Annotated in this window: 50 protein-coding genes and 4 pseudogenes; 28 read left to right on the forward strand and 26 right to left on the reverse strand. The window is 67.9% G+C overall.

Annotated elements, in window-relative coordinates:
- Nucleotides 1-250: 250 nt before the first annotated feature.
- The 8 genes and pseudogenes from E1294_RS56035 to E1294_RS54750 form a co-directional block, all read right to left on the reverse strand.
- Nucleotides 251-531 (reverse strand): annotated as a pseudogene (locus tag E1294_RS56035) (transposase); the annotation flags it as partial.
- A gap of 1,427 nt (nt 532-1,958) precedes the next feature.
- Nucleotides 1,959-2,195, reverse strand: coding sequence for an SbtR family transcriptional regulator (locus E1294_RS58170; protein WP_425465224.1), 237 nt, complete (start codon nt 2,193-2,195; stop codon nt 1,959-1,961).
- Nucleotides 2,196-2,199: 4 nt separating this feature from the next.
- Entirely contained in the window at nt 2,200-2,325 is a 126-nt protein-coding gene (locus tag E1294_RS57310; RefSeq protein WP_281284505.1) for a hypothetical protein, read from the reverse strand.
- Nucleotides 2,326-2,448: 123 nt separating this feature from the next.
- Nucleotides 2,449-3,402 carry a hypothetical protein gene (locus E1294_RS25665; RefSeq protein ID WP_132512371.1) on the reverse strand — a complete coding sequence of 318 codons (954 nt, stop codon included), beginning with the start codon at nt 3,400-3,402 and terminating at the stop codon, nt 2,449-2,451.
- The gene (locus E1294_RS25670; protein ID WP_132512373.1) at nt 3,389-3,913 is read right to left on the reverse strand and encodes a SigE family RNA polymerase sigma factor; all 525 of its coding nucleotides are present in this window, start codon (nt 3,911-3,913) and stop codon (nt 3,389-3,391) included. Before E1294_RS25670 ends, E1294_RS25665 begins: the two co-directional genes overlap by 14 nt.
- 31 nt (nt 3,914-3,944) lie before the next feature.
- On the reverse strand, nt 3,945-6,395 hold the full coding sequence (locus E1294_RS25675) for a dolichyl-phosphate beta-glucosyltransferase (protein WP_132512375.1): 2,451 nt from the start codon (nt 6,393-6,395) through the stop codon (nt 3,945-3,947).
- 52 nt (nt 6,396-6,447) lie between these two features.
- Complete coding sequence (locus E1294_RS58175; protein ID WP_165977469.1) at nt 6,448-6,813, reverse strand: hypothetical protein; 366 nt, start codon at nt 6,811-6,813, stop codon at nt 6,448-6,450.
- Between the two features lie 312 nt (nt 6,814-7,125).
- The gene (locus E1294_RS54750; protein WP_220447935.1) at nt 7,126-7,317 is read right to left on the reverse strand and encodes a hypothetical protein; all 192 of its coding nucleotides are present in this window, start codon (nt 7,315-7,317) and stop codon (nt 7,126-7,128) included.
- A 473-nt stretch (nt 7,318-7,790) separates the two neighbouring features.
- Between E1294_RS54750 and E1294_RS58180 the strand changes: the two genes are divergently transcribed.
- Nucleotides 7,791-8,006 carry a hypothetical protein gene (locus E1294_RS58180; RefSeq protein ID WP_425465225.1) on the forward strand — a complete coding sequence of 72 codons (216 nt, stop codon included), beginning with the start codon at nt 7,791-7,793 and terminating at the stop codon, nt 8,004-8,006.
- Nucleotides 8,007-8,790: 784 nt separating this feature from the next.
- On the forward strand, nt 8,791-9,159 hold the full coding sequence (locus E1294_RS25690; RefSeq protein WP_246083276.1) for a nuclear transport factor 2 family protein: 369 nt from the start codon (nt 8,791-8,793) through the stop codon (nt 9,157-9,159).
- 1,028 nt (nt 9,160-10,187) lie between these two features.
- Here the strand turns inward: E1294_RS25690 and E1294_RS25695 are convergent.
- A complete protein-coding gene (locus E1294_RS25695) occupies nt 10,188-10,505 on the reverse strand; it encodes an alpha/beta hydrolase (RefSeq protein WP_132512379.1) in 318 nt (105 codons plus the stop codon).
- 244 nt (nt 10,506-10,749) lie between these two features.
- On the opposite strand from E1294_RS25695, the gene E1294_RS25705 reads away from it, so the two are divergent.
- From E1294_RS25705 to E1294_RS52910, 3 genes and pseudogenes are all read left to right on the forward strand, one after another.
- The gene (locus E1294_RS25705; RefSeq protein WP_220447936.1) at nt 10,750-11,514 is read left to right on the forward strand and encodes a class I SAM-dependent methyltransferase; all 765 of its coding nucleotides are present in this window, start codon (nt 10,750-10,752) and stop codon (nt 11,512-11,514) included.
- Between the two features lie 1,700 nt (nt 11,515-13,214).
- Nucleotides 13,215-14,330: pseudogene (locus E1294_RS58185) on the forward strand (transposase).
- A gap of 9 nt (nt 14,331-14,339) precedes the next feature.
- Nucleotides 14,340-14,504 carry a transposase gene (locus E1294_RS52910; RefSeq protein WP_165977472.1) on the forward strand — a complete coding sequence of 55 codons (165 nt, stop codon included), beginning with the start codon at nt 14,340-14,342 and terminating at the stop codon, nt 14,502-14,504.
- A gap of 76 nt (nt 14,505-14,580) precedes the next feature.
- On the opposite strand, the gene E1294_RS25720 is transcribed toward E1294_RS52910, so the two are convergent.
- The gene (locus E1294_RS25720; RefSeq protein ID WP_246083277.1) at nt 14,581-15,213 is read right to left on the reverse strand and encodes a CGNR zinc finger domain-containing protein; all 633 of its coding nucleotides are present in this window, start codon (nt 15,211-15,213) and stop codon (nt 14,581-14,583) included.
- An 88-nt stretch (nt 15,214-15,301) separates the two neighbouring features.
- Between E1294_RS25720 and E1294_RS25725 the strand changes: the two genes are divergently transcribed.
- Nucleotides 15,302-15,613, forward strand: a complete 312-nt coding sequence (locus E1294_RS25725; protein ID WP_246083278.1) for a VOC family protein — start codon at nt 15,302-15,304, stop codon at nt 15,611-15,613.
- A gap of 77 nt (nt 15,614-15,690) precedes the next feature.
- Nucleotides 15,691-16,116 carry an SRPBCC family protein gene (locus E1294_RS25730; protein WP_132512383.1) on the forward strand — a complete coding sequence of 142 codons (426 nt, stop codon included), beginning with the start codon at nt 15,691-15,693 and terminating at the stop codon, nt 16,114-16,116.
- Between the two features lie 207 nt (nt 16,117-16,323).
- Here the strand turns inward: E1294_RS25730 and E1294_RS25735 are convergent, their stop codons facing one another.
- On the reverse strand, nt 16,324-17,307 hold the full coding sequence (locus E1294_RS25735) for a helix-turn-helix transcriptional regulator (RefSeq protein WP_165977473.1): 984 nt from the start codon (nt 17,305-17,307) through the stop codon (nt 16,324-16,326).
- 62 nt (nt 17,308-17,369) lie between these two features.
- Here E1294_RS25735 and E1294_RS25745 point away from each other — a divergent pair.
- Nucleotides 17,370-17,795: pseudogene (locus E1294_RS25745) on the forward strand (epoxide hydrolase N-terminal domain-containing protein); the annotation flags it as partial.
- A gap of 150 nt (nt 17,796-17,945) precedes the next feature.
- Here E1294_RS25745 and E1294_RS25750 read toward each other — a convergent pair.
- Entirely contained in the window at nt 17,946-18,452 is a 507-nt protein-coding gene (locus E1294_RS25750) for a tyrosine-type recombinase/integrase (protein WP_246083279.1), read from the reverse strand.
- 169 nt (nt 18,453-18,621) lie between these two features.
- Here E1294_RS25750 and E1294_RS25755 point away from each other — a divergent pair, with 169 nt between their 5' ends.
- Nucleotides 18,622-19,599 carry an MFS transporter gene (locus tag E1294_RS25755; RefSeq protein ID WP_132512389.1) on the forward strand — a complete coding sequence of 326 codons (978 nt, stop codon included), beginning with the start codon at nt 18,622-18,624 and terminating at the stop codon, nt 19,597-19,599.
- A 325-nt stretch (nt 19,600-19,924) separates the two neighbouring features.
- Here the strand turns inward: E1294_RS25755 and E1294_RS25760 are convergent, their stop codons facing one another.
- The gene (locus E1294_RS25760; RefSeq protein ID WP_165977474.1) at nt 19,925-20,620 is read right to left on the reverse strand and encodes a Tn3 family transposase; all 696 of its coding nucleotides are present in this window, start codon (nt 20,618-20,620) and stop codon (nt 19,925-19,927) included.
- 108 nt (nt 20,621-20,728) lie between these two features.
- On the opposite strand from E1294_RS25760, the gene E1294_RS52915 reads away from it, so the two are divergent.
- Entirely contained in the window at nt 20,729-21,121 is a 393-nt protein-coding gene (locus E1294_RS52915; protein ID WP_165977475.1) for a hypothetical protein, read from the forward strand.
- On the opposite strand, the gene E1294_RS25770 is transcribed toward E1294_RS52915, so the two are convergent.
- Both E1294_RS25770 and E1294_RS25775 read right to left on the reverse strand, forming a co-directional pair.
- Nucleotides 21,087-21,578 (reverse strand): acyl-CoA synthetase family protein, encoded by a 492-nt coding sequence (locus tag E1294_RS25770; RefSeq protein ID WP_132512395.1) that lies wholly within the window; start codon nt 21,576-21,578, stop codon nt 21,087-21,089. The genes E1294_RS52915 and E1294_RS25770 overlap by 35 nt on opposite strands.
- A 117-nt stretch (nt 21,579-21,695) precedes the next feature.
- A complete protein-coding gene (locus E1294_RS25775) occupies nt 21,696-22,337 on the reverse strand; it encodes a TetR/AcrR family transcriptional regulator (protein ID WP_132512397.1) in 642 nt (213 codons plus the stop codon).
- Between the two features lie 145 nt (nt 22,338-22,482).
- Between E1294_RS25775 and E1294_RS25780 the strand changes: the two genes are divergently transcribed.
- The 4 genes from E1294_RS25780 to E1294_RS25795 all read left to right on the forward strand — a co-directional run bounded on the left by E1294_RS25780 (nt 22,483) and on the right by E1294_RS25795 (nt 25,640).
- Nucleotides 22,483-23,124 carry a dihydrofolate reductase family protein gene (locus tag E1294_RS25780; RefSeq protein WP_165977476.1) on the forward strand — a complete coding sequence of 214 codons (642 nt, stop codon included), beginning with the start codon at nt 22,483-22,485 and terminating at the stop codon, nt 23,122-23,124.
- Between the two features lie 497 nt (nt 23,125-23,621).
- Complete coding sequence (locus E1294_RS25790; protein ID WP_132512401.1) at nt 23,622-24,017, forward strand: VOC family protein; 396 nt, start codon at nt 23,622-23,624, stop codon at nt 24,015-24,017.
- A gap of 64 nt (nt 24,018-24,081) precedes the next feature.
- The gene (locus tag E1294_RS57315; protein ID WP_281284506.1) at nt 24,082-24,207 is read left to right on the forward strand and encodes a hypothetical protein; all 126 of its coding nucleotides are present in this window, start codon (nt 24,082-24,084) and stop codon (nt 24,205-24,207) included.
- A gap of 167 nt (nt 24,208-24,374) precedes the next feature.
- Nucleotides 24,375-25,640, forward strand: a complete 1,266-nt coding sequence (locus E1294_RS25795; protein WP_132512403.1) for an FAD-binding oxidoreductase — start codon at nt 24,375-24,377, stop codon at nt 25,638-25,640.
- 520 nt (nt 25,641-26,160) lie between these two features.
- On the opposite strand, the gene E1294_RS25810 is transcribed toward E1294_RS25795, so the two are convergent.
- Nucleotides 26,161-26,934: a hypothetical protein gene (locus E1294_RS25810; protein WP_132512405.1), complete on the reverse strand. Its 774-nt coding sequence runs from the start codon at nt 26,932-26,934 to the stop codon at nt 26,161-26,163.
- Nucleotides 26,935-27,225: 291 nt separating this feature from the next.
- Here E1294_RS25810 and E1294_RS25815 point away from each other — a divergent pair, with 291 nt between their 5' ends.
- The 3 genes from E1294_RS25815 to E1294_RS25825 all read left to right on the forward strand — a co-directional run bounded on the left by E1294_RS25815 (nt 27,226) and on the right by E1294_RS25825 (nt 28,858).
- Nucleotides 27,226-27,645 carry a hypothetical protein gene (locus tag E1294_RS25815; protein WP_132512407.1) on the forward strand — a complete coding sequence of 140 codons (420 nt, stop codon included), beginning with the start codon at nt 27,226-27,228 and terminating at the stop codon, nt 27,643-27,645.
- The gene (locus E1294_RS25820) at nt 27,642-28,205 is read left to right on the forward strand and encodes a hypothetical protein (RefSeq protein WP_132512409.1); all 564 of its coding nucleotides are present in this window, start codon (nt 27,642-27,644) and stop codon (nt 28,203-28,205) included. The genes E1294_RS25815 and E1294_RS25820 overlap by 4 nt, the downstream gene beginning before the upstream one ends.
- Nucleotides 28,206-28,372: 167 nt before the next feature.
- The gene (locus E1294_RS25825; RefSeq protein ID WP_132512411.1) at nt 28,373-28,858 is read left to right on the forward strand and encodes a hypothetical protein; all 486 of its coding nucleotides are present in this window, start codon (nt 28,373-28,375) and stop codon (nt 28,856-28,858) included.
- Nucleotides 28,859-28,868: 10 nt separating this feature from the next.
- On the opposite strand, the gene E1294_RS25830 is transcribed toward E1294_RS25825, so the two are convergent.
- Both E1294_RS25830 and E1294_RS25835 read right to left on the reverse strand, forming a co-directional pair.
- Entirely contained in the window at nt 28,869-29,837 is a 969-nt protein-coding gene (locus E1294_RS25830; protein ID WP_220447937.1) for a tyrosine-type recombinase/integrase, read from the reverse strand.
- A 182-nt stretch (nt 29,838-30,019) separates the two neighbouring features.
- Entirely contained in the window at nt 30,020-30,973 is a 954-nt protein-coding gene (locus E1294_RS25835) for a helix-turn-helix transcriptional regulator (protein WP_246083280.1), read from the reverse strand.
- A gap of 101 nt (nt 30,974-31,074) precedes the next feature.
- Between E1294_RS25835 and E1294_RS25840 the strand changes: the two genes are divergently transcribed.
- Nucleotides 31,075-31,809 carry an alpha/beta fold hydrolase gene (locus E1294_RS25840; protein WP_132512415.1) on the forward strand — a complete coding sequence of 245 codons (735 nt, stop codon included), beginning with the start codon at nt 31,075-31,077 and terminating at the stop codon, nt 31,807-31,809.
- A gap of 21 nt (nt 31,810-31,830) precedes the next feature.
- Entirely contained in the window at nt 31,831-32,931 is a 1,101-nt protein-coding gene (locus E1294_RS25845; protein ID WP_132512417.1) for a winged helix DNA-binding domain-containing protein, read from the forward strand.
- Between the two features lie 260 nt (nt 32,932-33,191).
- On the opposite strand, the gene E1294_RS57320 is transcribed toward E1294_RS25845, so the two are convergent.
- The 5 genes from E1294_RS57320 to E1294_RS25870 form a co-directional block, all read right to left on the reverse strand.
- Nucleotides 33,192-33,665, reverse strand: coding sequence for a Tn3 family transposase (locus E1294_RS57320; protein ID WP_132512419.1), 474 nt, complete (start codon nt 33,663-33,665; stop codon nt 33,192-33,194).
- Nucleotides 33,666-33,670: 5 nt separating this feature from the next.
- Entirely contained in the window at nt 33,671-35,401 is a 1,731-nt protein-coding gene (locus E1294_RS57325; RefSeq protein ID WP_132512421.1) for a Tn3 family transposase, read from the reverse strand.
- Entirely contained in the window at nt 35,371-35,991 is a 621-nt protein-coding gene (locus tag E1294_RS57330) for a DUF4158 domain-containing protein (RefSeq protein ID WP_342775077.1), read from the reverse strand. Before E1294_RS57330 ends, E1294_RS57325 begins: the two co-directional genes overlap by 31 nt.
- Nucleotides 35,874-36,356 carry a DUF4158 domain-containing protein gene (locus E1294_RS57335; protein ID WP_132512425.1) on the reverse strand — a complete coding sequence of 161 codons (483 nt, stop codon included), beginning with the start codon at nt 36,354-36,356 and terminating at the stop codon, nt 35,874-35,876. Before E1294_RS57335 ends, E1294_RS57330 begins: the two co-directional genes overlap by 118 nt.
- A gap of 233 nt (nt 36,357-36,589) precedes the next feature.
- Nucleotides 36,590-37,141 (reverse strand): AAA family ATPase, encoded by a 552-nt coding sequence (locus E1294_RS25870; RefSeq protein ID WP_132512427.1) that lies wholly within the window; start codon nt 37,139-37,141, stop codon nt 36,590-36,592.
- Between the two features lie 161 nt (nt 37,142-37,302).
- Between E1294_RS25870 and E1294_RS25875 the strand changes: the two genes are divergently transcribed.
- From E1294_RS25875 to E1294_RS57340, 4 genes are all read left to right on the forward strand, one after another.
- Nucleotides 37,303-37,572 (forward strand): hypothetical protein, encoded by a 270-nt coding sequence (locus E1294_RS25875; protein WP_132512429.1) that lies wholly within the window; start codon nt 37,303-37,305, stop codon nt 37,570-37,572.
- 33 nt (nt 37,573-37,605) lie between these two features.
- Nucleotides 37,606-38,532 carry an inositol monophosphatase family protein gene (locus E1294_RS25880; RefSeq protein WP_246083281.1) on the forward strand — a complete coding sequence of 309 codons (927 nt, stop codon included), beginning with the start codon at nt 37,606-37,608 and terminating at the stop codon, nt 38,530-38,532.
- Between the two features lie 227 nt (nt 38,533-38,759).
- The gene (locus E1294_RS25885) at nt 38,760-38,948 is read left to right on the forward strand and encodes a hypothetical protein (RefSeq protein WP_132512431.1); all 189 of its coding nucleotides are present in this window, start codon (nt 38,760-38,762) and stop codon (nt 38,946-38,948) included.
- 8 nt (nt 38,949-38,956) lie between these two features.
- Nucleotides 38,957-39,127: a tyrosine-type recombinase/integrase gene (locus E1294_RS57340; RefSeq protein ID WP_132512457.1), complete on the forward strand. Its 171-nt coding sequence runs from the start codon at nt 38,957-38,959 to the stop codon at nt 39,125-39,127.
- A 522-nt stretch (nt 39,128-39,649) separates the two neighbouring features.
- Here E1294_RS57340 and E1294_RS25895 read toward each other — a convergent pair.
- Entirely contained in the window at nt 39,650-40,807 is a 1,158-nt protein-coding gene (locus E1294_RS25895) for a DUF6197 family protein (protein WP_132512433.1), read from the reverse strand.
- A 287-nt stretch (nt 40,808-41,094) separates the two neighbouring features.
- On the opposite strand from E1294_RS25895, the gene E1294_RS25900 reads away from it, so the two are divergent.
- Genes E1294_RS25900 through E1294_RS25910 form a run of 3 tightly spaced genes read left to right on the forward strand, consistent with a single transcriptional unit; the run spans nt 41,095 to nt 42,258 of the window.
- Nucleotides 41,095-41,511: a hypothetical protein gene (locus tag E1294_RS25900; RefSeq protein ID WP_132512434.1), complete on the forward strand. Its 417-nt coding sequence runs from the start codon at nt 41,095-41,097 to the stop codon at nt 41,509-41,511.
- A complete protein-coding gene (locus tag E1294_RS25905; RefSeq protein ID WP_132512436.1) occupies nt 41,468-41,935 on the forward strand; it encodes a histidine kinase in 468 nt (155 codons plus the stop codon). The genes E1294_RS25900 and E1294_RS25905 overlap by 44 nt, the downstream gene beginning before the upstream one ends.
- A 47-nt stretch (nt 41,936-41,982) precedes the next feature.
- Nucleotides 41,983-42,258, forward strand: coding sequence for a hypothetical protein (locus E1294_RS25910; RefSeq protein WP_132512438.1), 276 nt, complete (start codon nt 41,983-41,985; stop codon nt 42,256-42,258).
- A gap of 104 nt (nt 42,259-42,362) precedes the next feature.
- On the opposite strand, the pseudogene E1294_RS58190 reads toward E1294_RS25910, so the two are convergent.
- Nucleotides 42,363-42,671: pseudogene (locus E1294_RS58190) on the reverse strand (Tn3 family transposase); the annotation flags it as partial.
- On the opposite strand from E1294_RS58190, the gene E1294_RS25920 reads away from it, so the two are divergent.
- A protein-coding gene (locus E1294_RS25920) for an IS3 family transposase (protein WP_132512440.1) occupies nt 42,565-43,745 on the forward strand; the annotation gives its coding sequence in 2 pieces (ribosomal slippage) (nt 42,565-42,838 and nt 42,838-43,745; 1,182 coding nt in all). The pseudogene E1294_RS58190 and the gene E1294_RS25920 sit on opposite strands and share 107 nt — an antisense overlap.
- A 128-nt stretch (nt 43,746-43,873) precedes the next feature.
- Here the strand turns inward: E1294_RS25920 and E1294_RS25925 are convergent.
- Entirely contained in the window at nt 43,874-44,500 is a 627-nt protein-coding gene (locus E1294_RS25925) for a hypothetical protein (protein ID WP_132512442.1), read from the reverse strand.
- 75 nt (nt 44,501-44,575) lie between these two features.
- Here E1294_RS25925 and E1294_RS25930 point away from each other — a divergent pair, with 75 nt between their 5' ends.
- Nucleotides 44,576-44,872 carry a hypothetical protein gene (locus E1294_RS25930; protein WP_132512444.1) on the forward strand — a complete coding sequence of 99 codons (297 nt, stop codon included), beginning with the start codon at nt 44,576-44,578 and terminating at the stop codon, nt 44,870-44,872.
- The last annotated feature ends 246 nt before the right edge of the window (nt 44,873-45,118 follow it).

Genomic DNA, 45,118 nt, shown 5'->3' on the forward strand with positions numbered 1-45,118 from the left:
TGCCACCACGTCTTCCTCAACGATCAGGGGTTCGATACGGTTGAGGCCAGCCGGAGGGCGGCACAGGGACCGACGAATCTGGTCGGCGTACTCGTAGTGACAGGACGTAACCCCTCGACCGCCCCCGGCACCAGACTTGGTTACGTGCTCATGGCTCCAAGAACGCGTCGGGCTCACGACCGGCCTCGCCGCTGATCATTTCGTGACGTCGCAGCGGATACCAACCCCGGTGACTTGGTTGTTGTGGGTGTTAGTGGCTGGTGGGGGTGAGCCGGCCTTCAAAGGCGATCTGGAAGGCGTTCAACGGTGCCTTCCAGCGCGTCGTCCAGCGGCGCCGACCCTTGCCGGTCGGATCCAGGCTCATCAGCGCCATGTAGACGCATTTCAACGCGGCGGCCTCCGACGGGAAGTGGCCACGGGCTCGGACGGCCTTGCGGATGCGGGCGTTCTCTCGATCGCATTCGTCGAGCAGATCACCTTGCGGATCTCGACGTCGAAGGACAGGAAGGGGACCATCTCGGCCCAGGCGCTTACCGGAAGGTAAGGCCGCTCCTACCGGCACACTGTGTTCCTCCCCGACACGAGGTCACGCCCGTAGCGTGGCCTCGTTCGCGATTGAGCGGAGTGCCTCCGAACTCGCCATTACAACCTCGGAGACGATCTGTTCTAGCGTTGCTCATGACGAAGGGGCCCAGGCCGTTGGCGCGGCCGAGCCCCTCGTCACAGTCAAGGTCGACCCCCGGGAAGGAGGCCCGACGTGCTGAACGTCTGTACTTTGCAACTTCAGGCTATCTAGGCGCGTGGGGTGCCGCAACGACGGCACAGACCGGGGTCAATGAAGGTACGTGGAAGGCGCCTGGAACCGATCGTCTGATCATCTGGTACGCCGGATGGGGCGGCAATCGGCATAAAAATCTGGACCGTCTTTCTCCGGTCGGCCGGTTCCACTTCGGTGTCCCGCGCCGAGGAGGTACGCCTCGCCGCCGTCGACCGTCTTGCCCCGCCACCGACGCGAGCATGGAGCTGACCACCCAGGCACATCCGGGGGCGAGGAACCGGCGGACAGCCGTCGGCGCTGAGAACGATCTTGACTGCGGGAGCTGAGGCTGTTCTTGGTTGCGAAGCTTCCCTAGCGCGTTGCCTGGTCGGCGTCGGCGTGCGGCGCGGATGTCGGCGTCAGAAGCGTGGGTCGAACCGAACGGCTGCCCCTGCTGGCGCCGCATATGGCCCACCAACCCCGAGCAACCCCGACCACGACCTGTTCGCCGCGTGGGCCGCCGAACACGTCCCACCGCTCTTGGAGCAGGCCAACCTGGCGCTCCGCGCCGCCCGCGACCTCCCCCGATAACCGCCTCCCGCCCGGCCGCGCATCACCCGGCCGGGCCCCTGCTCGCGCTCCTGGCCGACCAGATTGGTCTGGCCACCATCACCGCCGAACCGCTGAGGACGACTGACCGATGAGCCTCTACGACCTCGCCAGCGACCTGCGCACCGAAGAGATGGTGCAGAACTGAGAAGAGGCCAATGCCCACGCCGACGAACGGCCGGGCGAGCCGGCGAGAGCGGCAACAGTCGGGTCGAGCCGAGATAACGGGAATTCCGGCCATGGGTGGATCTTGAGCGCTCTGACCTGCTGCAATGTCGTCGAGGGGGTTCGAGCTCCGCCGTACGACTCGGGGCCAGCCGTACTTCCGAGATGATGTCAATCTCGGAAGAATGGCGCATTGGTATCCTCGGCAGGCACGAGATCGTCGGTGGGTTTCCGCACGCGGTGCGGGGCGGCCGGAATGTGAGCGGCGGCCTTCCGGGGGTTCACAATTCGACGGTTTTGAGTTCGTCGGCTTGGGACCGGACGTCGGACCGGCGAGCCCCCGACCACCTCTCCCTCACCCAACTGTCGGCTGAGCGACCATGCCATGCCATGCCATGGATCAGCGATGCCACCGCTGGCGATTGGATCATGTTGTCCGTCGCAGGGCATCCAGGAGTATGTCGGTCATCCGGCCGGCCGGTCGGTTGCTGTCACGGGCGTGGCGTTCCATCGTCAGTGCGCCCAGCGTCAGACTTCGCAGATCGTCGATGTCGGCCCGGACGAGTCCGGTGCGCTGGGCGCTGGCCAGCAGGGTGTCGAAGGCCTGCCAGATGTCGCCCTTGGCGTCGTCATGCGGATTGACCGGCGACCCGGCCGCCTCCAGCGCATCACAGCTTCTCCCTCGGCACCGGCGGCCCCTTGGAGCGCAGCGCGTGCGCCCCTTTTTGCAGGATCTCCGCATCCGCCCCCCGGAGGTGCGTGCCGACCGGCCGTTCGCCCGAGTCGGTGCTCATGTGGTCGCCTGCGACAGCGCCGAGCAGACCGCCGCCCGCCCACCTCCGGGGACGCGGCCATCACGTCCCCGCCGACATCTCCGTCGAGCTGTGGGCCGCGGCTGATCGGTGGAGATCCGGGATTCACGTGTTCAGTGACCCGGCATTCACGGTGACGGCGGTGGCGAGGGTTCGCCTGGCCGGCCCGTCTCCGCCTCTGGCGAAGATCGCGTACGGTTTCCCGGCAGGGAGCAGCAGCACCTCCGAGGCGGAGATCGCCGCGGGTGTGCTGCTGAGGTCGGCATTGGGCGCGGTGGACGGCCGTGGCTGCCGTACGCCGACCTCGATCCAGTCGCCGGCTAGGTCATGGGTGCCGTATTTGACCGACACCCGTGTCGTGACCTGGTCGTTCGGGTACGAGGTCACGACGCCGATCAGCCGGCGACCGGCACCGATCGCCGCCGGGTCGACCGTGAAGGGGATGGAGACCGGCGCGCCGCGCCGGGGGAGCACGCTCTGCGCCACGCGGTGGGCCCTATCCCTGTCCTCGGTCTGATCTTCCAGGGCCACGGTGCCCCAGGCCCCGGGTGCCCATTCCCACGCCAGGCCGCGGGGGATCCAGCGGGCCGGGCGGTCGTTGACGGGCGGGGCGGGCTCGCCGTCGGGCAGGCTCGGTTGGCGGCCGGGGGCATACATGGTGATGACCGCGGTGGCTCGGCTGGCGGGGTCCGTGGAGCGCAGCCTGATGACCTGGCGGTAGCGGCCGGTCTCGTAGCTGTCGGGGGTGAACCCGCCTGCCGAGCCCACCAAGAAAGCGGGGGCGGCCGCGTCGAACGCCTGCCCGTCCTGCACGAGCTGCGACGCCGGCGTGGCCGGAGGCGCCGGACGCGTCCACGGCAGCGAGGGCAGGAAAACGGCGAGCGCGGTCGCGGCGGCCGCCGCGACAGCCACGGCGACCCGTCGTCTCCGCACACGCCGCCGTCCGGCGCGCATCGCCCGCCCGATGTCAACGGAGCCGCCCGCTGAGGGCTCGACGTCACGCAGCAGGCCAAGCACGGCGTGATCCCGCGTCGAGCCGTGCCATTCACCGCGATCCATGCTCGCCCACCTCTTCCACCGTGAACTCCCGCAGATCGAGCAGCTCGCGCAGCCGGGCCAGGCCGCGCGCGGTCTGGCTCTTCACATTGCCCGCCGAGCATCCCAGCAACTCCGCCACCTCCGTCACCGGCAGATCGCACAGGAACCGCAGCACGAGCACCACGCGCTGGCGCGGCGGCACCTGGGCGAGCGCATCGTGCACCACCACCTTCGTCTCCATGTCACCGCCGGGGCAGGGCAGCTCGCGCGGCCGGTCGGTCAGCCACACCCGCGTCCACCAGCCCAGCCGCTGGTCGTTGAGAAAGGTCCGCACCAGCATTTTGTCGACGTAGCGGTGCAGGTCGCGGGCCTCACGGGCACGCCGCCAGTGCACGTACAGCCGGGTGATCGTGCTCTGCACGAGGTCGTCGGCCCGGTGCTCGTCCTTGCACAGGTAGTAGGAAAGGCGACGCAGGGCCGGTAGTCGCGCCGTCACGTACGCGACGTAGTCTTGCTCCTCGTCGGGTCGCACCGCTCACCGTCTCCTCAGTTGTGGTCATCGTCTACGACAGCGCCGACGCCGGGAAAGGTTGCACGATGTTCCGGACGTCCCAGACCCACACCCCGGCGACATGGCGGCCGGGGCCCAGCAGGGCGGTCAGTGTGGCGTGCAGCGCGACCTGCCGGTGGTGCGGCCCGAGCACGACGGCGTCGGCACGCCAGAACGCCAGATCCTCGCGGGCAGCCCGGCGGTGGTCCACGGTCACCCGTGGCACCTCGCCGGTGTCGCGTACCTCGCGCAGCAGGGAGGAGGTGGCGCGGGGCGGGGCGCCGTAGACGCCCTGGCGCTCAGGTCCGTACGGGCCGACGAAGTAGCCCTCGGCCAGCGGGAAGCCCAGGCCTGCGGCCACCTGCCAGTGCAGCGGGGTCGCGTCGGCGGCGTCGGGCAGCGGCGCGGTCACCACCGAGTGTCCGGGGCGCACGTACTCGCGCCACACGCCGGCGGTGAAGAAGGCGGGCGCCGGGTGACGGTCGGCCGCGGCGATCGGCGTGGGGGCGAGCGGCAGCAACGCCTCGGCCAGCGCCAGGCAGAGCAGCACGCGTACGGGAGCCCTGGGCAGGGTCGCCGCGGCCGCCAGCGCGTGGTCGGCGCCGATAGCCAGGAGCGCGCCGACGGCCGGGACGCACACCATCGTGAAGCGGGACTCCACCACCGACTCGAACAGCGGCAGGCGCGACATGAACAGCCACGGGCCGGGGATCCCGGTGCGCTCGCCGTAGAAGACGATCTCGGGGCCGAGCGCGAAGCAGGCCGACACGGCGATCACGGCCGCCAACGCCAGCACGACCGCCCTGCGGCGCAACCACACGACGATGCCGACGGTCAGCACGAGCAGGGGCCAGCCGAAGAAGGCGTTCTGCTCGGTGAGGTTCATCGACAGGCTCGCCGCCACGTTCGCGTCCCCCGCCAGCGATCGGCCCGCGTATTCCACCAGCGCACGTACGTCGTTGCCCGCGGGCCCGTGAATGAGGCTCGCGTAATTCTGCGGCCCGAAGAACTGGAAGACCAGCGCGGGGCCGGTGAGCGCGAGCCCGGTCGTGGCCGCCAGCGCCAGCCCCGCAGCCAGGGGCCGGTACGCCGCCCGCGCCACCTCCGGGCGCAGCAGCGCGTACGCCGCCGCGAAGACGGCCAGGCCGGTGGCTGTGAGCAGGAGCGCCTCCTCGCCCAGGTAGACCTGGTAGGAGACGAGCAGCCCGAGCACCAGGCCGTCGCGGGTGACGTGTTCGCGCTCGCAGAGCAGGAGGAGCCTGCGGACGATGAGCGGGATGACGAAGAGCACGACGAGGTTCGGGTGCGCGTTGGCGTGCGAGATGATCGGCGGGGCGAACGCGCAGAAGCCCGCCCCGATGGCCGCCGCCTGCCACGAGCCGACGAGGTGCTTGGCGAACAGCACATACCAGGCCGTCCCGGTCAGGGCCAGCCCGGCGGTCAGCACGACCGCCCACGTGATCGGTGGCCCGAGCGTCAGCGTCAGCGGGGCCAGGGGGACCGACAGGCCGAGCATGACCGTGTTGGCCATGAGGTTCACCCCGGAGGGATGGTTCTGGAGCGTCGTGAACAGGAGATTGCCCAGGTGCACGAGGTTGTGCGCCGTGACGGCGAAAAACCACTCCCACTGGTTCTGGTCCTGCCCACCATCGGTCAGATACCGGTTCCAGGGGTCGGCCCACAGATGGACGTACAGCGCGACGGACAACGCCAGGAACACGGCGGTCACCCACGCGGTGCGGGCGGCGCCCTCGCCCTGGAACCGGATCCGCAGCACCTCGCCGAGCGTCACCAGGTACTGGTGGGGCCGCACCTTGGAGTCCGGCTGGTGCGACCAGCGGACGGGTACTTCGCGCACCCGCCAGCCGCGCTCGCCGAACATGCGCAGGACCTCCACGTCCCCGCCCCACCCGTCCACCCGGCAGAGGCGGAAGGCCGCCCTGGCCTTGTCCCCGTCGAACAACTTGAACCCGCACTGCGTGTCGGCGACCCCCGGCACGGCCAGCAGCCTGATCAGGACGTTGGCCAGGATGCCGGAGGTCTTTCTGAACCACGGCTGCCTGGCCTCGATCCGCGCTCCCGGCACGGCGCGCGACCCGATGGCCACGTCCGCGCCCCTGGCCAGGGCCTCGCGTAGCCCGGCCAGTTCCTCGATGGGGGTGGCCAGGTCGGCGTCGCAGACCAGCACCTGACGGCCGACGCTGATGAGGACGCCCTCGCGTACGGCGCGGCCCTTGCCCCGGTTGACCGGCAGGCGCAGCACCCGCACGCGCGGCTCGTCACCCGCGGCCGCCTCTGCCACATCGCCGGTGGCGTCCGCCGAGCCGTCGTCGACCACGACGACTTCCCAGCTCAGCGCGGAAGCCCGTAGATGGCCGGTGACGCGGGCGAGCGTGTGCGCCAACCGGCGCTCCTCGTTGTAGGCGGGGATGACGACTGACAGATCAACGTGATTGAGATCCACATAGCGAAGACAGCCTGGACGTGGAGGGAGGTTGCACCGCCATGGTGGATCTTCACCGGACGGGGTGCCGCGTGCTGCGACCGGGGGATGCCGACCCCAGGCCGGACTCGCAGGCCGCGATCACGAGCTGCACCCGATCCCGGGCGTCCGGCTTGGTCATGATCCGACTCATGCCCAGTTCGCGATCGGCCCGGGGGCGGCGGCCTGGCTGGTCGAGGCTGTGGCGACTGGCGTCCGCCGGATCCGGGCGAAGATTGCCGACGCCGTCCTGGCGAAGCTGCACGGGACCGCCGACGTCGACCGGATTCTGGGCACCGCGGCGACGGTGGGCTGCTTCGCCGAGGGCGACCTGCTGTCGATCCTGCACCATCAGGGTGAGCACGACCGGGTCGACCCGATCCGCCACGGTGAGACTCACAGCGTGCAGCCGGGCACGTCCGCCTGGTCCGGGTTTCACGACGACACCGTGATCCGCGGTCGTCTCGGTCGGCACTGCCGACGGGAGCGTCCTGCCAACCGGGCAAGGCCAGCTCGTCGTCGCGAAGCGACCAGACCGACTGCTGTTTGGACGGCGGTCCGGCAAGGACCCGCAACTGCTGCGGGCGGTATTCGTCGCGCGCATCCTCGACACTGAAGCCCGCTGAGGCCAACACCGCGGCCCATCGCCTGCATCATCGCGGCCCCGACCGCACTGGAATGCCGCAGGACCGGCTCGTCCAATTGCTTCAGCCTAAACGCGCGGCGGCTCGCCTGCGCCTGCCGTGTCGGCACCGTCGTCGATGTCCACCTCGGCGCCACCGGCCAGGACCGGGTCCAGCCCGGGGGCGAGCACGGGCAGGCCCGCGGCCGCCAGCTCGTTGCGGACCTTCCAGGCGAGCACCTCCAGGGCCGCGGACTCTTCAGCACTCACTCGTTCGAACACTCGCTCAATCTAGCCGACCGCAGAGAAAGAATCCTTGGTGACTGACACCGCAACTGCACCTGCCCCACCCAGACTGGCTGCCCCGGCTTCCGCCGTCGCGGCCACGACCGGTGCCGCGTTCGACGATGCGATCGTCCTGACGCGGCGCCTGAAGCTGCCTCACTTCCGCCGGGCGAAGGCCGAGGTCATTCCGACAGCGAAGACCCAACGCTGGGAGCCGGCCGAGGTCGTTCGCGCGCTCCTGGCTGAGGAGGCCGCCAGCCGGGACACGGCCAACCTCTGCACCCTCCGCACTCGGGCGGCCTTCCTGAGGCGCTCGGACAGGCAGCCGTCGACGCCGGGATAACCGTGGCCTGGTTCACCATCGAGGACCTCGGCGCGTTGGTGCGACGACACCGCGTCGACGACTCCGTCTCGAAGGCCATCAGCCGGATCACCAGAACCGACTGATCATCGTTGACGACATTGGGCTCCTGCCCGTCTCGCCCGACGCGGCCGAAGGATTCTATCGCCTGGTCGATGCCGCATACGAACGCCGGAGTCTCGCCGTCAGCAGCAACCTGCACCCGTCAGGATTGGACGAGATCATGCGAAGACCCTCACCGCAACCGTCGACTGGCTCCTGCATCACGCCCACGTGGGTCGTTACGAGTCCGCCCCCGGGGAGCCAACTCCTACTGTCCCCTTGACATGCGTCTCCTCTCTCGCCTGCCGTGATCGTCCTGGAAGTGTCGGCCGCCGTCAGTACGAAATGAGATACGGCCTCGGTTGAAGGAGGTCGCCCAGCGCGTAGGGCCCCTCGAACACCTACGCGCGGTGGCGACCGCGCCACGAGAGGCGGGGATCCGAGTGTTCGTCGCTCCGCATCGACAGGATGCGGTCGCGAGAGTCAATCGAGCGCTCGCACGTGGTCGCGTTCTAGCCAGGATTCATACCCACGTGGCACCCCGTTGTCGCCGCCCACCACCAGCCCGGGAAGTGTCCAAGTCCGCGTGACCATCGGAACGTGCGCACCGGCCCCACGACTTCGAACCGCACATCCGCACACGACGAAAGCGCCACACGCTGTTCGGCGCTCACCGCGTCGATAAGTCCCAGCTCAACCGACCAAGCAGGACTCTCTACCCGCTCGACAGCAGCACTGGTCACAGGCCACCATCCAGACCGAAACGATCAGGACAAGAGCAAACCGTAGTGGGAGAAACCAGCGCCACGAGCAAGATTCACTGACCAAGAGGAAGATCATCTGCCTGGGGGGCATTTCGATCTTGTCCGAGGTGGACCGATGGTCAAGAGGAAGATGTCGCTTTGAAGTGTCGACGTTTAGCTGTTCCTGTCGGCGTGGGTACCGGTGTTAAGGGTCACTTGTCGACGTGATGTCAAGAACGCTCTGGCAGCTCCGACCCTCCTACGAGGGAGCCGCCGGTTCGCGGCGGCGCCCCCATGGACGACACCCGACTCGAAGGAGCAGACATGTCACGGAACATCGAGACCGTCAACACCTACCTGGACGGTTTCCGCAAGAACGACCACGAGCAGATCCTGTCCTGCCTGACCGACGACATCGAGTGGACTGTCTTCGGCGCCTTCCACCTGACCGGCAAAGACGCCTACGACAGGGCCATCGACGGCCCGCCCGAACTCATCGACCCTCCCCACCTGGAGGTCGTGCGCATGGTCGAGCAGGGCGATGTCGTCATGGCGGAACTCACCGGGACGGTGAAGCGAGTCGCGGGCGGCGAGATGCGCATGTCCATGGCGGAGGTGTTCGTCATGCGCGACGGCAAGATCGCCGAGCGTCGTGCCTGGGTCATCGAGCTGAAGGAGAACGACTACCGCTGACCGGAGAAGTTTGATCACGGGCGGCCCGGCTCGGCGACGACAATGTGCCCGGGCCGCCCTGAAATCTTGAGTGCCACGGCCTTCGCGACCAGACTTCCCCACAGGGCCTGGAATCCGCCAGGTCGAGGTGAACGACCGGGACCACCAGCGTGCAACGTACTTGTCGGACCGCAGCTCAGCGGGCGTCGCTACCCACAGGTCCACCTGGAACGCACAAAAGGAAAGGGGTAAGTCGGGCAGTTGGACGGCCCGACCAGGTCCGCGAGGCTGGCGAGACGGCGCAACCGCTGGCCTCATCCGGGGGAGGGGACCGGCGGGGCACGAGCTCGGCAGCCGGGGCGCACGGCAACGCCCCCGCGCCTGCGGCGAGGCCGGAGGGCCCTCGCTCAGGTCCGACGCGGAGCCGGACGTCCGCCAGCGCTGGCAGCGCGTGCGCCAGAGCGAGTTTCGCGGAGGACCGGTTGATGAGCATCGGCTTGCGCACCGCCTTCCAGGTGGAGGCGTCGGTGAAGGAGGCTATCCGGCTTGTGCCGGCATCGTCCCGGTCAGAGGTATCGCCGCAGGCATCTGGCGAAGCCGACCCGTCGTAGGTGTCTGGGCGGGCCGGACCCGGTATTCGGCAGGCGGGGGGTGGCCGAGGCTGCGGCTGATGTGGATGTGGGTTGGCTTGGTCAGCGCAGTCGGAGACCAGGCCGCAGGGGAACGAAGCCGCCGTGTTAGGTTTTTGCCGACGAGCCGTTAAGAAACCTGCGATGAGCCGCCAAACCGTGCCTGAGCTGGAGTTAGATGTTGATTGCGGCGGACCAGACGCCGTCATCCGCGGCCGCCCGAGCCTCCGCCATCGGGTTCGTGTACTTGATGGTGGGTCTGCCTAGGAATTGAAGGTGAACCCATGCGCTGACGGCCGGACAGGCCGAGGCCCTCGGACTACGGAATCTCCGAGACAAGGGCCTCCTACTCGTCGGGGCTGTCACGATGGCACTGAGTCAGCTCAACGCGGAAGAGGCCCTCTGATCGCAAATCCCGGCTTATGGCCGCATGCCGCGGCAGCGCCCATGGGCGAGGCGGCCGGTTTCGAAGTATGTGGCGACTTTGGCGCCGCACGCGGGATCCATGAAGACCGAACCGTGTACGTCGTCGTCGACGGTCAGGACCGCGCCGCCGATGATGGCCTGCATTTGGGTCGTCCATGCGTAGGGTGACATGGTCTCGTGAAGGTGCCCGGACAGTTGCAGTGAGGTGCCGGTGTCGCGTACCCGGGTATCGGTCACGGGCAACGCCCAGCCGGCGCAGCCGGCCAGTGCGGAGAACTTGCCGAAGTCGCCGGTGAGGGGGTGGCGCTCGATCCGTTGCCGCCAGGCGGACCACGCGGAGGCGAACCCGCCGACGCCGACGTGTACTTCGGCAAGGTGCTGCGCACCACGGCCAAGGGCACCCGGCTGTCACGAGCGCAGGCCATGAAGACTTTCTTCCTGTTCCTGGAGTTTCTCTGCACTAGTCAAATGGATCTTGAGCCTTTCCAGCTTCGCCCTATGAGGAGACCTCGTAATCGAGTAGCCGGTTCCGGCGACGCTCACTAGCGTTTGCCGGGTGCAGGGTTACGACATGCTCATCGAGCAGGCCATCGCGTCGTCCGTCGGTGCGGAGGGGCCGGGCTGGGACTTCAGCTGGCTGCGCGGGAGGACGAGCGGCGGAAGGCCACCGTGGTCCTACTCCCGCCGGGCTTCGAAGCTCCTCGCAGTGGCGCGCCGACCGCTGGACGTCGACACGGGTGGAGGCGAGGTCCTGGCCTCGCTTGCTCCGCTGCCCCGGCACATGGTCGCGACGGAGGCGTGGCGGCCCAACATCCCTGTCGCGGCCGAACGGCTGCGGCCGTACGGGGTCGTGGTGCTGGGCGGCGCCGCCAACCGAATCCCGATACGTGACGTCGTCTTTGACCTTGTGCTCAACAGGCACGGCGGGTTGAACGCGGCCGAGGTGGCCCGCGTTCTCGTGCCCAACGGCCGGCTGCTCACGCAGCAGGTGGGCAGCCGGAACGGCCTGGCTCTGAATAACGCCTTGGGAGCGCCACCTCCCGCGGATCCGGACGGCTGGACCCTGGCCATCGCGGTGGAGCGCCTGAAGAGTCACGGGCTGGACGTGCTGGACGCGCGCGAAGAGATGATCGACTATGTCTTCCACGACATCGCCGCTGTCGTCTTCCAGTTGCGCGCTGTTCCCTGGCAGATTCGCGACTTCGACCTCGCCCGCTACGACGGCGCGTTGCGCAGGCTTCATGACCGCATCCGCGTCGAGGGCGCTTTCGTAACGCGCGATCATCGCTTCCTCATCGAGGCACGCCAGCCACGTCACTGACGTGCGCAGTGAGCCTGCGTGGGTCGCGTCGTGCCGTGCCGCGCTTGGCTGAATTCGCCGGCATGGCCCACCCGCAGGGGCCTGTGGAAGTCGTCGGTGGTGTGTGTCACGGTCGCGTGGACGGCATGCCTGGCATTCCGAGGTCGGTCGGAGCGACTCTGGCGAGCCGGCGGGTCTGGTCTCGCTTCAGACGCAAGAAGGTCAGGGTGAGGTCGATGCCTTCGATCTCGCCGAGCCAGCCCTCGGCTTCGGCTCGGGCTCGGCGTTTCTCTAGGCGCTCACAACAGCCCAGGTCAACGAGGCGGGCCGGCGGGCAGCCAGGCGATGAAGGAGCTGGAGCAGTTCCTGCTGGACCGGGCGATGGAGCACGACTCGCCCACGTTGCTGTTAACCTGGCGCGCGAGTATCTGATGGCGGCCAAGGTGATCCGGCCCGGCGCTCTCATCTTGGCCAAGATGGTCGGCACGGCCCGCAAGGCGGCCTCCGATCTGACCTCGCAGTTGGTGGGGCATTTGCTGACGGCGGAGGTCCGCGCCGATCTGGAGCGGATGCTGCTGGTGGATGCGGGGCTGGGGATGACCCGGCTGGAGTGGCTGGTCAGCCCGGCACGGGATGCCTCGGCGACGTCGGTGAAGACCGCGATCGACAAGCTGGGCTGGCTGCGCGCGATTGACTCCCACCAGATGGATGTGTCGGTGCTGCCGAACGAGCGGCGCCGGTTCCTGGCCCAGGTTGCGCGCCGCTCGACCAACCAAGGGCTGGAGCGGCGCAAGGAGCGTAAGTTTCCGATCCTGCTGGCGTTCGTGGCCCAGGCGGCGGTCGACCAATTGGATGAGGTGGTGGCCCTGTTCGACCAGGCGGTGTCGGCTCGGGAGTCGCGGGCGAAGTCCAAGACGGATGAGGCGCTGGTCGAGCGGGCCAAGAAGGGTGAGGCCCGGCAGCTGGTGATGGAGATGATCCTGCCGGTGCTGGCCGACCCGTCGATCGCCGACGATGAGGTGGGCGGGATGCTGCGCGAGCGGATCGGCATGCAGCGGCTGCGGGAGATCACCTCTGATGCGTGGAAGCCGCTGCCCCGCGATCACGGCCGGCTGTCGGAGCTGGAGTCCTCCTACACCTACCTGCGCCAGTTCACGCCGAACGTGCTGGCCGCGATCGATTTCCAGGGCGGGCCGGGCACAGCCGAGCTGATGGAGGCGGTGGCCGTCTTGAAGGAGATGAACCGGCTCGGTGGCCGGAAGGTGCCTGCGGGGGCGCCGAGCGGCTTCATGCCCGCCAAGTACGCCGACTATCTGGCCAAGGCTCGCAGGCCCGGGGAGGACACCGCCTACCGCCACTACTGGGAGCTGTGCGTGATCTTGTGCCTGCGGGACGGGCTGCGCAGCGGGGATGTCTTCGTGCCGGGCTCGCGCCGCTACGCCGACCCGGCTACCTACCTGTACACGCCCGAGCAGTGGGCGCCCCGGCGAGGAGAGTACTGCCGCCTTGTGGGCAAGCCGCCGAACGCGGCCGAGGCGCTGGAGCAGGGCAAGGAGGAACTGCACGCCGCCCTGCAGGAGCTGGAGACGACCCTGGCCGGCGCCGCTCCCGACGACACCGGCATGGTCCGGCTGGATGAGGACGAGCATCTGGTGGTGCCGCCGCTGTCGGCCGAGGACGTACCGGCCGAGGCCAAGGCGCTGAGGGACGAGCTGGCCGCGATGCTGCCGTTCGCGCCGATCGCCTCGCTGCTGATCGAACTGGACGCCCGCACGCACTTCCTGGACTGCTTCACCCACGCCGGCGGCCGCAAGCTCACCACGTCCGTGGAGACCAAGCGCAACATCCTGGCCGTGCTCATCGCGATGTCCACCAACCTGGGCCTGCCGCATGTCGGAGGCCTGCGGGGTGTCCTACGACGTGCTGGCCTGGACCATGGAGTGGTACGTGCGGGAGGAGACGCTGCGCGAGGCCAACACGGTCATCGTCGACCACCACTACGGCCTGGAGCTGGCCAAAGTGTTCGGCGGTGGCACCATGAGCTCATCGGATGGCCAGCGGTTCCCCGTCCGCGGCAAGACCCTGACCGGCCGGACCATGGTCATTCACAGCGGTCAGGTGCTCTCCACGTACACCCATGTCTCCGATCAGTGGTCGACGTACGGCACGAAGATCATCGTGCCGACGGCGCGGGAGGCGCACTTCGTCCTGGACGACTTCCTCGGCAACGCAACCGACCTCCCGATCGCCGAGCACGCGACCGACAGTCACGGAGCCACACTCATCAACTTTGCGTTGTTCGATCTGGTCGGCAAGGCGTTGATCCGCGATTGCGGGACCTGACCCGGGTCACCCTGGTACGGGACGACACCCCGACCGAGATCGCCAAGCGCTATCCGCACGCCGGGCCGCTGCTAGGCGCGCGCTGGAATGAGGACCTCATCGCCGACTGCTGGCCGGACCTGCAGCGGATGGCCGGATCGCTGAAATACGGCCAGGCCACCGCCTCGCTGATCGTCGGCAAGTGGTCGGCCGCCTCCCGGCAGAACACCCTGGCCGCCGCTCTGAAGGAATGGGGCATGCTGCGCAGGACCGTCCACCTGGCCAAATACCTGTCGGACCCGGCCTTCAGAAGGAAGATCTCGCGACAACTGAACAAGGGGGAAAGCCTGCACGCACTGCGCCGCGACCTGCACTACGCCCAGCAGGGCACCATCACCCGCCCGCACCTGGAACAGCAGACCGAGCAGGCGTGGTGCCTGACCCTGCTGACCAACTCGGTGGTCGCATGGACGACCGAATATTATTCTAGGGCGGTGCTGGAGCTGCGTTCCTAGGGCCGGGAGGTGAGCGACGAGATCCTGTCGCACATCTCGCCCGGCCACAGCGACAACATCAACTTCTTCGGCGTCATCAACGTGGACGTCGAGGCGGAACTGGCCAAGCTCGACACCAGCGGATGGCGACCGCTTCGGCCCGTCCAACTGCGCCAGCTGGGGCTGACCCCGTGATCTGAGTCCCTCGAAGAGGGGCAAAAGCCCCGCATCTGCCCGGACGGGGCGAGGCCGGCGGGCCAACGGCGCGGGGTTATCGGTTTGTCGGTTGGCCCGCGGTCAAGGGCGCGGTGGACTTGCGGTGGTGAGAGGCGCGGGCTTTGGCGCGGTTGCCGCAGATGTCCATGGAGCACCAGGTCCGGCGCCGATTGCGGGAGTGGTCATAGTAGGCCCATCGGCAGCTCGGCTCCCGGCAGGCCTTCAGCCGCGTCCATGTGCCTTCCGCCACGGCCTCGGCCACGACGGCGAGCAGCCTGGCCAGCGCCGCCTCCACCGGCACCCGGGCGCGGGCGACCAACCGGGGCGGGGAAACGGTCACGTCGAGCATCAGCGGGAAGTCGCGGGTGAGATCGGCGAGTTCGGCGCGAGCGGCGGGGTTGAGGCCGTCCGGGCGCGGGCTGGAAACCGGCTCGGTGTTGTTCTCGGCGATCAGCGCGCGTAGTCCCTCACGGATCCGTTCGGCACGGTCGCGCTGCTCGTCGTTCACCACCGTGTCGGCCGGCATGAGACCGCGGGCGTGCAACCACGTCGCCAGCTGTTGCGGGGTTGCGATCTCGTCGCCGTCCCGGCGGCGGGTGTTGATGAACTCCTCGATCACGCGCAGCGGCATCGGCGCCGTCCCGGTTGCGAGGTTGTCCGGCACGCGCTCGGCAGCACGCTCATCCATCACGCCTCGAAGCCTACCCGGCTATGGCCGATGGTAGGTTACTTAACCGACGTAATTGGTACGTCAGTTAGATCAGAAGGGGTCGCTGGTGAGCATCAGCATCGGCAACATCTGCATCGACACGAACGACCTGGCCGGCAGCACCGCCTTCTGGCAGGCGGTCACCGGATACCAGGTCGCGTCCTCGGACGAAGGCGCCACCTACCTGGAGGACGCGAACAAGAGGGGCGTGGGCCTGTCCCTGCAGGCCGTGCCCGAGGGCCGGGAGGGCAAGAACCGGCTGCACCTGGACCTGTCCACTGATGACCTGGCAGGCGAGGTCGGCCGGATTCGGGCCCTTGGCGCGAGTGAAGTGCGGGCGCTTCGACGGCTGGGTCGTGCTGGCCGACCCCGAGGGTAACCAGTTCTGCGTCGTCGCCGCATAGACGCACCCGCCACCGCGCGACACCAGTTCCCACCACTACAGAAGAGACAGATATGGCCTCCGTGTACAAAGAGATCATCATCGATGCCGACCCCACGGCCGTGTGGGCGATCATCAGTGACTTCACCGACGGGCCCGTCCGGATGGCGCCGGGCTTCGTCACCGACAGCCGGCTCGACGAAGACGAACCGGACGTCAGGGTCGTCACGTTCGCTGACGGAATGGTGCTGCGGGAGCGGCTCATCGCGCTCGACGATGAGCCGCGCCGGCTCGTCTTCTCGGTCATCGGCGGCACCATGCAGCCGGAACACGACAACGCCTCGATGCAGGTCGTCCCGCATGGTGACGGCGGCAGCCGGTTCGTCTGGATCCACGACGTGCGACCGGACGACCTCGCCGTCCCGATGGGCGCCGGAATGGACCACGGCCTGAGCATCTTCAAGCAGACGGTGGAGTTCTCCAGCGAGCACCTCGGCTAGGTCAGCCGCGTCATTGCTGGTCGCGGTCCTCCCCGTGAGGACTGTGACCAGCTGCGTGACCGGACGGGGCTGCCCCGCCATTCGGCGGCAGGCGGCTCTTGCCTGCTCCGGCGGCCAGCCGCCCCCGCCAACTCGTGGCCGGTTGCTCGATGGCTTCCGGAGCCCGGCGGGGAGCCGGCGGTGTTGTGGTCATGCGGCGGCGGGCGCTCACCCGGTCCGATCACCTGGTGCAGACGAGGTGATCGTGCGGATGTATCGGTGGGCGAGACGGTGCAGGTGCGTGAGAAGTTCCGGCGGCCCGGTGACGTCGAAGTCTGCGCCGAGCAGGCCCAGATGGACGGCGAGGGTCTCGACGGTGTCCGCGCCGGTGTGCAGGACGCAGGTGCGTTCGTCGAGGCGTTCGACCGTGCCGGCGGCCGGGCCGATGCGATCGGCGATGACCTCGGCCGGCGCGTGCACGGTGACCTGCGCCTGGTAGCGCCAGGCGGCGGCGGACACCCGGCGTGACACGTACGCGGCGACGTCGTCGGGCAGGTCGCGCGGTGTGAAGCGGGGGCCGGTCGGGGTGCGGCGTCGTATCCGGTCGACGCGGAAGGTACGCCAGTCGCTCCGCTCGACGTCCCATGCCAGCAGGTACCAGCGGCGGCCCCAGATGACGAGCCGGTACGGCTCGACGGCGCGCACGGTGGCCGCGCCGGCGTGGTCGTGGTAGTCGAAGCGGAGCCGTTCCCGGTCGCGGCAGACCGCGCTCAAGGCGGTCAGGACCGTTGGGTCGATGCTGGGGCCGGCGTCGTCGCGGGGCACCGGCACCGTGTAGGCCTGCAGGGTGTTGACCCGACGCCGCAACCGGGACGGCAGCACCTGCTCCAGCTTTGCCAGCGCCCGCAACGACGCCTCCTCGATCCCCGCGATGGCGCCACCGGTCGCGGTCCGCAGGCCGACGGTGACAGCGACCGCCTCCTCGTCGTCGAGCAGCAACGGCGGCAGCACGGCACCGGCGCCGAGCCGGTAGCCGCCGGCAGAACCGCGGGTGGCCAGCACCGGGTAGCCGAGGGTGCGCAGGCGCTCCACGTCGGTACGCACGGTCCGCCCGCTCACCCCGAGGCGCTCGGCGAGCTCGGCGCCGGTCCACTCGCGCGGGGTTTGCAGGAGAGAGAGCAGCCGCAGGAGGCGGGCCGAGGTGTCCAGCATTCGTCAAGCATGCCGGACCATTAGGAGCGGTATCGTCCTAATGGTCCGGCAGGGTCGACGCCATGACCGAGATCGACACGGCCGAGATCCGTGATTTCCGTATCGATATCCCGCAGGCCGACCTGGACGACCTGGCCGAGCGCCTGGCCCGGGTCCGCTGGACCGACGAACTGCCCGGCGCCGGCAACGACTACGGCGTGCCGCTGCACTACGTGCAGAGTCTGGTGCAGCGGTGGCGCGACGGCTACGACTGGCGCGCGTGGGAGGCGAAGCTCAACTCGTACCCGCAGTTCACCACGGGCATCGACGGGCAGAACGTGCACTTCCTGCACGTGCGCTCGCCCGAGCCGGACGCCACGCCGCTGCTGCTCACGCACGGCTGGCCGACCACCGTCGTGGAGTTCCTGGATGTGATCGGCCCGCTGAGCGATCCGCGCGCCCATGACGGCGACCCGGCCGACGCCTTCCACCTGGTAATCCCGTCCATCCGGGCGGATATGGCTTCGACCTGGCATTAATAAAGCCAGGGCAGGTCAGGCGGCACGAGAGGCGACAAGCTGTCCTGAGCGGCAGCGCGCGTTGACACGAACCTGCCCACGCTGCCGCTCATGGCCATGTCGGCCCGGGCAAATGATTGATCAGTGAGTACGACGGTGAGGCGCCAGGACCTCGGTGACCTTGGCGATGGCTTCGGCGCCGGGTTGGACGTAGCGCATGGCGGTGCGGGGGTTCTTGTGCCGGGTCTTGCCCATGATGAGCTGCAGCGGCACTTCGGCTTCGCCGAGGTGGGTGGCGGCGCTGTGGCGCAGCTGGTGCAGGTCGAGGCCGGCGTACTTGTCCAGCAGGATGCGGGCGCGGTCGTAGCCCAAGCGGGCGCGGCCGGTGTGCGGGCAGATGTCGGCGGCGGTCGGTCGCCGGGCCGGGATCGGGCGGCGTTCGGATAGGAACAGCGGCCCGTGGGTGCGTGAGGTGCCGTCGGGGAGGCGGATCAGGCGAGGCAGGAGGTGAGCGGTGCCGCTGTCCCAGTAGACCCACTCGGTGGCGCCGCCCTTGGAGCGGACGGGGGCGCGGTGGCGCTCCAGGTCGAGGTCCTCGACGTTCAGTGCCAGGATTTCCGCCGCTCTGGCCGCCGTTTCGTAGAGCATCCGCCACAGCGCTCGCTCACGCAGTGGGAGTCGCTGCGCGACAGCAGCCGGTGGATGGTGGTCTTGGCGACCGCGCGGGTCTCGTCGGCGCTCTCCTTGCGGCGTTCGGCCTCAGCTGGGACCGACGGGGCGGCCCAGTGCTTCTTGGTCTGGCACCAGGTCAGCCAGGATGCGCACCCGCGGTGTCCGCGCCGCCATGCTCGCCAACGCCGCCCTGGTGCTTATCGGCACGCTCCTGGTGGCACTTGCGCCGGCGCTGCCGATGCTGCTCGCCGGACGCGCCGCCCAAGCCGCCGGCGGGGGTGGCCTGGTGACCATCGCCATCACCCTGGCCGGGACGACCTCCCGGACCGCTGTCATCACTGCCGGGGTCGGCCTGGTCGGTGCGTTCGGCCCGCTGGCCGGCTCGACCCTATCGGCGATCTCCTGGCGGACGCCGCTGCTGCTATCTCTGCCCGCGCTCCTGGCCGTTCCCGCCATCCTGCGGCACGTCGCCGCACACCACTTCGATCGGGACACCGCCACATCCACCGACATCGTCGGCATCCTGCTGGTGATGACGCTGATCAGCGCGTTCGTCCTGGTCCCGCGCCTGGGCCTGGCGGCACTCGCCGCGGCGGCCATCGCAGGCCTGCTCCTGACCGTGCATGTCCGCAGGAACATCGCCGGGTTCGTTCCGCGGGCCGTCGTGGGCGCCCAGGCGTTCGTGACCGCCTCAGTGGCCGCGTGCGCGTTGTCCACTTCCTACTTCGCCCTGCTCTACACCGTGCCCCGGATGCTGGAACGCCACTGGCCGGCCGAACGGATCGGGCTGATGACGCTCATCATGCTGGCCACCGGCTCCATTGCCTCGCTGCTGTTCACCCGTTGGACCCCACGGTACGGCCCCACTGTCACTCGGACGATCCTCCTGGCCACCGGCGCCGTGGCCGTCGCCCTGCCCCTGACCGCGCCCTGGCCGGTGGCCATCGTGGCGGCCAACGCGTTCGCAGCGTTCGCCGCCACGGCGGCGATGGCCTGGTACGCCGCCCGCGCCGGCAAAGCCGTGCCACCCGGGCACCGGGCCACCGCAGTCGCCCTGTTCACCCTGTGCTACCAGTTCGGCGGCGCCTTCGGCCCGGCGCTGGCCACCCTCCTGATCGCGTGAGCGACACCGGACGGATTGCGGACGCCATCGATCACCGTACGGTGCACATCCGGCTGGGTGGGGCCGTCCCGTCTTCCATGGCTCAGCTCAGCCAGCGTTCAGCAGGTGACGAGCATCTCAATGAGAACGGCCTTCCGCCGGCTCCGCTCGACAGACCCCAGCCGTCCTGTCCAGCGCACCCCCACCGAGGCGAGTGGCCGCGCGGGTAAGCCCGGCCACCCGCGGCGCCGCTCGGTACATGCGCAGCCGCGCAGCACCTGCTGGTGCACTGCCGCCCGCAGCCCGGCAGCGACAGAGGAATTCCGAGCGGCCATCAACGCTGGCGTCAGTCATCCCAGTCGGGTTCGTCCGGGTCGCGCAGTTCCCGCACGCCCGTGGGACCGAGGTCCGGCAGCGCGAAGGTGTAGGTGCCGATCACATTGATGTGCTGGCGGCCGAACGGCGACAAACGGGCGACATCCTCCTCAGCCAGCGGGTAGCCCGCAGCCTGCAGACGGGCCAGGGCCTGGTCAACGTAGAAGGTGTTCCACAGCGTGACGCAGTTGAGCACCAGGCCCAGCGCGCCAAGCTGGTCCTCCATGCTTTTGTAGTAGCGCTGGTAGACCTCGCCTTTGCGGCCGTGGAAGATCTTCCCGGCCAGGGCGTGGCGGGATTCTTGCAGGTTGCGGATGCCCTTGATGTCGCGCCGATACGGCTCCTCGACCGCGTAGGTGAGGATGTGCAGCGTCTTGAAAATGCGGCCGTAGGCGGCGATCGCCTCCCCGAGGGGGGTGGGGTTGCCGTCGCGCTGCAGCATCCTCATCACGTCATAGGCGCGGATCTGGCCGGTGTAGATGGACACCACCACCCGCAGGATGTCGTCCCAGTGCCGTTGGACCTTGGCCAGGTCGATCTTGCCGCCGGCGAAGCGCGCCAGCGGCCCGTAGTCGGCGTCCTGGATCCGCCAGCCCTTCTGGTCCGGAAGGTCGGCCAACGCCGGTCGGTATTGCATGCCCAGCAGATGCACGAGTCCGAAGACCACGTCGCTGTTTATATGGACACTGTCAAGCAGCTGTCCGCTCCGCGTGGCTCGAGCAGGTCTGGGATGGCCTCTGTGCTGATGAGGGCTTGATCGATAAGGTGATCGGCCATGGGTGTTTTGGTCGACTACTTCACCGCGGACTCCGAGCAGTTGGCCCGGCAGGCTTTGCTCGGCGGGCCAGAAGCCATGAACCTGCCGTATGTCGACTGCAAGGGCTGGATTGACGAGCTCGACACGCTGGTCGCTGAGATTAGCGGGCATGACCTCAGCGAGTTCGGCGACAGCGAGGTGGTCGTGGACGACGGCGAGGCGGCGGGCGTGGAGCGGATAGCGCCGGAGACCGTCGCCGCGCTCGCCGATGTGGACGATGCGCGGTTGCGCGAATATGCCGATGACGAACTGCTCGAGGAGTACGAGGTCGAACGCATTGCCGCCCTGCGGGACCTGGCCCGCGATGCGAGGCGGCTCAATCAGGGGATGTATCGCTGGTCGTGCGTCTGAACGCGGCGAACAGCTCTTCCCGAAGGGCGGGCGGCAGCTTGCGGCCCATCCGCGCCGGGCTCACCAGGGCCTGGTCGTCGTCCCATTCGCGGGCCGTGTCGGCGAGGAACTCCAGCGCGGAGCGGGCCTCCTTGCGGTGCCGCTCATCCGGCCAGCTGTCGACCAGCGGCAGCACCGCCCTTGCCCGTTCGATGATCCGGTCGAGTAGCGCATAACCGGGCAGGCCGGGGAAGCGCTGGGCTCGCAGGTCGATGTGGCGGAAGGAGACGTCATCGAGCTCGGCGGCGGTGAAGTCGTTGCCGGTGAAGTCATTGTGATCTCTGCCGAGTACGGCCTGGTCGCGGTCGGCTGGGCGGCCCCAGAAGTTCATGCTCCGTACGTGGCCGAGAAAGACGCAGTCGACGAACTCGGCCTCGAAGGTGGCCGTCTGCTCCCGCAGCCGAGATCGGTCGAACACGCACCGCTCAAACCGCACGTTGCCGAAGAAGGTTCGCTCCGCGAAGCGGGTGCGGCGGAAGGTGCAGTCCTCGCCCAGGCCCGGATCGCCTACGAGCCCACCCCGAGCTCGCGGCGGCTACATTGCGTCCGGTCGCTGCGGCCCGGGTGGAGGGCACAGCACTCGAGTTCTAGTTGATGTTCCGTACGCGGCCATGAACATGTCCAGAAGTCCGTCGATCGCGTTCTCGTCGATGGGGCGGGTTGACAGCAGGTGGCGGTAGTACAGGGTGCCGCACAGCACCTCGGCGGCGAATTCCAGGTTCGCCTCCGCGACGAGTTCACCGGTGTGCTGGGCGCGGGTGATCCGGTCGAGGGTGCTCTGTTCCACGGTGATCAGGAAGCGTTCGTGCAGGGTCGCGCGCAGCGTGGGATCGGCCTGCGCCTCGGCGATGACCGCACGGTAGATGGGGCCGATCGGCGGGCTGGCGAGGGCATGGCTTGAGCGTAGGAACTGTTCGCGCAGATCCGCGTGGACGTCCCCGGTGTCGCGGTAGTCCAGGTTGCTGGCCCACACGAGGCTGAGCGCGTCCAGCAGCAGCGCGGCCATGGATGGCCAGCGCCGGTAGATCGTGTGCTTTCCGACCCCGGCCCGCCGGGCGACCGCCTCGATGCTCAAGCCCGCGTAACCGACTTCCGCGGCCAGATCGAGGGTTACTCGCAGCAGCTCTTCGGTGCGTGCAGCGCCTCGGCGCCGCGGCGTGGCAGGGGTATCGGTCATGCAGCGATCTTATCGGCACATGGCGTGCCGTTGACAATGGCGAGGTTCACCTGCAGGATGAGGTCTCGATCGGCACGACACGTGCCGATGGAGGTGTGGTTGCATGTCGCCACCTACCCGCCCAAGACCAACAAGGAGATCATCAGTGAAGCTCACCGTCACCACCTTCGTGTCCCTGGACGGCGTCATGCAGAGTCCAGGCGGCCCGGAGGAGGACCGTTCCAATGACTTCGACCTCGGCGGCTGGCTGGTCCCCTACGCCGACGAGGACATGGGCGCCATCGTCGGCGGCTGGTTCGCCGGCGCCGACGCGCTCCTGCTGGGACGCCGAACCTACGACATCATGGCCGCCTACTGGCCCGACGTCACCGACCCGGAAGAGGGAAAGATCAACGTCCTGCCCAAGTACGTCGCCTCCCGCTCGCCCCGAACGCTCACCTGGCAGAACTCGCATCTGCTCGAGGGCGACCTGGCCACGGCGGTGACCGAACTCAAGAGCCGGCCCGGCCGCGAACTCCAGGTGCACGGCAGCGGCCGGCTGATCGAATCGCTGCTGCGCAGCGAACTGGTCGACGAGCTGCGACTCCTCACCTACCCGGTCATCGTGGGCAAAGGACAGCGCCTGTTCGAGACCGGGACCAGCCCGGCCGCCTGGCGGCTGACCGACGTCAAGTCCACCGGAAACGGCGTCATCGCCCACACCTACCAGTACGCCGGAAAGCCCGCCATCGGCACCTTCGAAGTCGGAGCCGATGGCAAGGAACAGAACGTGCTGGCGGCAGGGTAGGTCCGTCACCACGCCCGACGGCAAGAAGACCCTGACCGCCTCGATTACCTACGGGGACGCGGCACCCGACCTGGCGGCGTTCCCCAAGGTGCTGGACAAACTCCTCAAGGAGGTGTTCTGCAGCGGGCTGATGGGGTCGAGCCAGGCTTTGGATGGCCGCACCGGCTTCGTCGTTTCCAGGCGAGCCCCTGGTTACGGCAGCCTGCGCCACGAACGGGACAGAATTCAGCCCGTGTCGGGTGTAGCCCCGCCCAGGGCCCGTCGAAGGTCCCGGGCCTCTGCGGAGGCCTTTGCCGCGGCCGCCTCGCGCAGCTCGATGCCGGGCACTACAGCTCGGCGGCCCCCGGTACTCATCAAGGAGTCAACGCTGCCGACCGCGACCCAGAACCTGGTGATGATCTGTCAGGTCCAACGGCGGCGACCAGCAGTCCGGCCAGGCGCCGGCTACCCAGACACTGTCAACGGTGATCACACCGCAAGCCAAGGAGTCGAATCAAATGAGTTCCGCGATCTTCATCAACCTTCCCGTCCAGGATCCGAAAGCGTCCGGAGAGTTCTTCACCAAGATCGGCTTCGCTCCCGATGAGGAGTTCACCGGAGGCGACGTCGTCAGCGTGCTGATCGGGGAGAACATTCGCGTGTTTCTGGTCACCGAGGCGTTCTTCCGCCAGGCCAGCAGGCGCGAGGTCGCCGATACCGCGACACACGCCGAGGTCGAGCTCGCCGTACAGGTCGAATCCCGGGCCTGCGTCAACGAGATCGCCGACGCCGCCGCGGCGGCGGGCGGTGAGGCAGCAGGCGAGCACGAAGAACCAGGCGTCATGTACAGCCGCGGTTTCCGCGACCTGGACGGCCACCTGTGGAACGTGTTCAGCATGAACGCCACTTCTTAACACATGGGGGTACGGCCGGCGCGCCGTGCGCCGGCCGTACCCCCATCGCCTGAAGAGAACACCTATGCGCAAGTTGATCGAGTCCACGTTCAGCCGCGCCAGGACCTGCAAGTACGTTCCCGAACTCGCGACGGGCCGCGTTGGCATCGAACAGCCAACGGCGCGAGCCGAGCTGGAAGCGGGAAGCTGATTCCGCAGCTCGGGGCCTATTCGGCCGCTGGCGCCACGTTGGTAACGGCACCCCTCTTTGGCCGATCACCGCATCGCACGCGATCGAAAAGTTCGGTCAGCCGTGTAGAGCGGGCGCCAGCGGCTTCGACCTGTCAGTGAGAACGTCGACGAAAAGAGCAGAGTGACATGACAACCGAGATCGTCCGTCCCGGTGACGAATCCTACGAACGACTCAGCCGCACCTTCGCAACGCAGGGCTCACCCGCGTACGTGCTGCGTCCCCGCGACGCCAAAGGAGTGGCCGCCGCGGTGGCGCTAGCCGTACAGGAAGGCCTGGAACTGTCGGTGCGCAGCGGCGGGCACAGCACCGTCGGCTACGGCACCAACGACGGCGGCGTCGTGATCGACCTGGCACACCTCAATGACATCGAGGTCCTTGACGACGGCCTGGTGAAGCTCGGCCCGGGCGCACACTGGGGCGATGTGGCCAGGACGCTTGAACCACACGGCCTGGTGATCTCCTCGGGCGACACAGACTCCGTAGGCGTGGGCGGCCTGATGGTCGGGGGCGGGATTGGGTGGCTGGTTCGCAAGTACGGCTTGGCCCTCGATCACCTGGCCGCCGCCGAGATCGTCACCGCATCGGGTGAGATCATGTGGGCCAGTGCCACGGAGAACACCGAGCTGTTCTGGGCAATCAGGGGCGGAGGCGGACATTTCGGCATCATCACCTCTTTCCTGGTACAGGCCCGACAGGAAAGTGTTGTGACCTTCGCCAGGATTGGTTACGCGGCCAACGACCCCGCGGCCGTACTCAAGGCCTGGCGGGACGCCATGCGCGAGGCGGGCGAGGACCTCACCTCGACTGCCCAGCTGTACCCGGCCTTCGGTCCTGACATGCCGCCGTCGATCATGATCCTGGCCTGCTGCACCGGCGAGGACCAGACGGCGATCGAGCCGCTGACCAGGCTGGGCGAGGTCACGTCCAAGGAGGTGTCCACGCTGCCCTATTCGCAGGTTCTTGAGGGCGCCGAGCTGACATCTGGCTGGCAGCCACTGGTGCGCAACCGGTTCGCTCGCACCTTCTCAGACGAGCTCATCGACGCGTTCACCTCTGCGGATGTCCCGATGATGTTCCGCGAGGTCCGGGCAATCGGTGGAACGATGGCACGCGGCGATGACACAGCCTTCACCCACCGGGACAGCGAGGTCATGATCCTAGCGGTGCTCCTCGGCACCCCCGACGACCACACGCCACGGCTGCCCGCCTACGAGGCCATGTGGCGCTCGCTGCAGCCCCACACCAGCGGCGCCTACGTGAACTTCCTCAGCGCCCCCTCAGCCGAGGACATCGCGGCCGTCTACCCGGCCGACGTACGCGAGCGACTGACAGCGGTCAAGCAGGCCTACGACCCGGACCGCCGCTTCAGCCGCAACCTGGGCGACTTCTAGCTGTCTTCTCGACCTTCTGGCCTTCACAAGCGCGCCTGCGTGAAACGCAAAGGTGCGGCGCGAGAGCTTGCCTCCTTCGCGGCGCACCGCGTCCCACGCACCTGGCCCGCCAGCGGCCTTGGTTCGCGCTTCTGGCCTAGTGGCTCGTCTCTGAACGTTGACCCGGTAATTGATCTCGAACGGTGTGAACCCGTCAGGCTGGCTGCCCCTGCAACTTCTTGGGAGGTGGTGGTGGCTCGCCGACCGGATGTGTTCGTCCGGCCCTTGTCCATGGAGGAGGGCCACAAGCTGCAGCACATCACCCGGACCGCCAAGGAACCAGTCAAGCTGCGGCGGGCGATCGTGGTGATGATGTCCGGACAGGGCCAGACACTGGGATAGCTACTTCCCCGAAGATGCGGCCCGAATCCGACAGGACGCGACAACTCTAACGGCCGATGCCGTCGGTTGAGCACCGGTCACTGCTTCAATCGCCCAGATCACAGGCCCCTGAAGGCTGACCGCACCCGCCCTGAACCCGTCAATCGTCTTCGCCCGCGAGGATCCGACCTACCTCTGTGGCCATGTAGGGGGCGTCGTCCGGCCAGGAGGCCACGACGCGTTCCAGGAGTTCACGGTGGGCTTCCAGGCGGTCCCCCCAGGCCAAGCCAAGGGCGGCTTGAATCTGGATCTCCAACTCGGGCCGGTCGAGGGCACGGAGCAGGTGCTCGGTCGCCTCTGGAGCGTCGCTATAGCCGATGGCCGAGAGCATTTGGACGCGTAGGTGGAGCGGACGGTCGATGTCGTCGACGTAGCCGACGACGAGGGCAAGGAGACGAGAGTGGACAGGGCCTTCGGTGTGGTAGAAGGCGGCACGCGCTGCCGAGGCGGCCGCCTCGGCGACCGCGGAGTTCGTGCTCTTTTCAAGGGCATCTGCGATCAGGTCGCAGTCCTGTTCCTCGGCGATGTTCATCATGGCGTTCAGGGCGCTGGCATGGTTCGCGCCCGCGCCGCTGTGCGGGCTCATGTCGGCGGACGAGGGCGGCTGGCGAAGGAGTTCGCGGGCGGCCTCCAGGACCTCCGCCTGGTGCTCCCCGTACAGCGGTTCTCCCCCGAACCGGCTGAGCGCGCCGGACCGCTGATACACATCCAGTGCGATTCCGACCGCGGCTTGGTCACCGCTCCTCAGGAGGGTGAGGAACGGATCTAGCGGACCCGTCCAAGATTCTGCGATGTCGGCTTGGAGGGCCTCGCAGGCAGCTGTCAGCCGCTGGCCGGAAAAGCGCGGGTGCGTCCAGTAGTAAGAGCCATACATACCAGATGATCTTGCCAGGGATGCCTCACGGACCGCAGCCGCTTGATGCGCAGCACTCGTCCACCGAGGGCAACAGGCCCCTGTCCAGCGGATGGACCCGGCCAACGGCCCAGACCACAACCGCCCAGCTCAGACACTCACTGAAAGAGAGCTGCACCCTAGGCGTTTCGCGCGCTGGCCCCTCTCAGCGTCCGATCTGCTCGCCCATCTGCCTGCGCAGGGCCGCATGGATGTGGCCAGCGACGTCCTGGATGGCCAGTCCCCAGCGGACGTGTGGATCCTCCTGTAGCGATGGTTTCGACCCCGACCTGCTCGTGGACAACGACGCCCGTCGACGCGGTGATGACGGCGACCCAGACCGTGTACCGCACCTCCCAATACGAGAAGATCGAGATGCTGCACAACGCGGTCCCCAACTCCGCCATGCCAAGGGCTCCGGAGCTGGACATCCAACAGCTGTACTTCGACCCCATCCACCGGCGCACATCTTCAACGCCATCGCCGAGATCCGCATGGCCGCCTCACGAGCGCTGGTTCTGCTGCACAAGCAGCGGAACCAGTACACCGTCGACCGCGCTGAGGCCATCGCCGAGCTCTGCCAAGATAAGCGCTGAGGCGGCCATCGCCGCCGTCCGTGACATGGCCACCGGCTCAGCCCTGGACGATGCCGCGCTGGCGGCGTTCCTGGACGGGAACGGCGGGCTGCTATGAGCGGCCGGCAGACCTCCCGGCGCACCTCACAGCGCGACGCGATGGGCTTCACACAGGCCGAGAAGGACGTCGCGGACGTGATGATCTGGCTGCGCTGCAACCACGGGCGCGAGGTCAGCTACGCCGACATCGCCGCCGGCGTCAAGATCCCTGACGGTTGCCGGCTGCGGCGGGCCGTTCGGGTCGTCCGGGTGATCGCGGCCAATCGGGGCGACCGCCTGGAACGGTTCCAGCCCTCAGCCGACCCCGCCCGGCGCGACCCCGCCCGGCGCCGGGTCTGGACCATCCGCTACATGCGCTCCGGCCACGGCGACGAGTTCAGCGCCCGCGACGCCATGTCCGCCGCCCGCGCGGCGATGACGTCGGTCAAGGACATGCACCGCGCCACCACCTTCGAGGCCGCCAACCCCCATTCGATCGCCCGCACGGAGTTCGCCACCATGGCCCAGGCCGCCGACGAGTGCATCACCAAGGTCGCCGGCCTCGAGGTGGTCGGCCCGCAGGCGGTCCGGCGCGAGAACACGGGGTCTTGGGACCATCCGGTTGGAATTGAACGCTAAGCCTTCCGCCGCAGCTCAAGGCCATGTAGAGCTCCGCTGGCATGTCCGGCGGCCAGCTGTACTGATGGTGTCGCGAATCGGTCCAGTTCGTAGATCGTGGAGTGGATTCCACCAGTACTCTCGGGGAGAGATCGCCGCTCATGGCGGGATACATCACGAGGAGCCAGGTGAGTGACAGCACGGCCGCCGATTCCACCGACCAGCCCGCTAAGGCGAGCGCGCCGGTGGCGCCGTATGAGCCGGTCCGCGTGGTGCCGACCCGCCCGGATGGCTGGCCCGATTGGCTGGGCCGCAGGCCGATCAGCTCAACCGAGCGCGACAAGATCCTCAGCGCTCTGCGCGCTGATCAAGATGAGCAGCGCACCACGGAGCGCCGCGACAGCCTCCAGCGCGTGCCGCTGTTCTCCTGTCTGACGATCGAGGGTTTCGGCGGCAAAGACGATCCCCGCACGGTCATCCGGTTGCGCGCCAGCATCAACGCGGCGTGCCGCGTGGCCGCGGGTGACCGGCGAACCAGCTACCACGCCACTGACGAGCGCATCACGATCGGGATTGCTGGGCCCGACGCCCGGGATCGCATCGCTGACCTGCGCCGGCAGCTCACCCGGATGAGCCGTAACCGAGGGTGGGTGATCACCGAGGAGCTGCGTTGATCTTGGCCGCTCAGATGGATCGGCGGCGGGCGGCGGGGTCACGGCTGGCCACGTGGTCGGCGACGGCGTCGACGCCGGGGCGGGCGTAGCGTGCCAGGGACCGGACGGAGGCGTGCCGGGATCGGGCGAGCAGGGTGGGCGTGTTGGTGCCGTCCTCTGCTTCGTGGGTGAGCGCGGAGTGTCGGAGCTGGTGCAGCGTCCAGCCGCCGCGCAGTTCGAGTTCGGCTGCGTCGATGATTCCGGGGTGGGCCAGGGGCCGGGTGAGCGTCTCGAACAGCTCGGCGGCGCGCCGGTAGGACAGCCGTCCACGTCCAGTGATCTTGCATACGTCGGTGGTCGGGGTGCGGGCGGGCGCTTTGCGGTCGGTGAGGAAGACCGGGCCTCGAGTGCGGCCCTTGAGCAGGCGGGGCAGCAGCTGGGCGGTGCCTGATTGCCAGTGCACCCAGTCGGTCGCGCCGCCTTTGGAGATGATCCGGGCGCGCTTGTCGGCCGGTAGGAGGTCGGCGATGTCGAGGGTGAGGATCTCCTGTGCCCGGGCGCATGTCTCGTACAGCATCTTCCAGAGGGTCTTCTCTCGGATGCCGGCCTTGAGGTCGGACAGGGCGGCGAGCTGGTCGCGGGACAGGGCCTTGGTCCGGTCGGGCGGAGCGGGCCGTCGTTCGATGCCGGCGATGGGGTTGGCTGCGAGCCAGCCGCGAGCGCGCCACCAGCCGATGGCGGCCTTCATGATCGACAGCTCGCGGTTGACGGTGTCGGCGTCCACCAGGCGGGCTCGCTCGACGAAAGCCGCGGCGAGGAGATCAGCGGTCGCCGGATCGGCGGCAGCCGCGAACCAGACCGTCGGCACCTGGGCGCCGCGGCGGTACTTGCCGAGGGGCGGTTGCTGTCCGCAGGCGAGCCAGGCCCAGGTGGTCAACGAGATGCGGTAGATCCGCTGGGATGACTCGCCGATCCCGGCCGAGCGCAGATAGGCCTCCACTGCCTCGCCGTAGATCTGGGGGCGGTCTTAACCGAGGGGGATCACGTCGGCGGTGCTGGCGCTCATGATCTGGATCCCCGCCTCTGCCGCAGTAAATGCGTACACCTCACTCCCAGTTGTCGAGGGAGGTGCTCCAGGTCAGTATGACGGCGAACATGGGGTTGCCGCGGTAAATCCGGCATTTACCGCAGCAGGGTTCCCGGCTGTCGTTCGGCGGCGGCAGCGAGTTGACCCGCCAGGTCCTTGAGGGCTTGGCGGAGTTCGTCTGGGCTGTGGATGGTGAAGGGCCACTCGAGCGAGGCGAGCAGGTGTGCCATGCCGTCAAGGCGTTCCGCCCGTGCCTGCATCAGCACGCCGACGGGTTGAGCGGTGAGCGTGACAGCCGTGTGCGGCAGCCTTCGGGCGATCTCGTCGAGAGGGCCGTGGATCGTCACCTCGACCTGCCAGCGGTAAGGCCCCTGGGCGAGGGTCGCAGTGAGGTGGGCGACCGGGTCGAAGCCATCAGGGGTGGCGAAGGTCTGTGGGCGGGGGGTGATGGAGGCGATGCGGTCGATACGGAAGGTCCGCAGGTCGTCGCGGAGGTGGTCGTGGCCGACGAGATACCAGCGGCCGGTATGGAAGACCACGCCATAGGGGTCGATGTCGCGCTCGGTCTGGTCCAGCCGCCAGGACAGGTAGGCGATGCCAACGGTCGTCTTGGCACGCGAGGCCTGGGCCAGGGCCAGCAGGACACCGCTCCCGGGTGCCTGCGCGCTCACAGCATTGGCGGTGAAGTACAGAGTCTCCCGCATGGCGGCGAGCGGTTCCCGCAGGGCCTGCGGAAGCACCCTCTCGATCTTGGCGCGGGCGCCCGCGCCGGCCAGCACCGTCGTACCCATCCCGAGCCGTTCGGCCGCAAGGAGTCCGAGGACGACGGCGAGGGCCTCGTCATTGGTGAGCACCAGGGGCGGCATCCGGTAGCCACGGGCCAGCCGGTAGCCGCCATAGCGACCGCGCTCGGCCTCCACGGGGATGCCCAGGTCGCGCAGGTGGGCAACGTAGCGGCGGACCGTACGGACATCGGTGTCCAGCCGGTCGGCCAGCTCACTCCCGGTGAGCCCGGCGTTCGACTGGAGCAGTTCCAGCAGGGTTAGCACACGGGTCAGGGGATGTGACACGGATCACTCGACATTTCAGGGCTGATTCTGTCCTGTATCCACACTACGCTCCCCGCAGCACCTCACTTCAGGGAGATCACATGACCACCTTCGTACTCGTTCCCGGCGCCTGGCTCGGCGCGTGGGCCTGGCAAGACACCACCGACGCGCTGCAGGAGCACGGCCACACGGCGCTGGCGCTGACACTGACCGGCCTGGCCGAGCGCGCTAAGGAGGGCGGGCCCCAGACGGACCTGGACACGCACATCGCGGACATCACCGACTTCGTCGAGAAGAACGATCTGCGCGACGTCACCCTGGTCGCCCACAGCTACGCGGCCGCCCCCGTCACCGGGGCAGCCGGGCGACTCGGCGACCGGCTAGAGCGCGTGGTCTATGTGGACAGCGCCCCGTTTGCCGCAGGCATGTGCATGCTCGACCTCATGCCGCCGGAGGCAGCGGACCAGCTGAGCCAGCAGGTCGCGGCCCACGGCGACGGCTGCCGGCTCCCGATGCCGCCTTTCGAGATCCTGGGCCTGTCCAACAGCCTCGACGGCCTCGATGAGGACCGGCGGGACGTGCTGAGCGCACGTGCCACCCCTCAGCCCTTCGGCACCTACACCCAGCGGTTGGCCGGTCCGGTCGAGCCCGGCCCCGGTGTGGACCGTGTCCTGGTCGCCTGCCGCAACTTCCAGGGCCTGCTGGACAGCGGGGTGCCGATGCTGGCCTTCCTCAACCACGCGCCGTGGCGGCGCTTCGACCTGTCCACCGGGCACTGGCCAATGCTGTCGGCACCTGCCGAGCTCGCCGACATCCTCCACACGGCCGTCTCCTGACCGAGACTGATGTACAAGCCCATGCTTGACCGCGAGAGCGTCCGCGGGCTGCGGGCCCGCGCGCAGGCCCTGGCCGACGGAGTGCGGGAAGCCTCCGCCGCGGCGGTCGTCCGCCGGGTCTTCGCCATCCAGGCCCAGGATGCCATGGCCGCCGACCTGGGCATCCGGGTGCGCGGGCGGGACATCACGGGCGCCGGCATCCGCGCGGCGTACGAGGACGAGCGGAGCATCGTGCGCGGCTGGTTCATGCGGGGCACCCTGCACACCATCGCCAGCTCGGATGCCCGCCGGGTGCTGCGGCTGCTCGCTCCCCGCATCCTCGCCGCAACCAGCCGCCGCTACCACCAGCTCGGCCTGGACGACGACCTACGCCAGCGATGCGACCGTCTCATCCGGCGCGTCCTCGCCACGCACGGACCGCTCACCCGGCCCGAACTGACAGAGCACCTGGCCACTGTCGGCGTTCAGCCGGACGGGCAGGCGCCGTTCCACCTGATCCGCCACGCGGCACTCACCGGAGTCCTCTGCCACGGTCCTCGGCGCGGCGAAAAGGCCACGTATGTCCTGCTCGACGACTGGCTGCCGGCCGGCGCCGGGGACTCCCGGCGGGAGGAGGACACGGCCGTCGCCGAGCTCGCCCGCCGCTACGTTCGCGCCCATGCGCCCGTAGGGGTGGACGACTTCGCCACCTGGTCGGGTCTGCCGGCCACCCTGGCCCGCAGGGCCTGGAAGACGCTGGCGCAAACCGGCTCGATCACCGAGTACGGCGCGCTGAGCGTGCCGACCGAGCGCATGGAGGAACTTCGGGACAGCCCCGGCACCCTTGATGTGCGGATGCTGCCTGCCTACGACAACTACCTCGTCGGCTACCGCGGCCGAGAGTTGTCCGTTCCCGCCGCTCACCAAGGCCGGGTCTGGCCGGGCGGCGGCATCATCCGTCCCACAGTTGTCGCGAATGGCCTGGCCATCGGAACGTGGGCCCGCCGCGATGCCGGCCGTGTTGTCCAGGTGGACGCGTTCGAACCCCTGTCGTCGCAGATCCAGGCCCTGGTCGACGCGGAAGCCTCAGCGGTCACCGCTTTCTGCGGCCACCCGCCTGAACGGGCAGGGGCCTCCCGGTAGGCGCAGATACGGAGCCGGCCGGGGCATTGCAGCCGTGCCCGGCCGCCGTCCGGACGGCGGCTTCCTACCTGGTTCCTCATGCTCGGCCCCGGCGGACCCTTCGCCTCCCGCAACCCCGCCAGCGCCCTGCAACAGCAAGCAGAACGTGTCCTTGCCCTGCTCGCATGAGCGAACAGTAAGAAGGATTCACCCTCAGTCAGCCTCTGAACGGGCGCCGTGATCTGCTCGGCGGAACACGAGTGTGGGGATCTGTCTCCTCGTCATTGCTCCGGATCGTCGTCGGCATCGGCGGGGTCACGCAGGTCACGCAACCGGCCGGAAAGTTCGGGCCGGTTGAACGGGTAGGAGCCCACGAAGTTGATGTGCTCCCACTGCAGCGGGGACAGGTGGGCCCTGATCTCCGGACTGATCTTCATGCCGCCAGCCGCGAGTTTCTTCACCGCGGCGTCGATGTAGAGCGAGTTCCAGTAGACGATCGCGTTCAACCCTAGGCCGAGAGCGCCGAGCTGGTCTTCCATGCCGTGCTCGTAGCCGCGCTTCAGCTGGCCCAGGTTGCCGAAGAACACCGCCCGGGCCAGCCCGTTGCGGCCTTCGCCGACATTCAGCTGGGCGCCCATCATCCGCCGGTAGTCCTCCAGGTGGGCCACATGCAGCAGGTGCATCGACTTGAAGATCCGCCCGTAGTGCGCGAACGCTCGCCCCAGGCTGGTGATGCGGCCCTCGGCCATCATCATCCGGATCAGACGTAGGCCCGCACCTGGTTGGTGACCAGCGACCCGGCGACCTGCAGCATGTCCGGCCAATGCTGCTTGATCGCCGCGATGTTCACCCGCCGCAGGTTCAGCTCGTTCAACCGGCCGTATCCGCCTGCCGACGGTGAGGAGCGCCTGTCGGCCAGGCCGACGTCAGCGGGGTCGATCCACCACTGCTGGGCATCGGAGATGTCGGCGATGCGGGGCGCGAACTGATAGCCGCAAATCGCGAACAGACCGAACACAATGTCGGAGTACGACGCGGTATCGGTGGTGAGGATCTCCGGCTGCTCCTTGTCGTCCAAGCGGTGCAGAGCGTCCAAGATGAACAGCGAGTCGCGCATCGTGCCGGGCACCAGCAACCCACCCAAGCCCATCACCCGGTCCGACACCACCGCCAACCCGGTGGCGCCCCTGGAGCGCTTGGATTGGCCGAAGTAGTGCGGATTCGGTCGCCCATACAAGGAACGGACCGGCACCACGAACCGCAGCCCGTCAGCGGAGGCCACCAGCCCGCCACCCCAGTCCTCGCGGGCGATATCGATGTCGGCCTGCTTGGCGATCAACCGGCCCGATGCCGCGCCCATGCCCTCGTGCTGGAAGTATCCCTTCTCCACCCCGATCAGCCGATGCAGGCTCAGCGCGGGATCGCCGAGCTTGACCACCGGCTTCAACCCGACATTGCAGGAGCGAGCCACCATCAGCGCGGCCAGGCTGATGTCCAGATCAGCCCGCCGCGACGTCGACCCGGAGATGTGCTCGAAAGCGTCGAACATGCCCGTATGACCGTGCACCTCCAAGAGCAGCTCCGGGTAGTCGATGCGCGGCAGCATCGCCTTCACCGCCTGGTGCGCCGCCTCATACGCCTCCGGCAGCGGCGCGGCCTCCAGCTTGGCCAGGTTCAGCTTCCCGCCCTTGATCGTGATCGCCGGGTTGGCCTCCAGCCCGTCGGCCAGGCCGCGGTACACCTCATCCAAGTCGACCGCGAGTTTACGCAGGTGAGCGTCCGGGTCTGCCTCCAGCCCGAGCGCGGTCAAGATGCTAGGCGCGTGCACGCTCCATAGGGCACCGGAGATGAGTTTGGCTCGGGGATCTCCGGACTTGTCCGCGCCGACCGCGTACACGTCCTTGCTGCGCAGCGCCGACCACAGCGTCTCCAGCACGCAGAAGGTGTAAGCGTGCCGATCGATCTGCTTGCCGCTCAGGTCGGGGTTGTCGTATACCAGGCGCCGCCACGACCCCGACACCAGCTCCTTGTGCGCCGCGATGTGCCCGGCACTGGCGTGCTTACCGTAGGCCAACACCCGGGGCAGGCCCCGCAACGCCGCGATCACCGGCGCACCGGCCTCGGTGCCGGCCCACGGGATCGTCTCGGCCAGCAGCTCCACGAACCCGCGCACCGAGGCGAACCTGTTGGTCAGCTCGGCCCGCCACTCCAGATCAGCGTCGTCTTGCTCGGCCGGAAGAAACTCCTTGATCACCGCGAGGGCGGCCTCCAACTGCTCGATCGGCACCACCTGCGCGATCCGCGCGATCACCTCCGGCGCCGTCGTCACCCGCACCGGCTCAGACTCAGACTCGTCCTCGGCCGGCTCGGACTGGTCCGGCTGGGTCATCGGGGTGTCCAACGCCGCCCGCAGCGCCGACTCGGCCTGCAGCGCGGCCTTACGCAGCCGGGGCAGCGACTTCAGCTTCGCCTTCTCCTCATCGCGGCCCACGCCAGCAGCTTGGTCGCCATCAACAGATCGAACAGCAGCAACGCGTCGTCGACCGACACACCTTCCAGGTGCCGCATCGTCGCCAGCAGCGTCGCGACCCGGCGGCTGCCCTTGAGCCGCTCGATCTTCGGGGCCTTGGCGTGCATGCCGTAGGCGGCAAGCTCCGCCATCTTCACCGGCGCCACCCCGCCCGCATCCACCGCGCCCGCGCCGAACGCCCACACCGTCGCCGACCGACCCAAGGCCTCCTTCATCCCCAGCCCCGACACGTTCACCACCGCGGTCCGCATCCACTCCAGGCGCGAGACCTTTTTCCCGTGCGGGACGACCAGGGTGTCCAGCAGCTCCCGCCGCATCCCCAGCGGCGTCTGCTCCACCAGATGGTCGTTGATCGCCACCAGGCTTTCAGCCCGCACGCTCGCGACCAACGGCGCCAGCGTGGTGATACCCGGCAACAGCACCCGGCCCTCGATCAGCCACACCACCGCCCGATCGAACAGCTCCCGCCGCGAATCCCGAGTCTGCGCCGCCCGCGAGGATATGAACGTACGCAGCTCCGCCTCGGCCTCGGCGAACTCCCGATACCCCAGCAGAGCACGGTCTCACGCGCGTGCTCATGCTGGGTCGGCAACCGCTCCCGGTAGTGCTTGATACAGGAGGGGTCGCTCACACCCAGCTGCTCGGCCACGAACTCCACAGCGACGTGCGGAACATCTCCCGCGTCGGCCAGGAACATGCCCAGCATCCGCACCGTCCCCCACTGCACCGCCCAGCCCAGGCGGTTGTGATCGCGCCGCTTCTTCGCCACCTCGGCCAACGCCGCGGCATCCAGATAGAAGAACCGCTCCAGGTCCCCCGGCGACGGATCGGCCAAGAACCGCCGATACCGAGCCTGCTGCTCACCAGATAGGTACTCAAACGACACAAACCGTGACCATAGGAGATCAACGATCACCTACCAGTGAGTACACCGAAACCGAGACCAAACAGCGCAACCACACCATCACATCGCCCCCTGGACCTGCGGCGAGAGGCTTAGCGTTCAATTTCAGCCGGATGGTCCCAAGACCCCAACACCAGTCTGCTCACCCAGATGATCGCCGACCTGGAAGCCCGGCTCACCGAGCCGGCAACGAGTTAAGCCTTCTTAGCGCATCAAGGAGCGCCATGACGACCCCTCTTCCACCGTCATGTCAGCGGCGGGAGCTGAGACGCCTCCCGGAGGAGCCGTTCGGCGGTGTCCTCGGGACTGAGCGCGGAAGTGTCGAACCACCAGCCGACGTCACCGAGTTCCCGCCGCAGATCGGCCTCAAGCTGGTGATAGCCGTCGAACTCCCACGACTCCTCCGGATCCCGTGTCGCGTTGCGTTTGTGACATACCTCCACCCCCGGCGCGAGGGTGACCAGCCGCACCGGGCGCGGCGCCAGCAGGCCGACCAGGAAATCCAGCTCCGCCCGGTCCACGACAAGCTGATCCATCAGCACGGTGAAGCCGAAATCGACGAAGTTGGCTGCCAGCGCAGCCAGGTTGCGGTCGCATAGCTCCACCTGTCGGGCGGCCTCATCCTTAGGCTCGCCCAGGGCCCAGACACGGCCGCCGAGGATCATCTCGTTTATGTCGTCGGCCTTAAGGCGAGCGGCCCGAGGCAGGAGCCGGGCGGCCAGCCCGGTTACCGTCGACTTCCCCGCCCCTGGCATCCCCGACACGATGACGCATCCGGACAACTCATGCATAGTCATGGCCCGATCTTGCTGGCGCGTTCACCAGCCAGCAATCGGATTTTTGCGGGGTGACGAACATCTGTCCACGCTCGCCCACCCTGCGGTGATCTACAAGACCACGTCAGGCCATGGTTCCAGACGCACCTCACCCCTCCCTACGACCGGCCAGGAGCCCCATCATGACCACGCTCGAACGAACCCTCGCCAAAGCCCTCACGGAGATCGTCATCAGGCTGGATCTCAGCGACGACGACGCCATCACGCCTGCGGCCACGATGCAGGTGATCGAGCCGGTGGCCGTCCTGCTGCAGGAGTTGTCCGAGCAGGACCGGCAAGGCCTCGCCGACCTGATCAACCAGTTCGCGCACCAGGAAACCAACCCTGACCGGCAGCTGACGGCCTGGGAAGCGCCCGAGACCCTCGGACTTCTGACCGACGACCGATCGTGACGGCATGGATGTCCGGGAACACCATCTGTTCTGATGGCAGGAGGAGAAACTGAATCCGACGGAATGACGACGACAATGGCGGACGCGGCAGACCTGGCCCTGACCCAGCATCTGGCTGACCTGGCAGACGACTTCGCACGTCGCTATCTCGCGACAACCAGCCTCACCGTCTGCACAAAGAGTGACGGAAGCCCGGTCACCGACGCCGACCGGGAGATCGAACACGTCCTTCGTTCCGAGATCCGTCGGCGGCATCCCCGCGATGCGTTCGTCGGCGAGGAGTCCGGCGAACAGGGAGCAGGCTCCCGTCGTTGGATCATCGACGGCATCGACGGCATCGACGGCATCGACGGCATCGACGGAACCGCGAGTTTCATCGCGGGCGAACCAGAGTGGAGCACCCTGATCGCCGTCGAAGACCGCGGCAGCATCACCTCGGGCATGGTCTCCGCGCCCGCCTTGGGCAACCGCTGGTGGGCAACGCGGGGCGCCGGCGCATGGACAGGCCCCTGCCCCTCTCGCCCAGGAGCGCCCTCACACCGCTTGGCGATCACCCCAAACGACGATGCCCACGCCGCCACGGTCGGGATCTGGCCGCCTCCGCACAGGCTGAGCGAGTCGCAGCGAGCCATCGCCGCGAAACTGGCAGGACACGTCGCGCGGACCCGCCCCGCACTCGACTGGTCCACGGCAGAAACCACCGCGCCGCCGCCCCGCAAACCCTCCACCGGCTCCGGCACCTGCCACGGCGGCCTCCTCGTTGCCACCGGCCAACTCGACGCCTTCCTCCTCCTCGGGGCCGGCCCCTGGGACATCGCCGCTCTGATCCCCATCGTCCAAGAAGCCGGAGGCACGTTCAGCAACCTCGCAGGCCAGCAGCGCACCGACACAGGAGCTGCGCTATTCGCCAGGCCCAACCTCCACCAGCAACTCCTCGACGTCATCGCGCCTGGCATCTGAAGAGAAGCTGCCAACCGGCGGCTGAGCACAGCGCGGCCAACTGAAAGCAGGCAGTTGTCACCTCTCCACGGCCCTGGGCGCGGCAGCCACTGCCTACCTACGTGCCTTACGTGCCTGACAAGCCTTCAACCGGCTGAGCAGCAGCTTCGCTTGACAACACTAGATAACCATCGAAGCTGGAGGCGGCCCAGCTGCCGGAGGCCTACGAGGCGGCCCATGACGCGGTGATGAACATGCTGCCGCGCATCGACTATCCCGAACTGCTGCTGGAGGTCCACGGCCACACCGGCATGTTCGACGCCTTCACCCACGTCTCCGGTTCGACGTCGCGACGCGCGGATCTGGACATCAGTCTGGCCGCGCTGAGCTTGGCGTTTAAGTGCGCCACGAGCGCAGAAGGTGAGGTTGTTGTGTAGGTGACGGCCTGCGCCCCCATCGGCTCCGCCACACCTACGCCACCCGGCTCCGCGAAGGCGGTGCCGACGTCGCTCAGGTCCAGGCCCTCCTCGGCCACGCCTCCCTCGACACCTCGGCTCGCTATTTCCGCGCCGGCACAGCCGAGCAAGCTGCCGTCGTCGACCGCGTCTTCGACTAGCGCTTCACGTGTTTCTCCGGGTCTCCCCGTAGCAGGGATGATCAACGAGAACCGTGTAACGCGAGAACCCGCAGGTCAGGCCATAATCCGTTGCATTTCCGCCGTTTGCTACGGGGACCCCGGCCACTGTCCGCCGCGGTGCTCGATCACTGCGTCGCCCCTGCACCGCGCCGGTGAGACGTGAGAGCAGCGAGGGGAGACGGCCGGCCTTTCGGCGTGGACCGCACGCTGTCCCAGTCGATTGCTGGGTGCGCGGCCAGCACGTTCAGATCAGCCGTCCGGTACAGCGCACCCGCGGCCGGGCGCTGCGCCGCTGAAACGGCCCCAGCCCCCACCCGGACGGCTCCAGCCAGCCGGCGTTGACGAGGTGGTCTTATCCGAACTACGTGACCTCCCGATTGCGTGGCATCCGATCACGGCCTCGCCCTACCATCGTGAATGATGGTCAGAGTGATAAGTAGGCTCCCTGGAGAGATGCGACGCACCCGGCCATCCCGATTTCGGCGGCCACCAAAGTGATCTTTAGAGGCTCTCTTCCTCGGCTGTCCGGATGTCGGCCGCACGAGCGAGCGCCTCAGAGACCTGTTCGACGGTCTGCTCGGCGCCCCAGGCAGTGAGCCAGGCCTCGGTGAGGTGGATGTCGTCTCCGCTGGGGCCGCCGAGATGGGCGGCCAGGGCATGCATCGTGTCGTCGGCCAGGCGGTGCGCGTCCAGGTGATCGTCCTCGATGCTGCCGTCGAACTGGTCGCAGATCCGGGAGCGGTAGTCGTCGCCGTAGTCGTCGTCGGGGTTAAGCCCTGCGGCTATGCGGATGGCTCCGACGACGTTCACCGCGCATTCCCAGGAACCACCACCGACTTCTTCGTACTCGGCTCGGTCGATGACGTCGTGTGCGTAGTAGCCGTTGTCGTCCAGGACCTCACCAGCGGCCCGCAGAGTCATCGCGATCGTGGGACCTACGGACGGGTCCATGTCGATGATGATGGTTTGATCATTTTGGACGAAGCCCGAGACGTCGACGGAGGCGATGGTCTTGCCGATGCCTCCGGGCAGGGAAGGGAGCACAATCATCGCGCCTGGCTTCGTTGATGCGTGCGGGTCGGCGCTCACGTCGGTGGCAGCACTGTTCTTGATCTTTTGGTTAGCGGGGTGGGTTGCGTAGGCGGCCAAGGTCGGGGTTTGCGAACCAGTCCGAGCAGGTGACGCCGGCGCGGTCGAGGGCGTCAGCGACGGCTGCGGCGTACAGCTCCTGCACCCTGTGGTAGTCCTTGCCGACCGCCTTGTGAATCGCCTCAAGGTATCTTCGCGCTGGCCACGGTCACTACGCCACAGCGGCAGCAGCAGGGCGGCATCGGGCCGCTCAGGCCACAGGCCGGGATACATCCAGCCGTCGAAGTCCAGGCTGTCCCGCAGAGCCTTCTCGAAGCGGGGAGAGTTCTCGGGTTGCCACGAGGGCGAGAACTTGGTCCCCCAGGTGTCACCGCCGACCGCCCGGGACTCGATCTTCCAGTAGCGGATGTCGTGCTGCTTCTCCTCGGAGCACACGAGCCGCGCCCACCCGGCGGGCGCGTCGGGCCGTAGAGCGGCGGCCTGGTCGAGTAGCCGTGCCGCAGCGGTGTGCTTCATTTCGGGGTGCGCGGCCTGAAGGTCGCGGACGAGGCGTTTGCGCTGATCCACCATGACGAGCCTCCTGGTCCCGGCCGATTCCCACGTCACCGGCCAGAGCGAGAGCACAACGTCTGGCGGGCAAGCGGACTTCTCCGTCACGGGAGGCGACGGCCTCTTGTCCTCGGATGCCGTCCGCAACGTGGGTGCGAGCGACGTCGGAGTGCGGCCTGGCGTGACCGGCCAGAATCAAAGTAGCTGTGCGTGATAACAGTCTCGGTCTGCGTCTCAAGCCAGCACCACGGCCCGGCTTGAGGTGAACCGGTACGGCGGAATGGGTCGCCCACCCAGAACACTCGCGGTTGGCCGGCTTTGTGGAAACCTTCAATGTGCTGTCGCTGGACGGCTGTCTAGAGTGCGTGACCATGGTTGTGGCGTGGGCGGCAGTACGTGGCATGGTCGGGCTGGTGCTCGGGGCGGTGATGGCCTTGGTCGAGCTGGCGTGGGTCGTCATCGCGATACCGCTGCTGGCCATGCCGTCTACCCGGCCTTGGTCGTTCCGTGGCGCCGGGCGGCTGGCCGGGGCTGATCGAGTCCGTGTCAATCGCTGGCTGGGCGGCACCGTCGCCCCGAATCTGGCCGGGGGGCGTGCGCTGGCGTACGTGGCGATGCGCGGCATCGTGGGCGGGCTCGGTGGTGGGGTTCTGGTATTGGTCGGGATCTGGGTGGCGGGCGGTGAGCTGGCGGGCGCTGTCCGACGGTACGGGCGAGCGCGCTGAGATGAGCTGGTACGACGCCATCACCTGGGCGGCGTTCGTGGTCCTCGTCGTCTTCCTGGCGGTGCAGGCCTTGATCGGCTTGGCGGCGCTGGAACGGCGGCTGGCGGTTTGGGGACTCGCACCCAGTGACAAGGAGGTGTTGCGGCGCCGGGTTGAGCAGTTGTCGCGGACGCGGGCGGAGGTGCTGGAGGCGGTCGATGACGAGCGGCGGCGGATCGAGCGGGACCTTCACGACGGCGTGCAGCAGCGACTGGTCGCGCTGGGCATGCTGCTCGGCCGCGCCCATCGCCTCGACGACTCCGGCGCTGCCACCGCGCTGTTCCGGCAGGCGCGGGCAGAATCCCGCCGCGCACTGGAGGAGTTGCGGGAGGTGGCCAGGCGGATTTGGCCTCCCAGTACTAGTGGAACGACGAGTCGGGGTTAGCGTCACATGATTTGACACACCGTCTCTGACCAGGCCAGTCTTGCGCCGTGGCGGATTCAGAGGGTGTGGCGTTCCTGCGGTCTGATGTTGCCCGGTTCTGCAGCGAGATCGCCGATCTGGCTCCTGCGGTACGGCTGGCGCGGCTGGCGGAGCTGCGGGCGATGCTCGATGACGTCACCTCGCAGGCGATGGCCGTGGCGATGGCGGACGCCCGCAGCGAGGGGTGGGGGCTGCGCCGGATCGGCAAGCATGCCGGGGTCTCCCATGAGCAGGTCCGCCGGATGCTCGTGCCGGCCGAGGCGCAGCCCGCCACGCCAGTGTGAAGCGGGTGCGGCCCGGTGGGGTTACTGGCCGGGCGGAGGTGTGCGCAGCGGGCGCAGGGCGCCGTCCCGATGATCTCCGGCAGGGCGAAGTTGTAGCGGCCTAGGAAATTGAAATGCTCAAATCCCAGCGGGGACGGTCGGGCGATGTCGGCGGCGGCTATTTCCTTTCCTTCGGCGCGGATTTCGTCCAGCGCGCGAGCCGTGTAGACGGTGTTCCAGAGGATGCAGACGTTGGTGTATTGAGGCGCCCCGGATTTTCCGGACACATTCCCAACTAAGGTTGAGGGAGAACCGGAAGGGAAGGCTGTGGCGGGGCGTAACCGACGATTCAGCCAGGAGTTCAAGGACGAAGCCGTCCGCATGGTGCTGGACGGCCCGCGGCCGGTGTCGCATGTGGCCAAGGAACTCGGCATCCACGACACCACGCTCGGAAACTGGGTAAACACCTATCGGCGAACCCGGGGCGACGACGTGGCGCCGGCGCAGGATGCGAGCGAGAAGAAGAGCGAGTGGGAACTTGCGCTGGAGCGAGGCAATCGCAAGCTGCGCGAAGAGAACGAGTTCTTGAAAAAAGCCGCGGCCTTCTTCGCCCGAGAACAGCCGTGACTGCCAAGTACGAGCTCATCGATGCGGATAAGGCTCATTATGCCATTGTGGACATGTGCTCGTGGCCGGGCGTGTCCCGATCCGGATATTACGAGTGGCGAGGCCGGCCGCTGTCGGCGACCGCCGAACGCCGTGAACGGCTCAAGGAAAAGATTGAGGTCTTATTCGAAGACAGCCATCAGACCTACGGCTATCGGCGGATCCACGCGGCCCTGCTCCGATCGGGTGAACAGGTCAGCGACGACCTGGTCCGGAACTTGGTGCGCGAGCTGGGCCTGCGGCCTTGCCAGCACCGGCCGTGGCGGCCGGCCACCACTCTGCCGGACGGTTCCTACCAGGGAATCCCGGACCTGGTGCGGCGGGACTTCACCGCTGACCGGCCGGGCACCAAGCTGGTCGGTGACATCACGTACATCCCCACCTGGGAGGGGTTCGTTTATCTTGCCACGGTGATGGACTGCCATTCCAAAATGGTGGTGGGCTGGGCGATGGCTGACCACTACAGGACCTCGCTCATCTGCGACGCGATCGACGCGGCCGCCGGTAACATCGAGATGCAGCAAGGGTGTGTCTTCCATTCCGACCGCGGCTCGAACTACACGAGCGATGAATTCGGCCGGCATCTGGTCCGGTACGGGATGCGTCGATCCGTTGGACGCACTGGGGTGTGCTGGGATAATGCGCTGGCAGAATCGTTCTTTGGAGCGTTGAAGAACGAGTGGCTTAACGGGATGGTTTTCACCAGCCGCGTTAAAGCACGGCGCGAGGTTGTCAAATATATCGAGGGCTTCTATAATCGGCGCAGGCTTCATTCCGCAAATGGGTACCGGACTCCACTTGAGGTCCACAACGAGTACCTGAGCCGACAGCTCGCATCGTGAAGTGATCGTCAGGAAGCTGTCCGGAGGAGGCGGGGCACCTCAAGGCCAGGTGGCGGTGGCCGCTGCGGCGTTGACCGGTCGCGCCTCCGGGGTTGCGGAGTCGCGACCGGTTTCCGCTCGGTTCTGGTTCAGGGGATATCGAAGTCGATCTTTAGGGTGTTTATGCCGATGCGGGAGCTGTCGGCCTGGCCCTGGTTGCGCCAGTAGCCGCCTTCCTTGGTCACGCCGGCACGCAGCCTGTAGTGCCCGCTGGTCAGCCCCTCGAAGGTGTAGGTGGCTGTGCCGTGTCTGCCCTGCAGGGTTGTCCCGATGGGGCCGATGTCCTCCGGGCCGCTGGGGCGTTGCAGATAGAAGGCGCCTGACAGGTGGCAGCCGAAGATGCACTTGTCCTCGGAGTACCAGGCCGCTCCCCAGTAGTAGTAGAAGTCGCCGATGAAGGTGGCCTGGAGGGTGTAGGTGCCATCGGCGCGCCCCAGCAGGCTCGCGCACAGCCGCGCGTCGCCCTTGGACCACTGGTCGTAGGAGTAAAAGGTCTGTGTATGGGTGCCCAGGACGCAGTCGTTGGACAGGGTGCGGTGCTGCGTCGCGGGGTGGGCGGAGGCCGCGGTCGGCGCGAGGACGGCTGCGACGGCGGTGAGCGCCAGGGCCGTCAGGACATGGGTGAGCCTTCGGCTGTTTTTGCGGCGTAGGCCGTGCGCGGGCCAGCGCCGGCGCTGTGGATCTCCCTGAACAGGAGTGTTTCTTTGTGTAGTCATACCATAACAGTAAGTGAGCTTTTGAGTGGCGGCTAGGCCTACCAAAGGGCCTAAGGCCGGACGCCCGGAGGCAAGGTGCTGCGGTTCCAGGGCGCCCGCGCCGTCCGCACGCCCCAGGGCGCGCGATGCTGTAACGCCTCCTGGGCCGGCGTGCCCTGGGAAGCCAGAGACCCGTGGGTGGTCAAGGAAGAGGAGATGGGCCGCTCATCGCGGATCGTGCTGCAGGACGACCTGGCCCGCGGCAAGGTCCAGCTGGTCAGCATGTGGGAGTACCTGACCGGGATCACCGACGCCGAATTCGAGCAGATGCGCGCCGAACGGCTGGCCCGCGGCGAACCCTACGACTACGACCTGGCCGACGACGAAGCCTGACCCCGCAGCGAACCCCTGCCATGATCGACGGCCGCTAGCGGAGAAGGGCCCCTGATATGACCAGGGCGGACAACCCGCTCTGGTCGGGTGCGGCGAGGCGGAGAGGTCCTCCCGCCTAATACTCCAGTGACACTTGGCGATCTTGAAGGATCGGGTCACATGGCGACGGCCACCGCGTGATCATTCGGAGTTTGTGAAGACAACCAAAGATCGTGCGGTGGCCGCGAGCCACAGCGTAGACCCTGA

The organism is Nonomuraea diastatica, from assembly GCF_004349015.1.
Taxonomy (GTDB): domain Bacteria; phylum Actinomycetota; class Actinomycetes; order Streptosporangiales; family Streptosporangiaceae; genus Nonomuraea; species Nonomuraea diastatica.

Excerpts from the sequence above, each read along its gene's own strand:
- E1294_RS25845 (WP_132512417.1), top strand. The coding sequence starts at position 31,831 with ATGCTTGACCGCGAGAGCGTCCGCGGGCTGCGGGCCCGCGCGCAGGCC.
- E1294_RS25895 (WP_132512433.1), bottom strand. The coding sequence starts at position 40,807 with ATGGTGGATCAGCGCAAACGCCTCGTCCGCGACCTTCAGGCCGCGCAC.
- E1294_RS25735 (WP_165977473.1), bottom strand. The coding sequence starts at position 17,307 with ATGCTGGACACCTCGGCCCGCCTCCTGCGGCTGCTCTCTCTCCTGCAA.
- E1294_RS25885 (WP_132512431.1), top strand. The coding sequence starts at position 38,760 with ATGAACATGCTGCCGCGCATCGACTATCCCGAACTGCTGCTGGAGGTC.
- E1294_RS25815 (WP_132512407.1), top strand. The coding sequence starts at position 27,226 with ATGGTTTCGACCCCGACCTGCTCGTGGACAACGACGCCCGTCGACGCG.
- E1294_RS25875 (WP_132512429.1), top strand. The coding sequence starts at position 37,303 with ATGACCACGCTCGAACGAACCCTCGCCAAAGCCCTCACGGAGATCGTC.
- E1294_RS25840 (WP_132512415.1), top strand. The coding sequence starts at position 31,075 with ATGACCACCTTCGTACTCGTTCCCGGCGCCTGGCTCGGCGCGTGGGCC.
- E1294_RS25665 (WP_132512371.1), bottom strand. The coding sequence starts at position 3,402 with ATGGATCGCGGTGAATGGCACGGCTCGACGCGGGATCACGCCGTGCTT.
- E1294_RS25820 (WP_132512409.1), top strand. The coding sequence starts at position 27,642 with ATGAGCGGCCGGCAGACCTCCCGGCGCACCTCACAGCGCGACGCGATG.
- E1294_RS25750 (WP_246083279.1), bottom strand. The coding sequence starts at position 18,452 with ATGCTCTACGAAACGGCGGCCAGAGCGGCGGAAATCCTGGCACTGAAC.
- E1294_RS25720 (WP_246083277.1), bottom strand. The coding sequence starts at position 15,213 with ATGGATGAGCGTGCTGCCGAGCGCGTGCCGGACAACCTCGCAACCGGG.
- E1294_RS25755 (WP_132512389.1), top strand. The coding sequence starts at position 18,622 with ATGCGCACCCGCGGTGTCCGCGCCGCCATGCTCGCCAACGCCGCCCTG.
- E1294_RS25690 (WP_246083276.1), top strand. The coding sequence starts at position 8,791 with ATGTCACGGAACATCGAGACCGTCAACACCTACCTGGACGGTTTCCGC.
- E1294_RS52915 (WP_165977475.1), top strand. The coding sequence starts at position 20,729 with ATGGGTGTTTTGGTCGACTACTTCACCGCGGACTCCGAGCAGTTGGCC.
- E1294_RS25790 (WP_132512401.1), top strand. The coding sequence starts at position 23,622 with ATGAGTTCCGCGATCTTCATCAACCTTCCCGTCCAGGATCCGAAAGCG.
- E1294_RS25880 (WP_246083281.1), top strand. The coding sequence starts at position 37,606 with ATGGCAGGAGGAGAAACTGAATCCGACGGAATGACGACGACAATGGCG.
- E1294_RS25795 (WP_132512403.1), top strand. The coding sequence starts at position 24,375 with ATGACAACCGAGATCGTCCGTCCCGGTGACGAATCCTACGAACGACTC.
- E1294_RS25775 (WP_132512397.1), bottom strand. The coding sequence starts at position 22,337 with ATGACCGATACCCCTGCCACGCCGCGGCGCCGAGGCGCTGCACGCACC.
- E1294_RS57310 (WP_281284505.1), bottom strand. The coding sequence starts at position 2,325 with ATGAGCACCGACTCGGGCGAACGGCCGGTCGGCACGCACCTCCGGGGG.
- E1294_RS57315 (WP_281284506.1), top strand. The coding sequence starts at position 24,082 with ATGCGCAAGTTGATCGAGTCCACGTTCAGCCGCGCCAGGACCTGCAAG.
- E1294_RS25870 (WP_132512427.1), bottom strand. The coding sequence starts at position 37,141 with ATGACTATGCATGAGTTGTCCGGATGCGTCATCGTGTCGGGGATGCCA.
- E1294_RS25730 (WP_132512383.1), top strand. The coding sequence starts at position 15,691 with ATGGCCTCCGTGTACAAAGAGATCATCATCGATGCCGACCCCACGGCC.
- E1294_RS25810 (WP_132512405.1), bottom strand. The coding sequence starts at position 26,934 with ATGTATGGCTCTTACTACTGGACGCACCCGCGCTTTTCCGGCCAGCGG.
- E1294_RS25925 (WP_132512442.1), bottom strand. The coding sequence starts at position 44,500 with ATGACTACACAAAGAAACACTCCTGTTCAGGGAGATCCACAGCGCCGG.
- E1294_RS57320 (WP_132512419.1), bottom strand. The coding sequence starts at position 33,665 with ATGATGATGGCCGAGGGCCGCATCACCAGCCTGGGGCGAGCGTTCGCG.